This is a genomic window from Olsenella absiana (genome assembly GCF_036408855.1).
GTDB lineage: Bacteria > Actinomycetota > Coriobacteriia > Coriobacteriales > Atopobiaceae > Olsenella_K > Olsenella_K absiana.
Window position 1 is genome coordinate 1 of the sequence record NZ_JAZGJQ010000008.1, and the last position, 53963, is coordinate 53963.

66 protein-coding genes (1 of these 66 running past the window's edge) are annotated in these 53963 nt (G+C 67.1%); 5 read left to right on the forward strand and 61 right to left on the reverse strand.

Annotated features, from left to right (window positions below; all coding sequences use genetic code 11):
• Positions 1 to 137: 137 nt before the first annotated feature.
• The 19 genes from VXJ25_RS07115 to VXJ25_RS07205 form a co-directional block, all read right to left on the reverse strand.
• Positions 138 to 1517, reverse strand: a complete 1380-nt coding sequence (locus tag VXJ25_RS07115; RefSeq protein ID WP_330958518.1) for a phosphohexomutase domain-containing protein — start codon at positions 1515 to 1517, stop codon at positions 138 to 140.
• Positions 1518 to 1526: 9 nt separating this feature from the next.
• On the reverse strand, positions 1527 to 2420 hold the full coding sequence (locus tag VXJ25_RS07120) for a UTP--glucose-1-phosphate uridylyltransferase (protein WP_330958519.1): 894 nt from the start codon (positions 2418 to 2420) through the stop codon (positions 1527 to 1529).
• Between the two features lie 177 nt (positions 2421 to 2597).
• Entirely contained in the window at positions 2598 to 3590 is a 993-nt protein-coding gene (locus VXJ25_RS07125) for a hypothetical protein (RefSeq protein WP_330958520.1), read from the reverse strand.
• Positions 3583 to 4008 (reverse strand): metal-dependent transcriptional regulator, encoded by a 426-nt coding sequence (locus VXJ25_RS07130; protein WP_330958521.1) that lies wholly within the window; start codon positions 4006 to 4008, stop codon positions 3583 to 3585. The genes VXJ25_RS07125 and VXJ25_RS07130 overlap by 8 nt, the downstream gene beginning before the upstream one ends.
• Before the next feature lie 207 nt (positions 4009 to 4215).
• Positions 4216 to 5496, reverse strand: coding sequence for a UDP-N-acetylglucosamine 1-carboxyvinyltransferase (gene murA, locus VXJ25_RS07135; RefSeq protein WP_330958522.1), 1281 nt, complete (start codon positions 5494 to 5496; stop codon positions 4216 to 4218).
• A gap of 33 nt (positions 5497 to 5529) precedes the next feature.
• The gene (gene atpC / locus VXJ25_RS07140) at positions 5530 to 5946 is read right to left on the reverse strand and encodes an ATP synthase F1 subunit epsilon (RefSeq protein ID WP_330958523.1); all 417 of its coding nucleotides are present in this window, start codon (positions 5944 to 5946) and stop codon (positions 5530 to 5532) included.
• 10 nt (positions 5947 to 5956) lie between these two features.
• Positions 5957 to 7489 carry a F0F1 ATP synthase subunit beta gene (atpD, locus tag VXJ25_RS07145; protein WP_330958524.1) on the reverse strand — a complete coding sequence of 511 codons (1533 nt, stop codon included), beginning with the start codon at positions 7487 to 7489 and terminating at the stop codon, positions 5957 to 5959.
• Complete coding sequence (gene atpG, locus VXJ25_RS07150; RefSeq protein ID WP_330958525.1) at positions 7489 to 8406, reverse strand: ATP synthase F1 subunit gamma; 918 nt, start codon at positions 8404 to 8406, stop codon at positions 7489 to 7491. Before atpG ends, atpD begins: the two co-directional genes overlap by 1 nt.
• An 8-nt stretch (positions 8407 to 8414) precedes the next feature.
• On the reverse strand, positions 8415 to 10049 hold the full coding sequence (gene atpA / locus VXJ25_RS07155) for a F0F1 ATP synthase subunit alpha (protein ID WP_330958526.1): 1635 nt from the start codon (positions 10047 to 10049) through the stop codon (positions 8415 to 8417).
• Positions 10049 to 10519 (reverse strand): F0F1 ATP synthase subunit delta, encoded by a 471-nt coding sequence (locus VXJ25_RS07160; RefSeq protein ID WP_330958527.1) that lies wholly within the window; start codon positions 10517 to 10519, stop codon positions 10049 to 10051. The genes atpA and VXJ25_RS07160 overlap by 1 nt, the downstream gene beginning before the upstream one ends.
• Positions 10509 to 11120, reverse strand: a complete 612-nt coding sequence (gene atpF / locus VXJ25_RS07165; RefSeq protein ID WP_330958528.1) for a F0F1 ATP synthase subunit B — start codon at positions 11118 to 11120, stop codon at positions 10509 to 10511. The genes VXJ25_RS07160 and atpF overlap by 11 nt, the downstream gene beginning before the upstream one ends.
• A gap of 35 nt (positions 11121 to 11155) precedes the next feature.
• Positions 11156 to 11359, reverse strand: coding sequence for an ATP synthase F0 subunit C (atpE, locus tag VXJ25_RS07170; RefSeq protein ID WP_330958529.1), 204 nt, complete (start codon positions 11357 to 11359; stop codon positions 11156 to 11158).
• Between the two features lie 89 nt (positions 11360 to 11448).
• Positions 11449 to 12282, reverse strand: a complete 834-nt coding sequence (atpB, locus tag VXJ25_RS07175; protein WP_330958530.1) for a F0F1 ATP synthase subunit A — start codon at positions 12280 to 12282, stop codon at positions 11449 to 11451.
• Between the two features lie 2 nt (positions 12283 to 12284).
• Positions 12285 to 12593, reverse strand: coding sequence for a hypothetical protein (locus VXJ25_RS07180; protein WP_330958531.1), 309 nt, complete (start codon positions 12591 to 12593; stop codon positions 12285 to 12287).
• A gap of 314 nt (positions 12594 to 12907) precedes the next feature.
• Positions 12908 to 13558 (reverse strand): uracil phosphoribosyltransferase, encoded by a 651-nt coding sequence (upp, locus tag VXJ25_RS07185; RefSeq protein WP_330958532.1) that lies wholly within the window; start codon positions 13556 to 13558, stop codon positions 12908 to 12910.
• 99 nt (positions 13559 to 13657) lie between these two features.
• Positions 13658 to 14329, reverse strand: coding sequence for an L-threonylcarbamoyladenylate synthase (locus VXJ25_RS07190; RefSeq protein WP_330958533.1), 672 nt, complete (start codon positions 14327 to 14329; stop codon positions 13658 to 13660).
• Between the two features lie 3 nt (positions 14330 to 14332).
• Complete coding sequence (locus tag VXJ25_RS07195) at positions 14333 to 15550, reverse strand: N5-glutamine methyltransferase family protein (RefSeq protein WP_330958534.1); 1218 nt, start codon at positions 15548 to 15550, stop codon at positions 14333 to 14335.
• A gap of 101 nt (positions 15551 to 15651) precedes the next feature.
• The gene (gene prfA / locus VXJ25_RS07200; protein WP_330958535.1) at positions 15652 to 16719 is read right to left on the reverse strand and encodes a peptide chain release factor 1; all 1068 of its coding nucleotides are present in this window, start codon (positions 16717 to 16719) and stop codon (positions 15652 to 15654) included.
• A gap of 232 nt (positions 16720 to 16951) precedes the next feature.
• Entirely contained in the window at positions 16952 to 18394 is a 1443-nt protein-coding gene (locus VXJ25_RS07205) for an NAD(P)/FAD-dependent oxidoreductase (RefSeq protein WP_330958536.1), read from the reverse strand.
• 127 nt (positions 18395 to 18521) lie between these two features.
• On the opposite strand from VXJ25_RS07205, the gene VXJ25_RS07210 reads away from it, so the two are divergent.
• The 4 genes from VXJ25_RS07210 to gltA all read left to right on the forward strand — a co-directional run bounded on the left by VXJ25_RS07210 (position 18522) and on the right by gltA (position 22391).
• Positions 18522 to 19349 carry a trigger factor gene (locus tag VXJ25_RS07210; protein WP_330958537.1) on the forward strand — a complete coding sequence of 276 codons (828 nt, stop codon included), beginning with the start codon at positions 18522 to 18524 and terminating at the stop codon, positions 19347 to 19349.
• Between the two features lie 5 nt (positions 19350 to 19354).
• On the forward strand, positions 19355 to 19945 hold the full coding sequence (gene pth / locus VXJ25_RS07215) for an aminoacyl-tRNA hydrolase (protein WP_330958538.1): 591 nt from the start codon (positions 19355 to 19357) through the stop codon (positions 19943 to 19945).
• Between the two features lie 212 nt (positions 19946 to 20157).
• A complete protein-coding gene (locus VXJ25_RS07220) occupies positions 20158 to 21000 on the forward strand; it encodes a sulfide/dihydroorotate dehydrogenase-like FAD/NAD-binding protein (RefSeq protein ID WP_330958539.1) in 843 nt (280 codons plus the stop codon).
• Positions 20988 to 22391, forward strand: a complete 1404-nt coding sequence (gltA, locus tag VXJ25_RS07225) for an NADPH-dependent glutamate synthase (protein ID WP_330958540.1) — start codon at positions 20988 to 20990, stop codon at positions 22389 to 22391. Before VXJ25_RS07220 ends, gltA begins: the two co-directional genes overlap by 13 nt.
• A 168-nt stretch (positions 22392 to 22559) precedes the next feature.
• Here gltA and VXJ25_RS07230 read toward each other — a convergent pair whose 3' ends face one another.
• From VXJ25_RS07230 to VXJ25_RS07410, 37 genes are all read right to left on the reverse strand, one after another.
• Entirely contained in the window at positions 22560 to 23306 is a 747-nt protein-coding gene (locus tag VXJ25_RS07230) for an energy-coupling factor transporter transmembrane component T family protein (RefSeq protein ID WP_330958541.1), read from the reverse strand.
• Complete coding sequence (locus tag VXJ25_RS07235; protein ID WP_330958542.1) at positions 23299 to 25080, reverse strand: ABC transporter ATP-binding protein; 1782 nt, start codon at positions 25078 to 25080, stop codon at positions 23299 to 23301. Before VXJ25_RS07235 ends, VXJ25_RS07230 begins: the two co-directional genes overlap by 8 nt.
• 122 nt (positions 25081 to 25202) lie before the next feature.
• Positions 25203 to 25778: a hypothetical protein gene (locus VXJ25_RS07240; protein ID WP_330958543.1), complete on the reverse strand. Its 576-nt coding sequence runs from the start codon at positions 25776 to 25778 to the stop codon at positions 25203 to 25205.
• A gap of 410 nt (positions 25779 to 26188) precedes the next feature.
• Positions 26189 to 27268 carry a glycosyltransferase family 2 protein gene (locus VXJ25_RS07245; RefSeq protein ID WP_330958544.1) on the reverse strand — a complete coding sequence of 360 codons (1080 nt, stop codon included), beginning with the start codon at positions 27266 to 27268 and terminating at the stop codon, positions 26189 to 26191.
• A gap of 188 nt (positions 27269 to 27456) precedes the next feature.
• A complete protein-coding gene (gene truA, locus VXJ25_RS07250; RefSeq protein ID WP_330958545.1) occupies positions 27457 to 28365 on the reverse strand; it encodes a tRNA pseudouridine(38-40) synthase TruA in 909 nt (302 codons plus the stop codon).
• 112 nt (positions 28366 to 28477) lie between these two features.
• Positions 28478 to 28954 (reverse strand): 50S ribosomal protein L17, encoded by a 477-nt coding sequence (rplQ, locus tag VXJ25_RS07255; protein ID WP_330958546.1) that lies wholly within the window; start codon positions 28952 to 28954, stop codon positions 28478 to 28480.
• 36 nt (positions 28955 to 28990) lie between these two features.
• Positions 28991 to 29932: a DNA-directed RNA polymerase subunit alpha gene (locus VXJ25_RS07260; RefSeq protein WP_330958547.1), complete on the reverse strand. Its 942-nt coding sequence runs from the start codon at positions 29930 to 29932 to the stop codon at positions 28991 to 28993.
• Between the two features lie 23 nt (positions 29933 to 29955).
• On the reverse strand, positions 29956 to 30549 hold the full coding sequence (gene rpsD, locus VXJ25_RS07265; RefSeq protein WP_330958548.1) for a 30S ribosomal protein S4: 594 nt from the start codon (positions 30547 to 30549) through the stop codon (positions 29956 to 29958).
• An 18-nt stretch (positions 30550 to 30567) separates the two neighbouring features.
• A complete protein-coding gene (gene rpsK, locus VXJ25_RS07270) occupies positions 30568 to 30969 on the reverse strand; it encodes a 30S ribosomal protein S11 (protein WP_330958549.1) in 402 nt (133 codons plus the stop codon).
• 11 nt (positions 30970 to 30980) lie between these two features.
• The gene (gene rpsM / locus VXJ25_RS07275; protein WP_330958550.1) at positions 30981 to 31352 is read right to left on the reverse strand and encodes a 30S ribosomal protein S13; all 372 of its coding nucleotides are present in this window, start codon (positions 31350 to 31352) and stop codon (positions 30981 to 30983) included.
• A 15-nt stretch (positions 31353 to 31367) separates the two neighbouring features.
• Entirely contained in the window at positions 31368 to 31481 is a 114-nt protein-coding gene (gene rpmJ, locus VXJ25_RS07280; RefSeq protein ID WP_013252436.1) for a 50S ribosomal protein L36, read from the reverse strand.
• A 79-nt stretch (positions 31482 to 31560) separates the two neighbouring features.
• Entirely contained in the window at positions 31561 to 31779 is a 219-nt protein-coding gene (gene infA / locus VXJ25_RS07285) for a translation initiation factor IF-1 (protein WP_330958551.1), read from the reverse strand.
• 118 nt (positions 31780 to 31897) lie between these two features.
• Complete coding sequence (gene map / locus VXJ25_RS07290; RefSeq protein WP_330958552.1) at positions 31898 to 32689, reverse strand: type I methionyl aminopeptidase; 792 nt, start codon at positions 32687 to 32689, stop codon at positions 31898 to 31900.
• Complete coding sequence (locus tag VXJ25_RS07295; RefSeq protein ID WP_330958553.1) at positions 32686 to 33315, reverse strand: adenylate kinase; 630 nt, start codon at positions 33313 to 33315, stop codon at positions 32686 to 32688. The genes map and VXJ25_RS07295 overlap by 4 nt, the downstream gene beginning before the upstream one ends.
• Positions 33316 to 33516: 201 nt before the next feature.
• Positions 33517 to 34803: a preprotein translocase subunit SecY gene (gene secY / locus VXJ25_RS07300; protein ID WP_330958554.1), complete on the reverse strand. Its 1287-nt coding sequence runs from the start codon at positions 34801 to 34803 to the stop codon at positions 33517 to 33519.
• On the reverse strand, positions 34797 to 35246 hold the full coding sequence (gene rplO, locus VXJ25_RS07305; protein WP_330958555.1) for a 50S ribosomal protein L15: 450 nt from the start codon (positions 35244 to 35246) through the stop codon (positions 34797 to 34799). The genes secY and rplO overlap by 7 nt, the downstream gene beginning before the upstream one ends.
• 12 nt (positions 35247 to 35258) lie before the next feature.
• Positions 35259 to 35450: a 50S ribosomal protein L30 gene (rpmD, locus tag VXJ25_RS07310; protein ID WP_330958556.1), complete on the reverse strand. Its 192-nt coding sequence runs from the start codon at positions 35448 to 35450 to the stop codon at positions 35259 to 35261.
• Between the two features lie 3 nt (positions 35451 to 35453).
• Positions 35454 to 35978 (reverse strand): 30S ribosomal protein S5, encoded by a 525-nt coding sequence (gene rpsE / locus VXJ25_RS07315; RefSeq protein WP_330958557.1) that lies wholly within the window; start codon positions 35976 to 35978, stop codon positions 35454 to 35456.
• Positions 35979 to 35988: 10 nt separating this feature from the next.
• A complete protein-coding gene (gene rplR / locus VXJ25_RS07320) occupies positions 35989 to 36357 on the reverse strand; it encodes a 50S ribosomal protein L18 (RefSeq protein ID WP_330958558.1) in 369 nt (122 codons plus the stop codon).
• A 58-nt stretch (positions 36358 to 36415) separates the two neighbouring features.
• On the reverse strand, positions 36416 to 37000 hold the full coding sequence (gene rplF, locus VXJ25_RS07325; RefSeq protein WP_330958559.1) for a 50S ribosomal protein L6: 585 nt from the start codon (positions 36998 to 37000) through the stop codon (positions 36416 to 36418).
• Positions 37001 to 37029: 29 nt separating this feature from the next.
• Positions 37030 to 37428 carry a 30S ribosomal protein S8 gene (gene rpsH / locus VXJ25_RS07330; protein WP_330958560.1) on the reverse strand — a complete coding sequence of 133 codons (399 nt, stop codon included), beginning with the start codon at positions 37426 to 37428 and terminating at the stop codon, positions 37030 to 37032.
• A gap of 89 nt (positions 37429 to 37517) precedes the next feature.
• Positions 37518 to 37703, reverse strand: a complete 186-nt coding sequence (locus VXJ25_RS07335) for a type Z 30S ribosomal protein S14 (RefSeq protein WP_032110525.1) — start codon at positions 37701 to 37703, stop codon at positions 37518 to 37520.
• A 61-nt stretch (positions 37704 to 37764) separates the two neighbouring features.
• Positions 37765 to 38325: a 50S ribosomal protein L5 gene (gene rplE / locus VXJ25_RS07340; RefSeq protein WP_330958561.1), complete on the reverse strand. Its 561-nt coding sequence runs from the start codon at positions 38323 to 38325 to the stop codon at positions 37765 to 37767.
• A gap of 279 nt (positions 38326 to 38604) precedes the next feature.
• Complete coding sequence (gene rplX, locus VXJ25_RS07345; RefSeq protein WP_330958562.1) at positions 38605 to 38922, reverse strand: 50S ribosomal protein L24; 318 nt, start codon at positions 38920 to 38922, stop codon at positions 38605 to 38607.
• A 14-nt stretch (positions 38923 to 38936) separates the two neighbouring features.
• Complete coding sequence (gene rplN, locus VXJ25_RS07350) at positions 38937 to 39305, reverse strand: 50S ribosomal protein L14 (protein ID WP_330958563.1); 369 nt, start codon at positions 39303 to 39305, stop codon at positions 38937 to 38939.
• A 75-nt stretch (positions 39306 to 39380) separates the two neighbouring features.
• The gene (rpsQ, locus tag VXJ25_RS07355) at positions 39381 to 39647 is read right to left on the reverse strand and encodes a 30S ribosomal protein S17 (protein ID WP_330958564.1); all 267 of its coding nucleotides are present in this window, start codon (positions 39645 to 39647) and stop codon (positions 39381 to 39383) included.
• Between the two features lie 13 nt (positions 39648 to 39660).
• On the reverse strand, positions 39661 to 39870 hold the full coding sequence (gene rpmC / locus VXJ25_RS07360) for a 50S ribosomal protein L29 (protein ID WP_330958565.1): 210 nt from the start codon (positions 39868 to 39870) through the stop codon (positions 39661 to 39663).
• A 6-nt stretch (positions 39871 to 39876) separates the two neighbouring features.
• Positions 39877 to 40302 (reverse strand): 50S ribosomal protein L16, encoded by a 426-nt coding sequence (gene rplP, locus VXJ25_RS07365; RefSeq protein ID WP_330958566.1) that lies wholly within the window; start codon positions 40300 to 40302, stop codon positions 39877 to 39879.
• The gene (gene rpsC / locus VXJ25_RS07370) at positions 40302 to 41015 is read right to left on the reverse strand and encodes a 30S ribosomal protein S3 (protein ID WP_330958567.1); all 714 of its coding nucleotides are present in this window, start codon (positions 41013 to 41015) and stop codon (positions 40302 to 40304) included. Before rpsC ends, rplP begins: the two co-directional genes overlap by 1 nt.
• Before the next feature lie 7 nt (positions 41016 to 41022).
• Positions 41023 to 41391, reverse strand: a complete 369-nt coding sequence (gene rplV, locus VXJ25_RS07375; RefSeq protein ID WP_330958568.1) for a 50S ribosomal protein L22 — start codon at positions 41389 to 41391, stop codon at positions 41023 to 41025.
• A gap of 15 nt (positions 41392 to 41406) precedes the next feature.
• A complete protein-coding gene (rpsS, locus tag VXJ25_RS07380; RefSeq protein ID WP_330958569.1) occupies positions 41407 to 41667 on the reverse strand; it encodes a 30S ribosomal protein S19 in 261 nt (86 codons plus the stop codon).
• A gap of 29 nt (positions 41668 to 41696) precedes the next feature.
• Positions 41697 to 42533, reverse strand: coding sequence for a 50S ribosomal protein L2 (gene rplB / locus VXJ25_RS07385; RefSeq protein WP_330958570.1), 837 nt, complete (start codon positions 42531 to 42533; stop codon positions 41697 to 41699).
• A gap of 139 nt (positions 42534 to 42672) precedes the next feature.
• Positions 42673 to 42975, reverse strand: coding sequence for a 50S ribosomal protein L23 (gene rplW / locus VXJ25_RS07390; protein ID WP_330958571.1), 303 nt, complete (start codon positions 42973 to 42975; stop codon positions 42673 to 42675).
• Entirely contained in the window at positions 42975 to 43601 is a 627-nt protein-coding gene (gene rplD / locus VXJ25_RS07395) for a 50S ribosomal protein L4 (protein ID WP_330958572.1), read from the reverse strand. Before rplD ends, rplW begins: the two co-directional genes overlap by 1 nt.
• 37 nt (positions 43602 to 43638) lie before the next feature.
• Positions 43639 to 44259: a 50S ribosomal protein L3 gene (gene rplC / locus VXJ25_RS07400; protein ID WP_330958573.1), complete on the reverse strand. Its 621-nt coding sequence runs from the start codon at positions 44257 to 44259 to the stop codon at positions 43639 to 43641.
• 211 nt (positions 44260 to 44470) lie between these two features.
• Complete coding sequence (locus tag VXJ25_RS07405; RefSeq protein ID WP_330958574.1) at positions 44471 to 47248, reverse strand: YfhO family protein; 2778 nt, start codon at positions 47246 to 47248, stop codon at positions 44471 to 44473.
• Complete coding sequence (locus tag VXJ25_RS07410) at positions 47245 to 48147, reverse strand: carbohydrate deacetylase (RefSeq protein WP_330958575.1); 903 nt, start codon at positions 48145 to 48147, stop codon at positions 47245 to 47247. The genes VXJ25_RS07405 and VXJ25_RS07410 overlap by 4 nt, the downstream gene beginning before the upstream one ends.
• A gap of 192 nt (positions 48148 to 48339) precedes the next feature.
• Between VXJ25_RS07410 and VXJ25_RS07415 the strand changes: the two genes are divergently transcribed.
• Positions 48340 to 49341, forward strand: coding sequence for a glycosyltransferase family 2 protein (locus tag VXJ25_RS07415; protein WP_330958576.1), 1002 nt, complete (start codon positions 48340 to 48342; stop codon positions 49339 to 49341).
• A 158-nt stretch (positions 49342 to 49499) separates the two neighbouring features.
• Here VXJ25_RS07415 and rpsJ read toward each other — a convergent pair whose 3' ends face one another.
• From rpsJ to VXJ25_RS07440, 5 genes are all read right to left on the reverse strand, one after another.
• Positions 49500 to 49808: a 30S ribosomal protein S10 gene (gene rpsJ, locus VXJ25_RS07420; protein ID WP_326832150.1), complete on the reverse strand. Its 309-nt coding sequence runs from the start codon at positions 49806 to 49808 to the stop codon at positions 49500 to 49502.
• A 45-nt stretch (positions 49809 to 49853) separates the two neighbouring features.
• Positions 49854 to 51953: an elongation factor G gene (gene fusA, locus VXJ25_RS07425; RefSeq protein WP_330958577.1), complete on the reverse strand. Its 2100-nt coding sequence runs from the start codon at positions 51951 to 51953 to the stop codon at positions 49854 to 49856.
• A gap of 14 nt (positions 51954 to 51967) precedes the next feature.
• The gene (rpsG, locus tag VXJ25_RS07430) at positions 51968 to 52438 is read right to left on the reverse strand and encodes a 30S ribosomal protein S7 (protein ID WP_330958578.1); all 471 of its coding nucleotides are present in this window, start codon (positions 52436 to 52438) and stop codon (positions 51968 to 51970) included.
• A gap of 43 nt (positions 52439 to 52481) precedes the next feature.
• Complete coding sequence (gene rpsL / locus VXJ25_RS07435) at positions 52482 to 52856, reverse strand: 30S ribosomal protein S12 (RefSeq protein WP_330958579.1); 375 nt, start codon at positions 52854 to 52856, stop codon at positions 52482 to 52484.
• Positions 52857 to 53150: 294 nt separating this feature from the next.
• On the reverse strand, positions 53151 to 53963 hold the final stretch of the coding sequence (locus tag VXJ25_RS07440) for a DNA-directed RNA polymerase subunit beta' (RefSeq protein WP_330958580.1). It continues 3642 nt past the right edge of the window; only the last 813 of its 4455 coding nucleotides appear in the window; the start codon falls outside the window, past its right edge — the gene reads right to left on this strand; it ends in the stop codon at positions 53151 to 53153.

Sequence of the window (53963 nt, forward strand, 5' to 3'; positions counted from 1 at the left end):
TCGCCGCGCTCCACGGAACCTCCACGGGAGGCGCGGCATAGGGAAGGGGGCCCCGGCGCCTGACTCCAGGCTCCGGGACCCCCTCCAGGACCAAACGCCCGCCGCCGGCCGGCGACGCCCTGCAACGCACTTCAACTCTAGAGACGTGCGATTCCCGCCGTCGTGGACGAGACGAGCGACGCCGCCTTGGACTCGGAGGTCGCCTCCGCCCAGACCCGCACGACGGGCTCCGTCCGCGACGTCCTCACCATCACCCACGAGCCGTCCTCGAACTCCACCTTGAGGCCCTCGGCGTGGCTGACCCATGTCGGCTCCTCTCCGTACAGCTCCCTCGGGTTTACGCCCGGGAGCAGGTTCCTGAGAGTCTCGCACCTGTCGACGTCCGTCCTCAAGTCCCGCCGGGAGAAGTACATCCTGCCGACCTTCTCCGTGAGGCGAGAAAGACGTAAGGAGAGCGAGTCCTCCGACGTGCCCAAGAGGGCGCAGAGGAGGCCTGCCCCGTACACGGCATCTCTCTCTTTCAGATGCCAGGGGAACGCCATCCCCCCGAGGTGTTCGACGCCCAGGAGTACATCGCCCCCCGAGAACTCCTCGTATATGCGCCTAAAGCCCACGGGGACGGTGCGGACGGCACAGCCGAGCCTCCTGGCCTGTCTGCCGACGAGCGCGGAGCAGGCTTGGTTAACAACGACCACGCCGCTCCTGCCGCACTGCCGCACCAGGTATTCCATCACCAGGCACTCGACGAGGTGTGGCAGGACCCAGTCCCCCGCGTCGCCTATGATGCCGAGCCTGTCCCCGTCTCCGTCGAGTACCACGCCGAGGTCCGCGTGCCTACGGAGGACCTCGGCCTCGCAACCCTCGACCCAAGGCAGCCGCGGGGAGGGACGTAGGCCCCCGAAGTCCGGACGCGGCTCCTCGTGGAGCGACGTCACCTCGCACCCGATGCCCTCGAGCACCAGGCGGGCCGCCCTTCCCGTGGCGCCATGGAGCGGATCGAGCACGACCCTCGGCGCCCTGGCGAGGGGACGTGCCGCCAGGTGCCCCACGGCATCCCTGACGTAGGGCCCCAAGAGGTCGACCCTCTCGAAGGGAGCCGCGGGCCGTGAGGGCAGAGCGTTGATCGAGCGTTCGACCTCGAGAGTCAGGTCCTCCGGGGCAGGCCCGCCGTCAGGCCCCCTGAGGCAGATGCCGCCGTACGCAGACGGGGCCTCCGAGGCCGTGAGCATCACGCCACCGATCGACGACCCGTCCTGGGAGACGTTCCAACCGAGGACGGGTGTCGGGAGGGGCTCCAGCGAGACGTGCACCCTAAGGCCGTGGCTCGCTATGACACCAGCCACGACGCCGGCCAGACGCTCGGCGTCGCGCCTCGCGTCGTAGCCGACGTACACCGTACCGCCCGGTCGGGCAGCCCCCCAGGTGGTGCCGATCGCCTCGCCGATGCGAGAGACGCTCTCCTCGTTGAAGTCCTCGCCGAGGGGGGCCCGCCAGCCGTGAGAGTCGAAGCGAATCATCTTGACGCGCTAGAGCGCGACGTCGCCGAGCGCCTCCCTGAAGGCGCTCTCCTGCTCGGGGTCGGAGAGGGCGAGGCGGGCGTTGGTCGCCGCCCAGGCAGCCGGGGTGCCCGTGTCGCAGCCCTCGGAGGGGTCCACGACGAGGGCGTACATGTCCTCGGACTCGAGGAGCCGCACCATGGCGTCGGTCAGCTGGATCTCACCGCCAGCGCCGACCCCCTGGGTCGCCAGCAGGTCCATGGTCCTGGGCGAGAGCAGGTAGCGACCCACGATGAACAGGTGGGAGGGGGCGTCCTCGCGCGCGGGCTTCTCTACCATGCCCGACACCTTCCAGACGGCACCCTCGTTCTCGCCCGTCGCGTCCGAGCCCTCGAGCGAACCCACGCACTCCCCCGCGATGATGCCGTAGCGGCTCACCTGGTCCTCGGGGACCGGTGCGACGGCGATGACGGAGGCCCCGCCGTGCTCGCGGGACACCTTCTGCATGTTGACGCACATCTGCCGGTCAGGCACGAAGTAGTCGCCGAGCAGCACGAAGAAGGGCTCGTCCCCGACCTCCTCGCGCGCGCACCAGACGGCGTGCCCGAGCCCGCGAGGATCGTCCTGGTAGACGAACGAGACCGGAAGGGCGCCCGCCTCGTGGACCTTCTCGGCGAGGGCGTCCTTGCCGTGCGCGCGCAGGTACTCCTCGAAGTCCTTGTCCTCGGAGAAATACTTCTCCATCTGCGGCTTGAGCCGCGAGTTGACGATGACGACGCCGTCGACGTCATCCGGCTCGAGGGCCTCCTCCACGACGTACTGGATGACCGGCTTGTCCAGCACCGGGAGGAGCTCTTTGGGCGTGCACTTGGTCGCGGGGAGGAAGCGCGTGCCGAGGCCTGCGGCTGGAATGATTGCCTTCATGGAGATGTCCCTTCGTCGTTCCGCGTTCGATAGTTCAAGTATTCCATTTGACGGTAGCATACCCCTTGAGCCGACCTGCGGTCCTCGCGAGGGGCAGGCTGCGCCGGGCGCCGGCAGGCAGGCGGCGAGGGCCGAATGCGCTCCGCGCCCGGCACGCGGCCGGGCGCGGAGCGCAAGTTACAGCCAGGTCCCCTGGATGTTCGCCGCGAGGGCGGGCGTCACGCCCTCGCCGAAGCCCACGAGCGCGAGAGGGACGTCGGCGAGGTCGCGGGCAGCGAGGAGCAGCTCCTCCTGCGCGGCGCCCTCCGCGCGCCCGTCACACGAGTCGGGGATGCAGAGCTGCAGGTAGCCCCTTCGTCCGCGCTCTCGCCACACCTCGGTCAGGATGGGCCCGAGACGGCGCGCGTCCGCCGCGCATACGTGGTCGAACCCGACAACGCAGGCACCGCCTTCGATCATCTCCCCCAGCAGGCGGCGGACCTCCCGCACGTCGACGCCCGCGAGGGCGCGTGCGTCCAGCGAGGCCACGACGGGCCTCGACGGGTAGAGGTGCTCGTTCGCCGAGCGCGCGGCGCGCAGGGCCTCCCGCGCAGAGGCCTCGTTCACGGAGCCCGAGACGACGAAGGCATGGACGCCCAGGTGGGCGAGTTCGCCCAGCAGCCGCGCCCCGGACGCGGCGGACTTCTCAACGGGGACGCCGCCCACGTCGAGCAGGCCGGCCACGAACGGCGGCGCCGCCGAGCGCGCCGCACGCACCGCCCTCTCGACGACGCGCTCGAACGGAACGGCGGCACCCGAGGCATCGATGCTCCAGGGGTCGCAACCGGCGGTGTTCGTGACGGCGACCTGCAACCCGGCGGCTACGTACAGGCGGTAGGCGACCTCGATCGTGTCTTGCTCGCACGCATCCCAGACTGCGTCGGGAGCCTCCGCGCGTGCCCCTGCGTACCCGACCGCCTCGAAGACGTCGCCGGAACAGGCCAAGGGCGTCCCCTCGCCCGCGCACAGCAGCCTCGCCAGCGAGGCGGTGAGGTCGTCGTCCGCGTCGTCGAATTCGTAGGACGTCCAGCCGAAGCTCTCGGGTTCCGGCAGGTCGGCTCCCCCGCTTCCGCAGGCAGTGGGCGCGCCGGCGCCTCCCGCACCCGTCGCGGCGTCGCCCTCCCTACTCATCCAGATCAAGACCCTGCTTCTCGAGGAAGTCGCACCAGCGGCGCACGGTGTCATCCGAGAGGTAGTGCTCCATGAGGCACGCCTCGTCGTTCGCCGTCTTCTTGTCCACTCCGAGGTCGTGGACGAGAAAGGCCCTGAGGGTGCGGTGGGTCTTCCAGACGCGCGAGGCGTACTCCTTCCCGGCGGTGGTGAGGCGCACCCTTCCGTAGCGGACCTGCTCGACCATGCCCGCGTCCTTCAGCGTGGAGAGCGCCTTGTTCACGCTCGCCTTCGAGACATTGAGCTGCTCGGCCACGTCCACTGACCTCACCCCCTCGAGCTCCTCGCCCCTGTCGGACATGATTCGGTATATGGACTCCAGGTAGTCCTCGCTCGCCATCGAGAGCTCGTGGCCCTCGTGAGTGTCGGTCTTGGGCATTGGCAACCTTCCCCTCAGTGATACTCGAGCCGGGTGAGCCCGATAAGGATTCAGGCCGGACCCCCGGAGGGGCCTAGCCTGAGCTGCTCGGTGACTGGTATGTACCCAATATAACTTGTTGTACGGCACCCCAGCCCACGAACCGCCTGGCCCCAGGGCGGGGTGGGCGGGGCTCCTGGGCTTCGGCAGAGACGTCGCGCGAGCGGCCTACTCGTCGTCCTCCGGCGCGCTGACCTGCTCGCGCGTTACCTGGGCACCAAGCGCCTGGAGCTTCTCCACGAACGACTCGTAGCCGCGGTCGATGTGATGGATGGCCGAGACCGTCGTCGTGCCGTCCGCGACCAGGCCGGCCATCACGAGGGCAGCGCCGCCCCTGAGGTCGGGGGACTTGACCTCGGCGCCCGAGAAGTGGTCGACGCCGTGGATGACCGCATGGTGCCCCTTGATGACGATCTCGGAGCCCATGCGGGCAAGCTCGCTCGCGAACATGAAGCGGTTCTCGAAGACGTTCTCCGTCACGATGCAGGTGCCCTTCGCCAGGGCGAGAAGGCACATGGTCTGCGACTGCATGTCCGTCGGGAAACCCGGGAACGGTAGGGTCTGGATGTCGACGGGGACGATGTCGCCCTCGCGTCCCACCGTGACCGAGCGGTCCCCCCGCTCTATGGAGATGCCCATCTGCTCGTACTTGCGCAGCACGAGGCCGAGGTGGTTGGGCTCGAAGCCTCGGACCGTAATCGAGGAGCGGGTGATGGCCCCCATGGCTATGAAGGTCCCCGCCTCGATGCGGTCGCCCACCACCGTATGCGTGACGGGATGGAGCTCCTTGACTCCCGTGACCTCGATAACGGGAGAGCCGGCACCCTTGATGTCCGCGCCCATCTCGTTGAGCATCATCGCGAGATCGACGATCTCCGGCTCGCGCGCCGCGTTGTCGATGACGGTCGTTCCCTTGGCGTGCACCGAGGCCATGATGAGGTTCTCGGTGGCACCCACGCTCGCGAAGTCGAGGGTCACCGTCGCGCCGACCACCCCGTCGGGGGCCGAGGCGTGGATGTCTCCGTGGTCGATCTTGAAGTCGACGCCGAGCGCCTCGAGACCGAGGATGTGCATGTCGATCTTGCGTGCGCCGATGTTGCAGCCGCCCGGCATGGCCACGACCGCCTTGCCGAAGCGGGCGATCAGGGGGCCGAGCACGGCCGTCGACGCGCGCATCTGCTCCACGAGGTGATAGGGGGTCTCCCAGCTGTCGACCGAGGAGGTGTCGATCCTGAGCTCGTGGACGCCGAGGACGTCGACCTTCGCGCCGAGGCACTTGAGCACCTTGCCCATGACGTGGACGTCCGCGATATTGGGGACGTTCTTGAGCACGTTGACGCCCGGCGCCAGGATCGTGGCCGCCATGAGCTTGAGGGCGGAGTTCTTCGCGCCCTCCACCGTTACCTCGCCAGAAAGCGGATGACCGCCTTCGACCTTGATGACTTCCATGTGCTCTCCGACTGCGCGTTCGTGACGCGCGGATCAGTTCCGCGCGGCCTGCTTGAGGAGCAGGTTGCACCAGTTTATCTTGTTTTCGAAATAGGCACGGCGCGGGTCGCGCTCGGGCAGCGCGTCGCGTGCGTCGATCGCGGCTCCACGCGTCTCCATGACAACGTCTGGCTCGATGTCATCGCAGCGGCGTGCGTGGTCGGCGAGGATGATGACCGCGTCACCCGTAATCTCGGCGTAGCCGCCCGAGATCACGATGTCGAGCTCCCCTCCCCCGTCGCGCTTCGTGCGATGGAGCCTTACGACGCCGTCGCCGAGCGCGCAGATCTCGGGGGAGTGGCCGGGCCAGACGCCCAGCTCGCCCGACTCCGCCTGGAGAATCAGGTACTCGACCATCCCCTCGTACAGCTGGCGGTCGGGTCGTACGAATTGGCAGACCAGCTCGGCCACGTTGCACCCCCTAGTTGCTCTTCTCCGGCTCGTCGTCCTTGCCGGCTCCGTCGCCCTCGGCGTCGCCGCCGGCTGCCGCGGCCTTCATCTTCTTGGCTCGCTCGCGCACGTCGTCAATCGTGCCAGCGTAGCGGAAGGCCTGCTCAGGCAGGTCGTCGCACTCGCCGTCGATGATCGCCGCGAAGGAGCGAACGGTGTCCTTAACGCGCACGTAGACGCCGGGCGCACCGGTGAACTTCTCCGCGACGTGGAAGTTCTGGGAGAGGAACTGCTGAATCTTGCGAGCGCGCGACACGACGAGCTGCTGTTCCTCGGAGAGCTCGTCCATGCCGAGGATCGCGATGATGTCCTGGAGGTCAGAGTACTCCTGCAGGATCTCTTGGACCTTCTCGGCGACGCGGTAGTGCTCCTCGCCGACGACCTCGGGGTCGAGGGCGGAGCTGGAGCTCGCCAACGGGTCGATGGCGGGGTAGATGCCGAGCTCGGTGATCGAGCGCGACAGGACCGTCTGCGCGTCGAGGTGCGTGAAGGTGGTCGCCGGAGCGGGGTCCGTCAGGTCGTCGGCAGGCACGTAGACGGCCTGAACCGAGGTGATGGAGCCCTCCTTGGTGGAGGTGATGCGCTCCTGCAGGTCGCCCATCTCGGTCGCCAGCGTGGGCTGGTACCCGACGGCGGACGGCATGCGGCCGAGAAGCGCCGAGACCTCGGAGCCGGCCTGGGAGAACCTGAAGATGTTGTCGATGAACAGCAGGACGTCCTGGCCCTGGTCGCGGAAGTACTCCGCGGTGGTGAGCCCGGCCAGGCCGACGCGCAGGCGAGCTCCTGGCGGCTCGTTCATCTGCCCGTAGACGAGGCACGTCTTGTTGATGACGCCGGACTCGGTCATCTCGAGGTAGAGGTCCGTTCCCTCGCGGGTCCTCTCGCCCACTCCCGTGAACACGGAAGTGCCGCCGTGCTCCTGTGCCAGGTTGTTGATCAGCTCCTGAATCAGGACGGTCTTGCCCACGCCGGCGCCGCCGAACAGGCCGGTCTTGCCACCCCTGACATAGGGCTCGAGAAGGTCGATCGCCTTGATGCCGGTCTCGAAGATCTCGGCGTGCGTGGTCAGCTCGTTGAACGAGGGGGCCGGGCGGTGGATCGGGTAGTAGCGCACGTGCTCGGGCATGGGCTTGCCGTCGACGGGCTGCCCCATCACGTTCCACACGCGACCGAGGGTCTCGGGCCCGACGGGCATCATCATCGGGGAGCCGGTGTCCTCGACGCGCATGCCCCTCCTGAGGCCGTCGGTCGACGACATGGCGACCGTGCGCACGACGCTGCCGGGCAGCTGGGATTCAACCTCGAGGACCGTGTGGACCTCGCCCATCGGGGTGCGACCCTTGACCTCGAGCGCGTTGTAGATCGCGGGGACCTGCCCGTCGAAGCGCACGTCCACGACGGCGCCGACGATGCGCACGATTGTGCCCGTGCCGGCGCTCTTGTTGAGGAGGCTCAGGGCCGCGCGCTCGAGCGGCGCCCTCTCCTCAGTCTCTTGCTCTGACATCAGTTGTTGTCCTCCAATGCGGACGCGCCCGCGACGATTTCGTTGAGCTCCGTGGTGATCGAGCCCTGGCGCTCACGGTTGTAGGTCCTGCTCAGCGAGGTGATGATGTCCTGCGCGTTGTCTGACGCGGACTTCATCGCGCGACGCCTGGCGCCGTGCTCCGCAGCGGCGGAGTCGAGCAGCGCATGGTAGATGACGGTCCTCACGTATGCGGGCAGGAGGTATCCCAGCACCTCCACAGCCGAGGGGTCGAACTCGAAGACGGTGTCCTGCTTGTGCTCAATCATCGAGAGGGCCTCGGCGGTGCGCGGGCGGTTGGGCATCATGAGCTGCTCGTTGGTAATGGGCAGCAGCTGCTCGACCACCTGCTGCTGGTCGACCCTGTTCTTCGCGTGCGAGTAATAGATCATCACGCGGTCTATCTGACCGGACTTGTAGCCGTCCATGATGTAGGAGGCGATGCGGTCGGCCTCGTCCATCGTCGGCTCCGAGGAGATGCCCTCGAAGGACAGAAGCGGCTGCTTTCCGCGGTAGCGGAAGAACTCCGTAGGCTTGCGGCCGCAGGTGATGACGTCGGCCCCGACGCCTCGCGACTCGAGGTCCTCGATTGCGTGCATGACCTCCCTCTGCGGGACGATGTTGAAGCCACCCGCCATGCCCCTGTCCGAGGCTATGAGCAAGAAGACCACATGCTGCTCCTTGGGGTGGACCCTGAGCAGCGGGTGCTCGCTGCCATAGCCCGCGCTCGCGACGTTCGCGAGCATCAGGGTGATGGCGTCCTTATAGGGGGCGGCCTTCTGCGCCCGGTCGAGCGCCTTGCGGATGCGCGCAGTGGAGATCATCTCCATCGTGCGCGTCACCTGCAAGGTGCTCGACACCGAGTTGATACGCCCCTTGATTTCTCTCAGACTAGGCATTCTTTACCTTAGGCGTCCCTGAACGACTGTACCTCGTCGCCCCCCTGCCCGCCGGCGTCCTCGGAGTCGTCCTTGTGGTGCTTCCGCAGGAACTGCTCCTTGTACTCGGCGATGCAAGACCTGAGCTTCTCGGCGAGGTCATCGGATATCTTGCCCTCGACCACGCGAGAGCGGGTGTTGGGATGGCGGGTCTTCATGAATTCGGCGAGACCGTCGCGGAACTCGACGACGTCGGCGAGGTCGAGGTCGTCGAGGTAGTTCTCCTTGGACGCGAAGATGGCGATGACCTGGTCGGCCACGTCGAGGGAGGCGTAGCGCTTCTGCTTGAGCAGCTCCATGGTGTGGGCGCCATGGTTGAGCTGGTACTGCGTCGTCTCGTCGAGGTCCGAGCCGAACTGCGAGAAGGCCTGCTTCTCGCGGTAGCTCGCGAGGTCCAGCCTGAGCGTGCCCGCGACCTGCTTCATCGACTTCAGCTGCGCGGCGCCGCCGACGCGCGACACCGAGATGCCCACGTCGACAGCAGGGCGCTGGCCCTGGAAGAACAGGTTCGACTGCAGGTAGATCTGGCCGTCCGTGATGGAGATCACGTTCGTCGGGATGTAGGCCGAGACGTCGCCCTCCTGCGTCTCGATGATCGGCAGCGCCGTCATGGAGCCGCCGCCGTTGGCGTCGGACATCTTGACGGCACGCTCGAGCAGGCGGGAGTGCAGGTAGAAGATGTCTCCGGGGTAGGCCTCGCGTCCGGGCGGACGATGCAGCGTCAGCGACATCTGACGGTAGGCGACAGCCTGCTTGGAGAGGTCGTCGAAGACGATGAGGACGTGCCCTCCGGGGTGGGTCGCGTCGGCGGGGTGGCCCTTCTCGTCGTTGTACATGAAGTACTCGCCGATGGCGGCGCCCGCCATCGGGGCGATGTACTGCAGCGGCGCCGAGTCCGCGGCGGTCGCGGAGACGATGATCGTCTTGTCCATGACGCCGTGGTGTTCGAGCGTCTCCCTGATGGAGGCGACCGTCGAGGCCTTCTGGCCGATGGCCACGTAGATGCAGACGATATCGGTGTTGCGCTGGTTGATGATCGTGTCGATCGCGATGGCCGTCTTGCCGGTCTTGCGGTCGCCGATGATCAGCTCTCGCTGGCCCCTCCCGATGGGGACCATGGCGTCGATCGCGACGAGGCCCGTCTGGACGGGCTCGTTGACGGGCTGGCGGTCGATGATGCCGGGGGCCTTGAACTCTATCGGCCGGCGCTGGGACGTGATGATGGGCCCCTTGCCGTCGATCGGGTCTCCGAGCGGGTTGACCACGCGGCCGAGCATGTTGCGCCCGACCGGGATGTCCATGACGCGGCCGGTCGTGGTGACCTGGTCGCCCTCCTTGATCGAGTCGACGTCGCCGAACAGCACCGCGCCGACCTCGTCCTCGTCCAGGTTCTGGGCGAGCCCGTAGACGCTGCGCCCCGTGGCGGAGCTCGTGAACTCGAGCAGCTCGCCGGACATGGCGCTCCTCAGCCCGGCGACATGCGCGATGCCGTCGCCCACCTCGATGACGGTGGACGCCTCCTGCGTCTGGACCGAGGTGGAGATGCCGTCGAGCTCGCCGCGCAGGGTCCTCATGATCGAGGATGCGTCGATTGCCTCGCTCATTACTCATCACCTCCCATGTTTGCGGAGGAAAGCTTCTTCCTGACGTTGATCAGCTGCGCCTTGACGGACGCGTCGCGCCTGTGGCCCTTCGCCTCGAGGATGATTCCCCCGAGTATGGAGGGGTCCACGTGCTCGACGAGGTAGACGGGAGCGTCGAAGTCCTTTCGGCACTTCTCCCTCACGCGCTCGCGCATCTCGTCATCCATGGGGACAGCCGTCGTCACGTCCACGGAGACCGTGTCGTCGCTCTTGTCGAGCAGGCCCTTGTACTCGCTGTACACCTTGTCGAGCAGGTCGAAGTCGTCCTCGCCCTGCATCGCGGTGATGGTCTCGAGGACCTCGGGGGAGAACTTGAGCACGTGCTTGACCTGCTCCAGGTCCCGCGCCGCCCTGCCCTCGGACTTCGCGGCCTCGAGCAGGGCCCTGGTGTAGGCCTCGACCTTCTTCTGCTCGATGCGCTTACCTGTCATTCAGGCTACCAACTTCCTCGAGATACTTCTCAGCGAGCTTGCGCTGCCCGGCCTCGTCGAGGGAGTCGCCGATGATCTTGCCGGCAATCTCGACCGAGAGGTCGACGACGGAGTCGGAGAGCTCGACCATGGCCTTGTGGCGCTCGAGGTTGACGACGTTGTGCGCCTTCGCGATGATCTCGCTCGCGCTCTTCTGCGCCTCGTCGAGGATCTGGGCGCGCTGGGCCTCGGCCTCGCGCTTGGCATCCGCGACGATCTCCTCGGCCTCGCGCTCGGCCTCGGAGATCTTGGCCTTGCTCTCGGCGGCGGCGGCAGTTGCCTCCTTGCGCTGACGCTCGGCCTCGTCGAGGTCGCTCTTTATCTTGTTCTCGCGCGCGTCCATCATCTTGAGGATCGACGGCCAAGCGAGCTTGGCGAGCAGGACCCAGATGACCACGAACGCGATGGCCGCGGGGACGAACTCCGACAACTTCGGCAGCAGAATCGCCGGTCCCGAGATCTCCTCTGCCATGGCCGCCTCGGGCAGCGCGGCGCTGGCAAGGACGAGCGCCGTCCCAAAGGCGACGCGGCGTCCCGGAAGAGCTCCCTTCTGGTCTTTCATGCATACCTCCAAACAGACCTGTCCTTGCGTCGTCGCTACTTGACGATGAGGGCGACGACGAAGCCAATCAGCGCAAGTGCCTCCACGAAGGCCGAGCCGAGGATGAAGACCGTGAAGAGGCGTGCCTGGACCTCGGGCTGACGGGCCATGGAGGTCGTCGCGCCATAGGCGGCGAGGCCGATGCCGATGCTGGCGCCGATGACGCCGAGACCATAACCGATTACACCAAGTGCACCCACAATTTCCTCCTTAGAACCTCGTCCCGCAGGGCGAGTCTTCTTACTATGCACGAGCGCGACCAAGCCGCGCGGGATGCCTGAGCGGCAAGCTACTCCTCGCTCTCGGCGGTCTGGATGTAGACGGCCGTGAGAAGGGCGAAGACGTACGCCTGGATGACGGCGACGAGGATCTCGACCAGGTAGATGATGATCAGCACGAGGACCCAGAGCACTGAGGCACCCGCGTCGCCGACGGCGCCCGCCGTGAGCGCGGCGCCGTTGGAGAGGGCCTGCATCAGCGGGTCGAAGAACAGGGAGGCGAGGATCGCGAAGGTCCCCATGACCACGTGACCGGCGAACATGTTGCAGAAGAGTCGGACGGCGAGCGTGATCAGCCTCAGGAAGGTCGAGAAGACCTCGATGACCCAGACGAGCACGTTGAGCGGGAAGACGACGCCCTTGGGGGCAAGGCTCTTGACGTAGCCCCAGACGCCCTTGGACCTGCAGCCCACGACGATGAAGTAGACGAACGAGTAGCAGGCGAGCGCGGCGGTGACGCCGATGGTGCCCGTGCCGGGGTGGCAGCCGGGAATGATGCCCACGATGTTGTTGGCGAGGATGAAGAAGAAGATCGCGAAGATGAACGGGAAGTGCTTCTTCCAGGTGTCCGGAAGGATCGACTTGCAGAGGTCGTCACGGGCGAACTCGATGAGGCTCTCGACCGCGTTCACGAAGAAGCCGTGCGGCACCAGGCTGGCGGCCTGCTTCTTCCTGAAGGTGAAGACCACGACGAGCAGCAGCACGATGGCGACGAACATCCAGAAGACGTACTGGGTAAGCCCCGGGGAGACCTGCGTGACATCGGCGGGCCCGATGACGTTGTGGGTCAGGAAGCTGTCGATCAGCTCGTCGACCGCGTCGTTTAGACCATCCAGAGGGTTCATCTCTAACCTTCCTTCCGGCCGCGCGTGGCGCCGCAGACGTCACGTGAGGCTCTTAGTGACTCAAGCGCCCACACAGCAAGGAACGTCCCCGCCATCGAGGTGCCAAAAGCTAGCGTATCGTCCGGCGAGAGGAGGCGTACAGCGACGACGGCCGCCGAGAGGGCGACGAAGGAGACGGCCACGGCTGCGAGGCCCCAGCCGACCTCGGCCCGGACGCGCTCGCGCAGGACCCCCTCGAGCAGGAGGACCGCCGGTGCGCAGCCCGCCAGGCCGAAGAGCGCCCCTGCTATGGCGAAACCCCAAGAGACCACTGCCACATGCCTCCGGACACGGATGACGTGCTAAGGAATACTAACCGTTCGCATTCGTAACATGCGTACCATTCCCAGAATCCCCATCTTCTGACGGCCGTTCGCAAAACGCTACCCGAAATTTACCTAAGCACCGACACATTACGCCTCACCTGCACGTTTATGGACATGGTGAAGGGCCGAAGGCCGGTTGGCGAGGGTGGACGGACGTGCACGTGAGGGGCGGGAAAGCGGACGAGCGAGGCGCGTGGAGCGCCCCGCTCGTCTGTGTCCGATAGGCTCCGCCCTCGCGGGCTCCCGCCCGCGCCGCCGATCTACTTCGTGCCGTAGATCCTGTCGCCGGCGTCGCCGAGGCCCGGCAGGATGTAGGCGCTCTCGTTCAGCTGGCGGTCCAGGGCACAGGTGAACAGGCGCACCTCCGGGTCGAAGTCCAGGACCGCCTTGACGCCCTCCGGGGCGGAGACGAGCGTGAGGCAGCGGATGTCCTTCACGCCGGCGTCGCGGAGGAACTTGATCGCCGCGGTGAGCGAGCCACCGGTCGCGAGCATCGGGTCCACGACGAGGCAGGTGCGCTTGTCGATGTCGGGCGGGAACTTGCAGTAGTACTGGTGCGGCTCGTGGGTGACGGGGTCGCGGTACATGCCGACGTGCCCGACGCGCGCCGAGGGCGTGAGCGTCAGGATGCCGTCGACCATGCCGAGGCCGGCGCGCAGGATCGGGATGATGGCGACCTTCTTGCCCGCGATTCTCTTGCAGGTGGTCCGCTCGAGCGGCGTGTCCACCTCGACGTCCTCGAGCGGGAAGTCGCGCATGGCCTCGTAGCCCTCGAACACGGCGAGCTCGGTCACGAGCTCGCGGAACTGCTTGGTGCCCGTGTCCTTGTCCCTCAAGATCGACAGCTTGTGCTGCACCAGCGGGTGCTCGATCACCTCGAAGCGCCTGGGGTCAAAGTCTCTCGAGTCCATGTGCCTTCCCTTCCGGCAGGGTCCCTGCCACGTGGGGTCCTTCGTTGCATCAGTCCTAGTCTAGACATTCCGGGCCCGACGCGCCCGCGATACGCCCTCCTACGCCCCGCGCTCGGACGAGAGGCCTGCCGCGCGGAGGAACTCCTCGGGGCTGACGGAGCCCCGGCGGAGCACGCGCGGCTCCCCCGCCGTGCAGTCGACGATGGTGGAGGCGACGGCGATGGGGGCGGGGCCGGCGTCGAAGGTGAGGTCGGCGGCCTCGACGATGCGGGGCTCGAGGCCCGCGCCGGACGTCGCCGCCGCGAGGCCGTGCGTGTTGGCGCTCGTCGTCGGCAAGGGGACGCCCACCTGCCGTGCGAGCTCCCTCACGAGGTTGGACCCCGGGCAGCGAAGGGCGATCGTGGGGCGGCCGCCGGGCGCGGCGGGCCGGCGGTACTCGGGCGGCACCTCGGGGGACGCCTGGACGACGAGTGTGAGCGCCCCCGGCCACAGGGCCTTCGCCGCGCGCTGCGCCCACGCCGGCACGCAGGCGCCGTACACCTCGAGCTCGGCCGCGTCGGCGACGAGCCACGGCAGGGTCTGGGCCCGGTCGCGCCGCTTGATCGAGAAGATCCTGCGCAGGGCGGGGTTGCCCGCGAGCGCCGCGCATCCGATGCCGTAGACGGAGTCCGTCGGCATCACGAGCACGCCGCCGTCGGCGAGGAGGGCGGCGCCCCGCTCGACCGCCTCCTGGGCGGGCCGGTTCTGGTCGACCGCCACTATGGCCCCCATGGCCTACTCCTCCCTGCGCGCCACGAGGACGCGCGGCCGGTGCGTGAGGTCCTCGCGCACCTCGACGGACGTCCACCCGCCCTGGGCGCGCACGAGGTCGGCGGCGGCGTCGAGGGTCGTCTCGAAGAGCTCGCAGCAGAGGGTGCCCCCGGGCGCGAGCGCGCGGGGCGCGAGGTCGAGCAGCCTCCTGAAGACGTCGAGGCCGTCGGGGCCGCCGTCGAGGGCGAGCCCAGGCTCGAAGCCCACGACCTCCTGCGGGAGCGTGGGCATGACCCCGCTGGGAATGTAGGGCGGGTTCGAGACGAGCACGCAGAAGGTCCCCATGAGGTCGGCGGGCACGCCCGAGGCGAGGTCGCACTCGACGACCCGCACGACGTCCGCGAGCCCGAGCGCGTCGCGGTTGCGCCTCGCCAGCGAGACGGCCGCAGGCGAGAGGTCCGTCGTGACGACCTGCGTGCCGGGACGCTCGCTCGCGATGGAGAGGGCGACGCACCCCGTACCGCACCCCACCTCGAGCACGCGCGGGCCCGGTTCGGGTACCTCCCCTGCCTCCTCGACGGCTTCGCCCTCGTCAGGCGAGGGGGCGTCGGTGACCGGCCGCTCGCCGGGGCCGGGTACGTAGCCCCCACGGAGCCCGTCCTCGGGTCCGGGAACGTAGACTATCGGGTCTACGTGCTCGTCGTCCCCGTCCTCGTCCGCCCCCGCGGCGGCGAAGCTCGAGACGGGCGGTCGCTCGGCGGCCTCCTGCGGCTCGTCTCCGGCAGGCGCCTCGCCGTCGGCCCCCTCCTCCGCGCCGGTTACGTCCCCGGCGCCGGCCACCTCGCTCGGCAGCGCCTCGAAGACGCAGCCGCGCGCCAGGGCAGCGTCGACGCCCTCGAGCGCGGCGTCGACCAGGACCTCGGTCTCCGGGCGCGGGATGAGGACCCCGCGCTCGCACCTGAGGACGATGTGGCGGAACGGCATCTCGCCTGTGACATACTGCAGCGGCTCGCCCGCGGCGCGCCTCAGGACCGCCGCGCGCATGGCGGCGAGCTCGTGCTGCTCGAACACCCGGTCGAAGCTCATGTACAGCTCGACGCGGGTGAGGCCGAGCACGTTGCAGATCAGCCACTCCGCCGACAGCCTCGGGTGCTCGTCGCCCTTGCCCTCGAGGTAGCCCCGGGTCCACCCGAGCATCCTCCCGACCGTCCAGACGTCTTGCGCCCCGTCCGTCCCAGCCATCCCTGCCTCCCATCGGAAGGGGCCCGCCACCGGCACTGGCGACAGGCCCCGCAAGAAGGGGCCGGGGGCGCTTGGCTCCCCCGGCCCCGTCCACCTCACTCTCAGACCGCCTGCGCGAGCTTGTCCGCGCGGTCCTGGGCGGCGAGCGCCTCGATGACCTCGCCGAGCTTGTCACCCAGGAGCACCCCCGTGTAGGTGCTGTTGAAGCCGATCCTGTGGTCGGTCACGCGGTCCTGGGGCTGGTTGTAGGTGCGAATCTTCTCGGAGCGGTTGCCGTGCCCGATCTGGGAGAGGCGCTCGGCCCCCTGCTCCTCCTGCTGCTTCTCGAGCTCCATCTGGTACAGGCGCGCGCGGAGCATCTCCATGCAGACCGCGCGGTTCTGGATCTGGGAGCGCTGGTCCTGCGACTGCACGACCGTGTTGGTTGGCAAGTGCGTGATGCGCACGGCCGAGTAGGTCGTGTTGACGCCCTGGCCGCCGGGGCCGGAGGCGCAGTAGGTGTCGATGCGCAGGTCCTCGTCCTTGATCTCGATGTCGATGTCCTCGGCCTCGGGCAGGACCGCGACGGTGGCCGTGGAGGTCTGGATGCGGCCCTGGCTCTCGGTCTTGGGGATGCGCTGGACGCGGTGCACGCCGCTCTCGTACTTCATGACCGAGTAGACCTTGTCGCCCATGACCTTGAACTCGATGGTCTTGAAGCCGCCCGCGTCGCTCGGGGAGGAGGACAGGACCTCGATCTTCCACTTGCGCGACTGCGCGAAGCGCTCGTACATGGCGAACAGGTCGCCGGCGAAGATCGCGGCCTCGTCGCCGCCGACGCCGGCCCTGATCTCGACGATCGTGTCCTTCTCGTCGTTGGGGTCGCCGGGGATGAGCATGATCTTGATCTCGTCCTCGAGGCCGGGCAGCTTCTGCTCGTTCTCGGAGATGTCCTCCTGGAGCATCTCCTTCTCCTCGGCGTCCGCGGCCTCATGCAGCATCTCCTTCGCCGCCTCGATGTCGTCGAGCGCCTGCAGGTACTCCCGCGCCTTGGCCACGAGCTCCGCCTGGCTGGCGTGCTCCTTCGCGATGCGCGCGTACTCCTTGGGGTCCGAGGCGATGGCGGGGTCCATCATCTTCTTCTCGAGCTCCTCGTACGCGGCGATGATCTTCTCAAGCTTATCGCCCATGATGCACAGCTCCTCGGGGTAGTTCCCGCCGGCAGGCCCGCCCGGCGGTCGAATGTTCAGCGTATGAAGTCTACCACCTGCGCTGTCTGCCCATACGTCGCCCACCGCGGCACGCGGGGCTCTCCACAATCGGCTCGGGCGAGAGCGGGGCGCGCGCCGGGGCGCCAGCAGGCCGAGAAGGACGTCGGCGCCGAGCGGGAAGGGCGTTGCGCCGCGGACGCGGGCCGCAGGGCTACCTCGACGCGAGCTCCTCCCCCATCACGAGCCCCATCACCGACGCCATCATGAGCCCGCGCGTCCAGCCGGAGGAGTCGCCCAGGCAGTGGAGGCCCGCTACGTTGGTGTCGAGGTGGGCGTCCATCGTGACGCGGTTGCTGTAGAACTTGAGCTCGGGCGCGTAGAGGAGCGTCTCGTTGCTGGCGAAGCCCGGCACCACGCGGTCGACGGCCTGCATGAAGGCGACGATGTTGGTCATCGCCCGGTACGGCATGGCGCTCGTCACGTCCCCGGCGCAGGCGTCGGGGAGGGTGGGGACCACGTTGGAGCGCGTGAGCTCCTCGGGCCATGTGCGCTTTCCGTCGAGCACGTCGCCGAAGCGCTGGACCAGGATGTGGCCCGCGCCCAGCATGTTCATGAGCTCGCCCACGTGCCGGGCGTAGTCGATGGGCCTGTCGAACGGCTCCTTGAAGCTCTGGGAGCACAGGACCGCCAGGTTGGTGTTGGGGCTCTTGCGGCCCTTGTAGCTGTGGCCGTTAACCACGGCGAGGCCCCCGTCGTAGTTCTCCTGGCTCACGAAGCCGCCCGGGTTCTGGCAGAAGGTGCGGACCTTGTCGCGGAACGGGTTGGGGTAGCCCACGAGCTTGCTCTCGTACAGGACGTTGTTGACGTCCTCCATGATCTCGTTCCGGACCTCCACGCGCACGCCCATGTCGACCGGCCCGGGCTCGTGGGCGATCCCGTGCTCGTCGCACATGCGCACGAGCCAGGCGGCGCCGCGCCTGCCCGTCGCGACGACCGTCTCCCGCGCGCGGAGCTCGACCTCGCCCGCGGGGCCGCGCACCCGCGCCCCCAGGCAGCGCCCTCCCTCGACCATGACCTCGCGGCACTCGTGCTCGAAGAGGACCTCGACGCCGGCGTCGAGCAGGTGCCGCTCGATGGCGAGGTAGATCCTCTGGGCGCACTCCGTGCCGAGGTGGCGGATCGGACAGTCCACGAGCTTGAGCCCGGCGCGGATGGCGCGGCGCCGGATGTCGGCGACGCGCTCGGGCGAGGCCGTGCCCCAGGTGCGCGCGTCCGCGCCGAAGCCGAGGTACATGTCGTCGACGCGCCCGATCTGCTCCTGCACGAAGTCGCGGCCGAGGAGCTCCGGCAGGTCGCCGCCCACCTCGCAGGAGAGCGAGAGCTTGCCGTCGGAGAAGGCCCCGGCGCCCGAGAAGCCCGTGGTGATGCGACAGGGGTCGCAGTGGGCGCAGCGCCCTCCCGAGGCCTTGGGGCAGCGCCGCCGCTCGACGGGCAGCCCCCTCTCGACGAGGGTGACGTGGCGGGCGCCGGCGCGGGCGAGAAGCCCCAGCGCGCAGAAGATGCCCGCCGGCCCGGCCCCCACGACGAGCACGTCGACGTCCCTGACCGACGCGTGCGGGCGCGCGGCGGGCGCGCCGGAGACCCCCTGTGCCATGGCGACCCCCCATCCACGTGGTGGCGCGGGCTGGGCCCGCAAGGCACCAAAGTATAATGGTGCTGCCTTAAGCACTATGGCGCCGGCGGGGCGGACGGTCCCGCCGATGGCACCGGAAGGGAGACCCTTGCCCCAGGACACGAGGCCGCTGCCGTTCATGGTCGACGGGCGGCCCTACTACACGCTCTCCTCGTACGACCCCGTTCGGATCGAGGTCTACGTCCCCCAGGTCACCGACGAGGACGTGAGCTACGCGCTCGACAGCATGGTCGCGAGCCTCGGGGGGACGGCGTCCGACCTCGACGACCCCCAGTGGCTGCAGGCCCACTTCCATGGCGCCCGCGACCTCGCCCAGCTGCGCTCGGCGGTGCGCTCCCAGGTGAGCGCCTCCAACAACCTGGCCGTGAGGGACCAGGTCATCTCCCAGACGCTCGCGGCGCTCGCCGCCCGGCTCGTCCAGCGCGTCCCGGACGCGGACGTCGAGAGGACGCGCGAGCAGATCCGCTCGCAGGCAGACGCCAGGCTCAGGGATCAGGGCCGCTCGCTCGAGGAGCACGAGGGGGAGCTTTCGCCCCTCGCCGGCCTCATCGACGAGGAGGCCCTCTCCGCCACCGAGCAGGCGGCCGCCCTCGACGCCCTCGCGACCAAGCGCGCTCTCGAGGTCGAGGATGACGAGCTACCGGACCTCCTCGGCGCCGACCCCGAGGAGGCGCGCCGCCTCGTCGGCCAGGCGCGCGAGGCGGGCACCCTCGACGAGGTGCGCCGGCTCGCGCTGAGGAACAAGGCGTGCCGCCTCGCCGTCTCCGAGGCCTCCGTCGAGTGGCATCGCGAGAGCGACCGGGAGGCCGCCGAGCGCGTCGCCCAGATGCGCGCCGCCCGCGCGGCGCGGGCGCCCCAGGGAGGGGCTGCGCGCACGGACAACGCCCGGGGCGACGCCGGGCTCAGGCTGGTGTGACGGCCATGGCGACGCATCCCAAGGAGATACGGATCGTCTGCGGCCTCGGCAACCCCGGCGCAGAGTACGAGCACACCCGCCACAACGCCGGCTTCGCTACCGTCGACGCCCTCGCGCGCCGCGCGGACGTCCGCTACTGGAAGAGCGAGGCAGGCGCGCTGGTGGCCCCCTACCCCGTACGCTCCCAGGACGGCTCCGAGCGCACGGTCCTTCTCGCCAAGCCCGAGAGCTACATGAACACGAGCGGTGGCCCGCTCTCCAAGCTCATGCGCGCCCACCACGTCTCGCCCCAGGAGGTCCTCGTCGTCCACGACGAGGTCGACCTGGCGCCCGGCGCGCTCGAGGTCAAGTTCGGTGGGGGCCTCAACGCCCACAACGGCCTCCGCTCGATCGCGAGCAAGCTCGGGACCCGCGACTTCGCGCGGCTGCGCGTCGGCACGGGGCGACCGCCCGGGAGGATGTCGGTCGCCGACTGGGCGCTGCGCACCCTCAAGGGCGCCTTCCTCGAGGAGTTCCTCGCGGAGGCGGAGGACGCGGCCGACCTGGCCGCGCTCTGCCTCGAGCGCGGCGTGGAGGCGTGCCTGGGCAGGCGCTAGGGGCGCAGGCACACGCCGCCCACCGACCTCGGGCCACGCCCGCGGGTTCTCGGCGGCTGCTCGCAAGGCCGGCCTTGCGTTCGCCTCGAAAGAGTACTATGGAGAATGTCTTTGTGCCGCGGACGCACCGTCCTCACGGCACGTGGTGGGGCCGGTCCGCACGCGGGGAGCGCGCAGGCGGCACCCGGAAGTATTGGGAGAGGAGTTCGTTGATGTACAAAATCCTCGATAAGACGCAGTTCTCGGAGAAGGTGTTCAAGTTCCGCATCGAGGCGCCCCAGATGGCGCGCCACGCGCACGCAGGCCAGTTCCTGATGGTGCGCGCCAACGAGACGGGCGAGCGCGTCCCCTTCACCTTCGCGGACTGGAGCCCCGAGGAGGGCTGGGTCGAGTTCATCTTCATGGTGGTCGGCAAGACCACGATGATGCTCTCGACCTACGAGGTGGGCGACTGCATCCAGGACGTCACCGGCCCGCTCGGCCAGCCGAGCGAGTTCGGCAAGGGCAAGTGGTGCGTCATCGGCGGCGGCGTCGGTCTGGCCATCGCCTTCCCGATCACGCGCCAGCTGGTCGAGAGCGGCATGGAGGTCCACGCCATCATGGGCGCCCGCACCAAGGACCTGCTCCTGCTCGAGGACCAGTTCCGCTCCATCCTCCCGGACGACCACATCCACATCACCACGGATGACGGCTCCTACGGCGAGAAGGGCGTCGTCACCGCGCCCGAGGACCGCCTGCTCGAGTCCGGCGACGCCGACCACGTCTTCTGCGTCGGCCCCGTCCCGATGATGAAGTTCGCCACCCTGACCGCCGTCAAGCACGGCACCCCCATCCTCGCCTCGCTCAACCCCATCATGGTCGACGGCACCGGCATGTGCGGCTGCTGCCGCGTCGAGGTCGGCGGGGAGACCAAGTTCGCCTGCGTCGACGGCCCCGACTTCGACGCGAGCAAGGTCAACTGGGACGACCTGCGCGCACGCCAGGCCGCCTATCGTACCGAGGAAGGACAGGCCATCAAGGCCTATGAGGAGGCGAGGTGCGCATGCCGCAAGTAAATGGTCGCTACGTCCCTAACGTAAAGGCCCCCAGGACCCCGGCCAACGAAGAGGACCCCATCGCGCGCGCCAAGGACTTCCGCCCCGTCGACAAGGGCTTCACCAAGGAGATGGCGCTCGCCGAGGCCAACCGCTGCCTCGACTGCAAGAAGCCGCTGTGCGTCCAGGGCTGCCCGGTCAACATCAACATCCCGGCCTTCATCGAGGCCATCCGCGCCGAGGAGTTCGGCCGCGGCCTCGACATCATCCACGAGGCCTCGATGCTCCCCGCCATCTGCGGCCGCGTCTGCCCGCAGGAGAACCAGTGCGAGGGCCGCTGCATCATGGGCAAGCGCAGCGAGCCGGTCGCCATCGGCCAGCTCGAGCGCTTCCTCGGCGACCAGCCCGAGCTCGCCTCCGAGCCCAAGATGGCCCCCAAGAACGGCAAGAAGGTCGCCGTCATCGGCGCCGGCCCCTCCGGCATCGCCTGCGCCGGCGAGCTCGCCCGCAACGGCTTCGACGTCACGATCTTCGAGGCCTTCTTCACCGGCGGCGGCGTCCTCGCCTACGGCATCCCCGAGTTCCGCCTGCCCAAGGCGGTCGTGAAGCGCGAGATCGACGGCCTCGAGAAGCTCGGTGTCAAGTTCGAGTACAACTCCGTCGTCGGCCGCATCACCGACGCCGAGGAGCTCTTCGGCGAGTACGGCTTCGACGCCATGTACATCGCCACGGGCGCCGGCCTCCCCAAGATGCTCAACATCCCGGGCGAGAACCTCCCCAACGTCTTCTTCGCCAACGAGTACCTGACGCGCGTCAACCTCATGAAGGCCAACCGCTTCCCCGAGTACGACACGCCGACCAAGCGCGCCAAGAACGTCGTCGTCTTCGGCGGCGGCAACGTGGCCATGGACTCCGTCCGCACCGCGCTGCGCCTGGGCGCCGAGACCGTCACCCTGTGCTACCGCCGCACCGAGGCCGAGATGCCCGCGCGTCGCGCTGAGGTCGAGCACGCCAAGGCCGAGGGCGTCAAGATTCACGAGCTCGCCAGCCCGCTCGAGTTCGTCGCGGGCGACGACGGCTCCGTCGCCTTCGTGAAGGTCCAGAACATGGAGCTCGGCGAGCCGGACGCCTCCGGCCGCCGTCGCCCGGTGCCCATCGAGGGCTCCGTCGACCTGCTCCCCTGCGACCTCGGCATCTCCGCCATCGGCACCAACGCCAACCCGATCGCCAAGCTGATCGGGCCCGAGAAGGTCAACAAGTGGGGCTACATCGAGGCCGACGAGACGACCGGCCAGACCTCCGACCCGAGGATCTGGGCCGGTGGCGACATCGTGACCGGTGCCGCCACGGTCATCCTGGCCATGGGCGCCGGCAAGGCCGCCGCGGCCGACATGACCGCGAAGCTCTCCTAGAGCCTAGCCAGGGACCTCGGCCTCGCCCCCGCGGGCGCAGCCGAGAAGGACGTGCAAGACGGGAGCCGCCCCGGGCCGAGCTGGCCCGGGGCGGCTCCTTCTTCGTCGCGGTGGGCGCCGGCCTCCCTCGCGGCGGCGCGCCCTTGTCGACAGGGGTCCCGAGGGCGCCTAGAGGGCTGCCCCGAGCACGACGAGCGCGCAGGCCAGCGCCACGCACGCCCAGTCGGCGGCCTTGAGGGGGTAGCGCCGGTAACTGCTCTCGCGCGTCCTCAGGTAGAAGCCGCGCTGCTCGGCCGCGAGCGCCGTCGCGTCCGTCTTGCCCACGGAGCTCACCAGCAGCGGGATGCACAGCGGCAGCATCAGCCGCAGCTTGCGGAAGGGGTTCTTGGTGTCGTACTCGACGCCACGGGCCGTCTGCGCCTCCATGATCGCGTTCATCTCCTGCCCGAAGACGGGCACGAAGCGCAGGGCCGTGGTGAAGGTGAAGGCGTAGCGGTATGGGACGTGCAGGACCTCCACACAGGCGTTAGCCAGGTCGTTCAGGCGCGTCACAGTGAGCACGAGGATCAGCGGCAGGGCTACGCCGAGAAGGCGCAGGCACGCCTTGCCTCCCGAGGTCAGTCCGTCCGTCGTCATCCACAGGAGCACGTGATCGCCCCCGGTGACGAAGGCACACTGCAGGGCGAGCATCACCGCGGCGACCGGCAGGAGCACCTTGAGGATCGAGCGCAGCCTGTCCGAGACGTGCGCGTAGGCCCCGAGCGCGAGCGTCAGGACGAGAAGTGCCACGAGGACGGCCCAGGTCCTGGCGAGGAAGGTCGCCAGGATGATGCCGGCCGCGAGCGCAAGCTTGGCCACCGGGTTCAGCCGGTGGAGGAGGGTGTCGCCCTCCACGTAGTCGATGACCCTAACCATTGCGCACCATCTCCCCTATCGCGTCGACGAGGTCCCCCACCTGCGTCCGCCCTCCGAGCCGGGCGTCGACGTCGGCGGCGAGCGCGGCGGAGAGCCGCGCCACCTCCGGCGCCCTCAGGCTCGCCCGGGCGAGCAGGTCCCCTTGGGCGAAGACCTCGTCCGTTGGCCCGCGCCCCACGACCCGGCCGTCGGCCATCACGAGGACGCGCTCGGCGAAGTCCGAGACGACCTCCATGTCGTGGCAGACCATCACGACGGCGCAGCCCCTCTCGGCCAGCTCGCGGACGGTGTCCATCACCGTCATGCACTCGCGGTAGTCGAGGCCCGCGGTCGGCTCGTCGAGCAGGACGACGCGCGGTTCCATCACCACGACGGAGGCGAGGGCCACCATCTGCCGCTGCCCGCGGGAGAGCACGAAGGGCGACTCGTCCGCCGGAAGCCCGAAGCGCTCCACGACCCTCCCCGCCCTGGCCAAGGCCTCCTCGCGCGCGACCCCGTGCAGCTCGGGGCCGAAGGCGACCTCGTCGATCACCGTGTTCTTGCAGAGCTGGCGGTCGGGGTTCTGGAAGAGCGTGGAGACCTCCCGGGCGAGGGTCGAGATCGGCGTCGTTCGGGTGTCCATGCCCGCCATCAGGACGCGTCCTGCAGCCGGGCGCAGAAGGCCGTTCAGAAGCTTGGTCAGGGTCGTCTTGCCGGCGCCGTTCTGCCCGATCACCCCGACGAGCTCGCCGGGGTAGACGCTCATGTCCACGCCGCTCACCCCGTCGCCGGTGCCCGCATAGGAGAAGCCCACCCCCTCCAGGCGGACCACGGGCTCCGCCCCCTCGGCGTGGGGACGGCTCGCTGGCACGTGGGGCGAGCGGCCGGGCGCCGGCCGCAGCCCCGAGGCTGCGGACGCACCGCCCGGCTTTTTGGGCGCGAGGAGCGCGGCCACGGCGTCGTGCGCCTCGGCGACGGTGAGGCTCGGCGGGGTTCCGGGCGCAAGCAGGCCCTTCTCGACCAGGGAGTTCGTCACGCGTGCGACGCGCGGGCTGTCGACGCCCATGGCGCGCAGCTCGGCGGCATGGGCGAAGACCTCGCGCGGGGCGCCGTCAAGCTCGACTCTGCCGCCAGACATCACGACCACGCGGTCGCAGTGCTCGGCGAGCAGGGCGACCTTCTGCTCGATCACGACGACGGCGATCCCCTCGCGCTCGCGGACGCGTCGCAGCGTCTCGAAGACGAGCTCGGAGCTCGCGGGGTCGAGGGCGGCCGTGGGCTCGTCCAGCACGAGCGCGCGCGGGCGCAGCGCCAGGATGGCCGCGATCGCGACCTTCTGCTTCTGGCCGCCGGAGAGCGTCGAGATCTCTCGGTGCCTGAGGGCGGCCGCGCCCACGGTCGAGAGGGCCTCCTCCACCCGGCCGGGGATCTCGTCGTGCGGCACGCCGAAGTTCTCGAGCCCGAAGAGCATCTCGTCCTCGACGACGGAGGACACCATCTGCGCGTCGATGTCCTGCAGAACGCTGCCGACGACGCGCGAGATGTCCGTGAGGCTCGACTCGCAGGTGTCGCGTCCGCAGACCAGCGTGGCGCCGTAGAGTTCGCCGGAGAAGTGGTGCGGGATGGCCCCGGACATGGCGGCGGCAAGGGTGGACTTGCCGGCGCCCGAGGGGCCGACGACGCCCACGAACTCGCCCGCGCCCACGCCGAGCGTCACGTGCTCGAGCGACGGGGCGGGCGCGCCGGCATAGGTGAAGCTCACGTCGCGCATCTGGATGATCGGATCTTGCTGCAAGGTCGTGCTCCTCGAATCGTTGTCGTGCAGTGAGGCCCGGCGAGTCGCCCCTCGCCGGACCCGGTCGGGCTCCGCCAGCCCGGCATGCGCCGGGCCGGCGGCGGGGGTCTCCCCTCCCGGCGCTAGGCGCGGTGCAGGACCTTGGACAGCGGTACCACGAGCGCCTGGACGACGATGGCGTTGAAGACCGCGGTGCCGAGGACGATGGGGACCTTCACCAGGGCGGTGGCGACGGCGGCCCCCATCACGACCGTGCCGAGCACGGCGAACAGGGTGCCCGAGACCAGCGTGGCGACGAAGGCCGCGACCAGCGGCGCTGCGGCCGCGCGCCTTCCTTCCCTCGTCATCAGCCTCACGACGCCGTACATGGCGAGGGAGCCCGCGAGCTCGGTCGCGAAGTTGAGACCGGGGATCGAGGTGGAGAGCTGGATCACCGCCGCGGAGAGGAGGCCGAAGAGGGCGGCCTGGCTCGCCCTGGCGTCGGTCAGCAGGATCGCGATCGCGTAGGCGGAGATGATGAACTGCGGCTTGATGCCGATGGTCGCCAGCGCGTTGCCGACCGTCATGTTCAGGATGGTTCCGGCGGCGAGAAGGACCGCCAGCAGCACCAGGGAGGAGACGTCGAGGATACCGTGCTGCCTCGCCCCCTCGGAGACAGTGCGGGCGGAGGCGACGGATGCGGTGGTCTTCTCGGTCATGGTCTTTGCCTTCCTCTTGGATTCGGGCGCTGGCCCGAGGACGTTGGCGGGGGAGTGGGATCCGGGACGCACAAAAAAGAGGCCCCCGGTCTCCCGGGGGCCTCCCTGCGCCCCTTCTACGTGGCGCACGAGCCTCACAGTCGACCGACAGCAAGGACGGGGCGCCACCACCAGCTCAGGTTGGAACGAACGTCGCTCATGCCGGCCATGGTGCACCTCCTCGTCTGGGTCGTCTCGTGCGTTGCCGGGCACTATACGCCGCACCCCGTGGACGCGCAAGCCAGATCCGTGAGATAAACCCGCCCGACCCCGGCTCGTAACATGCCCGAAAAGCGCGGACGGCGAGGCCCGTCGCCGCTCCGGCCGTCCCGGCCCGCACCGCCGGCCGGCCCCACCTGCGCAGCCAGCCCCTACCGGTTGGCCTTGAGGGTCGCGAACATCCGCGCGTCGTGGTCCTTCACGAAGGAGATGAACCTGCCCTCGTGATAGGCGAGCCGCGCGTTCTTGGTCTTGATGGGGTTCAGCATGGTCCGCATCATGAGGGTGCGCGGTCGCGCGAGCCTGACGGCGAGCTGGGCGCGCTCGCTGGTGATCATCTGCTCGATCAGGCGGAGCTTCTCGTCCGTCGGGTAGGTGCACTCGGGGTTGCAGACGTTCTCGATGCAGCCGACCAGGCGCTCGATGTAGCGCCTCTGCACGACCTCCATGCTCGCCGGGTCGCCGTCGAGGCCCCAGTGGTGGTAGAGATCGAGCATCCAGCCGTGCTCCTCCTCGCGCTTCTCGTACATGTCGGGACGCCAGCGGCTCGTCTCGGACTCGCTGCGCTGACGGATGAAGTGGTAGTAGGGGCGCTCGATCACGCCGACACGCTCGACGTCGCGGATGTAGTCGAGCACGAAGGGGAAGTCGTCCCAGAAGGTGTCCCTGAAGCGGAGGCCGATCCGCTCTATGCGCTCGCGGAGGAAGAGCTTATTCCATGGCGGATAGAGCAGGTTCTGGTCGAAGAGCTGCCAGGCGGCGGCACGGAACTCCTGCTGCGTCTCGAAGACGGCCGACGGGCGGCTTTTCACCTCCGAGGTGTGCTGTCCCTCAGCTCCGTAGTAGGTGTCGATGTAGAACCCGGCGACGACGAGCTCCAGGCTCTCGCGCTCGGCGAGGGCGACCATGTCCTCGAGCATGGTCTCCTCCGCCCAGTCGTCTGCGTCCATGAAGTAGACGTACTTGCCGCGCGCGTGCGCAAGCGCGAGGTTGCGCGCCGCAGGGGCCCCGCCGTTGTCCGTGTGGAAGTCAACGATGCGCAGGTCGTGCCGGGTGCACTGACGGATGACATCGCCCGTGCGGTCCGTGGACCCGTCGTCGACCACGAGAAGCTCGAAGTCCGTGAGCGTCTGGCGTTGGAGCGACTCGATGGCCCTGCGCACGTACCCCTCGACGTTGTACGCAGGGATGACGACGGAAACCATGGGATAGCACTTGTCACCTAGCGGCATTCACTACCTGTTTCGATATGGGCTCGGCTCAATGACAAGAAACAATCTACCAGCACCCTCCGGGGCGCATGCCGAAAGGCCCTGCGCCCCGTGCGAATTCAAACGAAGCACAAATCGGCGGCCACAGGACGCCCATCCGGCGGTACGGGCCGCGCCCGGTCCCTGGGCCCTCTCGCCGCAAACCCGGCCTACCACAGCCGCTCGAGCGCTCCCGCCGGGTACGACACCCCCTCGAGCACGAGCCCCGCGGCGGGCGCCGTCGGCCCGGCCGCGCTCCTCTTGCGCGCCTCGAGGGCCGCCTCCAACCACCGGGCGTCGCGGTGCCCGCGCCCCACCTCCACCAGCGAGCCCACGATGATCCTGACCATGTTGTGCAGGAAGGCGTTGCCGGCCACGTCCACGCACACGAGCGGCTCGCCCGCCTCGACGACCCGGCAGACCTCCACCGAGCTCAGGAAGCGCGAGGTCGAGCGACCGGCCTCCACCATGAGCGCAGCCGAGGAGGCCTTGCAGAAGCTCCTGAAGTCGTGCTCGCCCACCAGCGCCCGCGCTGCCTCGCCCATGGCGTCCGCGTCGAGCTCCCCGCGGAACCACCAGCTGTGGTCCCAGGCGAGTACGGGCCGTGCGTTGCCCGTCGCGATCCTGTAGCGGTAGCGACGCTCGAGCGCGTCGAAGCGGGCCGAGAAGCCCGCGCGAGCCGTGAGGACCCCGCGCACGGAGACGTCGCCGGGCGTGAGCGCCATGAGGGTCCGGGCGATCCTGCGCCCCTCGCGCCCCTCGAGCTCGCCTGCGGCGAGGGGCACGGACACGAACTGCCCGAGCGCGGAGACGCCCGCGTCCGTCCGGCCCGCGCACTCCATCTCAACCTGGCGGTGCAGGAGCGTCTCGAGCGCGCGCCTGAGTTCTCCCGCGACGGTCCTCTCCGCAGGCTGCTCGGCGAAGCCGGAGAAGCCCGCGCCACGATAGCCGACCTCGACCACGAGGGTGGACGCGGCGGCCGCCCCGCCCACGGTTGGGACCTGTCGCACTGGCTGCGGCCCCAGGCGTACGAGGGGCCTCGTGAGGTCCTCCGTACTGCTCGCTGCTGTCTGGCCCACGACACTCCCCTTTCTGGCCTCAGGCGGCCTCTCTGCCCCTCAGAGCCTATCGCAAAGTAACGAAAAGGGGCCCCGATGCTCTCGGGGCCCCTCAAGGTGCTTGTGGAGCGCGCTACTCGGCCGCCGGCTCGGTGGCCTCTGCCTCGGGCTCGGCCTCGGTCTCAGCCTCAGCGGGAGCCTCGACCGGCTCGACCTTGGAGACGGTGGCGGTCTTCTTGGGCGCCACGGCCTCGGTCACGAGCTCGATGATGACGACCTCGGCGTTGTCGCCCTTGCGAGGACCGAGCTTCATGATGCGGGTGTAGCCGCCGTTGCGGTCCGCCCACATGCCCTGGGCGGCCTTCTCGAAGACCTCGCGGACGATCTCCTTGTCGCCGACCTTCGCGATCGCGAGACGGCGGGAGGCGATGTCGCCCTTCTTCGCCCAGGTGATGACGCGGTCGACGTCGCCGCGGATGGCCTTGGCGCGCGGCTCGAGGGTCTTGATGCGGTCGTTGGCGAGCAGGGCAGCGACGAGGCTCTTCTTCATTGCCTTGGTATGGCTGGCATCGGTGCCGAGCTTCATGCCCCTCTTCTTGTTGTGCCTCATGGTCTAGTTGCTCCTAACAAAATCTAACGGCGTGTCCTAGGCCTTGAGGCCAAGGCCCATGGCCTCGAGCTTGTCCTTGACTTCCTCGATGGACTTGACGCCAAAGTTACGAATGTTCAGAAGGTCGTTCTCAGAGAACTCGACGAGCTGGCGCACGGAGTGGATGCCGGCGCGCTTGAGGCAGTTGTAGGAGCGGACGGAGAGGTCCAGGTCCTCTATCTGCTTGTCAAGCTCGGTGTTGTCCTCCTCGGTGCCCGTGGCGAAGATCGAGGCGTCCTCGACCGGCTCGTCCTCGTCAGCCAGGCCCATGAACGCGGTCATGTGCTGGTTGATGATGTTGGCTGCCTCGACCACGGCATCGCGCGGGGAGATGGAGCCGTTGGTCTCCACCTCGAGGACGAGACGGTCGTAGTCGGTGTGCTGCCCAACGCGGCAGGGCTCGACGACCTTGGCGCACCTGACGACCGGCGAGTAGAGCGAGTCGACGTCGATGAGGCCGATGGGGTCACCCTCGCGCTCGTTCCTGTCGCCGGAGACGTAGCCGCGGCCGGTCCCGATGCGCATCTGCATGGTGAGGTGGGCCCCCTCGCCGAGCGTGCAGACGAGGTGCTCGGGGTTCACGAGCTCGAACTCCGCCGGGATGACGAAGTCCCCGCCGGTGACCTTCGCAGGCCCGTCGATGTTGATGGTCGCGACGGCCTCGTCGCCCGTGCCCATGTCACGGAAGACGAGCCCCTTCACGTTGAGAACAATGTCGGTGACGTCCTCGTAGACGCCAGGGACGGTGGTGAACTCATGCTGAACGCCGTCAATCTGGATGGCCTGGACGGCAGCACCCTCGAGGGAGGAGAGCAACACGCGTCGCAGCGAGTTACCCAGCGTGTCGCCATAGCCGCGCTCGAGGGGCTCGGCAGTGACGCGCGCCAGGTTGTCGCTGATCTCTTCCACCGACACCTCAGGTCGGATGAATTCGGACATGTATACCTCCAACCAGGTATCTGCTACTTGGAGTACAGGTTGACGATGAGCTGCGCGTCGATGTCCAGGTCGATCTGGTCGCGCGTCGGGAGCTGCAGGACGGTGCCCTGGAGCTTCTCGAGGTCAACCTCGAGCCAGGAGGGGACAGCCATGTGCTCGGTGGCGATCAGCGCCTCCTTGATGGGGAGGAGGTCCTTGAACTTGGGGGCCACGGCGACGACGTCGCCGGCCTTCACCTGATAGGAGGGGATGTCCACGCGACGGCCGTTGACGGTGATGTGGCCGTGGCGGACGGTCTGGCGAGCCTCCTTGCGGGTGCGGGCGAAGCCGAGGCGGAAGACCACGTTGTCGAGGCGGGACTCGAGGATGGTCATCAGGTTGTCGCCCGTGATGCCCTCGACGCGGAGCGCCTTGTCGTAGTACGCGCGGAACTGCTTCTCCAGCACGCCGTAGATGAACTTGGCCTTCTGCTTCTCGCGCAGCTGCAGGCCGTACTCGCTCTCCTGGCGGCGACGGCGCTTGGGCTGGCGCTTGGATTCCTTATTGATGCCCATAACCACGGGGTCGATGCCGAGCTGGCGGCACCTCTTGAGGACAGGGGTCCTATCTACTGCCATTGCTTCTGTCCTTCCTTACTACACGCGACGGCGCTTCATCGGGCGGCAGCCGTTGTGCGCAATCGGGGTCTTGTCCTGGATGCCGGAAACCTCGAGGCCGGCGGCCTGGAGGGAGCGGATTGCGGTCTCGCGGCCGGAGCCGGGGCCCTTGACGAAGACCTGGACCTTGTGGAGGCCGTGCTCCATGGCAGCCTTGGCGCACGCCTCGGCGGCCACCTGGGCCGCGAACGGCGTGGACTTGCGGGAGCCCTTGAAGCCCACGGTGCCGCCGGACTGCCAGGCGATGACGTTACCCTGCGGGTCGGTGATGGAGATGATCGTGTTGTTGAACGTGCTCTTGATGTGAGCCTGGCCCACGGCGATGTTCTTGCGCTCTGCGCGGCGCACGTGCTGGGTGCGCTGGTTCTTCTTCTGAGGCATGCTCTACTCCCTTACGCCTTCTTCTTTGCACCGATCTGACGCTTCTTGCCCTTGCGGGTGCGAGCGTTGGTGTGGGTGCGCTGGCCGTGGACAGGGAGGCCCTTGCGGTGACGAAGGCCGCGGTAGCAGCCGATCTCCATCAGGCGGGCGGTGTTCTGACGCACCTCGCGGCGAAGGTCGCCCTCGGTGGTGTAGTTCGCGTCGATGAAGTCACGAATCTTCGTGACCTCCTCCTCGGTGAGGTCCTTGACGCGGGTGGCAGGGTCGACGCCGGTGCCGGCGCAGATCTTCTTGGCCCTGGCGGGTCCGATGCCATAAAGGTAAGTAAGGCCAACCTCAGTACGCTTGTCGTTCGGGAGGTCGACGCCATTGATACGTGCCAACTTCGAGCTCCTCTCTTAACCCTGACGCTGCTTGTGGCGCGGGTTTTCGCAGATGACGTAAACCTTGCCGTGGCGACGGATGATCTTGCACTTGTCGCACATCTTCTTGACAGAAGGACGTACCTTCATCGTTCTTCCTTCCTACAGTGCTTATACGATCTATATACTCGCGCAGCCGCTCGCGTTGTTTCCAAGTATGATTCCGGCACTACTTGTAGCGATAGGTGATCCGGCCCTTGGTGAGGTCGTAGGGCGACATCTCGACGACGACCTTGTCGCCCGGCAGGATCCTGATGTAGTTCATCCGGATCTTGCCCGAGATGGTGCACATGATGACCTTGCCGTTCTCGAGCTCGACGTTGAACATGGCATTGGGGAGGGGCTCTACGACCTTGCCCTCAAGCTCAATTGCGTCCTGTTTGCTCACGCTGGACACCTTTCCTACCTATTGACAGCAACTGTATATCCTACATAAACGACAGGATGAAGTCCACGTTGCATCGTTTCAACACAACGTGGACTTCCTCTTGGAGCTGGCCTAACGCCTACTCCTGACCGCCTTCCATGGCGCACCAAGCCCCACCGTCATCCGCCGTGAGAACGACGGGGCCGTCCTTGGTGATGCCGATGGTGTTCTCGTAGTGGGCCGCGGGCAGGCCGTCGGCCGTCTGCACGGTCCAGCCGTTGCTCAGGACGCGCGTTTGGTACGTCCCGAGCGTGATCATCGGCTCGATCGCGATGACCATCCCGGCCTGCAGCCTCACTCCCCTCCCCCGCTTTCCATAGTTGGGGACGGCGGGGTCCTCCTGCATCCTGTGGCCGACGCCGTGCCCCACGTAATCGCGAACGACCCCATATCCGTTGCGCTCGGCCAGCGTCTGCACGGCGAAGCCTATGTCACCGACGTGGTTGCCGGGCACGGCCTGCTCTATGCCAGCCTTGAGGCAGTCCCGCGTGACCTCGCAGAGCGCGCGGATCTCGTCGGAGACCTCTCCCACGAGGAAGGTCCAGGCGTTGTCGCCCGCCCAGCCGCCCTTGTTGGCACCGGTGTCTATGGAGACGATGTCTCCGCTCTTGAGGATGGTGTCCGGCGAGGGGATGCCGTGTACGACCTGCTCGTTCACAGAGGCGCAGACGCTGGCCGGGAACCCGCCGAAGCCCTTGAACCCAGGGGTGGCCCCGTGGAGCCTGATGAAGCTCTCCACCACGCGGTCGATCTCCTGCGTGCTTACGCCCGGCCGACACATCGAGCCGGCGCGCCTCAGCGCTGACTTCGAGAGGGTTCCGGCCGAGGCGCGGTACCCCTCCATCTCCTCTGCCGTCTTGATGTGGATCATGAAAGGTGGAGCTCCCTCTTGACGTCGGCGTAGACCTCGTCGACCGGGCGGTCTCCGTCGACCTTCAGGAGCTTGTCTTGCCCACCGTAGTACTCGATGAGCGGTGCCGTCTGGCTCTGGTAGGTGTCGAGGCGATGCTGAATCGTCTCCGGCTTGTCATCGTCGCGTTGGTACATCTCGCCTCCGCAGCGCGGGCACTTCTCGGTGCCGGCGGGCGCAGTGTAGCCGCAGCTCCTGCAGGTCCTGCGCGAGGAGAGCCTCTTCACGATCACGTCGGAGGCGACGTCGATCAGAAGCGCCCCGTCGAGCTCGATGCCGGCGCTCGAGAGCTCGGAGTCGAGGCTCACGGCCTGAGCGGTGTTTCGCGGGAAGCCGTCGAGGATGAAGCCGCGCTTGGCGTCGTCCTCCTCGAGCCTCTCCTTGACCAGGTCGATAACGAGCTTGTCCGGCACGAGGGCGCCGGCGTCCATGTACTCCTTGGCCTGCTTTCCGAGCTTTGTCCCCGCCTTGACCGCCGCGCGCAGCAGGTCGCCAGTCGAGATGTGCGCCACGCCGTAGTCACGGACGAGCATCTGGGCCTGCGTCCCCTTGCCAGCGCCAGGGGCGCCGAGAAGAACGATATTCATGTGTTTTCCTTTCCGTCCCGCATCATGCAAAGTGCCGTCCATCAAGTGTACTCGTCTTATGTTGCGAGACGGCCGCCTGGGAGGTAGATGGGGCCCTGGGGCCGCCCGCGTGCGCCCGCGCGGCGCCCCACAAGAGAAGGAGGGCGGGAGCCTGAGGCCCCCGCCCTCCTGAATCCGTCTTTCAGCGACGACTACGATCGACTACTTGAAGAAGCCCTCGTAGTTATGCATCTTGAGCTGGCTCTCGAGCGAAGCGAGCGTGTCGAGCGCGACTCCGACCATGATCAGGATCGACGTGCCGCCGAACGCCTGGATCAGCGAGTTCGACGTGAACGCGAAGACGATCGACGGAACCACCGCGACGATGGCCATGAAGACGGCGCCTGGGAGTGTGATGTGGCTTATCACGTTCTTGATGTAGTCCGCAGTCGCCTGACCGGGTCTCACGCCCGGGATGAAGCCGCCGGACTTGCGAAGCTGGTCCGCGGTCTGCTCCGGGTTGAACACCATGGAGGTGTAGAAGTACGCGAAGAAGACGATCAGCAGGACCGAGAGGATCCAGTTGATCCAGCCGGTCGAGATCGCATTCGCGAAGGCCTGCATCCAGTGAACGTTGGGGAAGAAGACCGCGATCTGCGCGGGGAGGTACAGTATGGCCGACGCGAAGATGATCGGCACGACTCCAGCCGTGTTCACCTTGATCGGGAGGTACGTGGACTGTCCCCCCATGATCCTGCGCCCGACCACGCGCTTGGCGTACTGCACCGGAATCCTGCGCTGGCCGCGCTCCACATAGACGATGAGCGGGATGGCCACCAGAATCACCAGCAGCGTCACGATCGTGAGGATCGGTCCGTTGGCTGAGTTCTGCACGGAGCCGATGAGCGCCGTCGGAAGGCCGGCCATGATGTTCGCGAAGATGATCAGTGACATGCCGTTGCCGATGCCGCGCTGGGTGATGACCTCGCCGAGCCACATGATGATGATCGCGCCTGTCAGGAGCGTCCCTACGATGATGACGTCCTCGACGGCCTCGGGGAACCCGATCTGGGAGAAGTCCAGCCCGTACTGGCTGCTCTTGAAGAGGAAGAGGTAGCCGACCGCGTTGAGCAGCGCGAGCGCGACCGTGAGGTAGCGCGTGTACTGCGTTATCTTACGCTGGCCGGCCTCTCCCTCCTGCGCGAGCTCGGAGAGCGAGGGTATCACCGCCTGGAGCATCTGCAGGATGATCTGGGCGGTGATGTAGGGCATGATGCCCAGGGCAAACACCGACATGCGCGACAGGGCGCCACCCGAGAAGAGGTTGAGCACCGCGATCGCACCGCTGCCGCTCGCCGCCTGATTGTATGCGCTCAGCATGCCGGTGACCGGAATCCCGGGCACGGGCAGGTAGGCACCGAAGCGGTAGATCAGCAGGATGGCGATGGTGAGAACGATCTTCTCCCGAAGCTCCTTGGCGCGGAATGCGTTGGTGATTGCCTTTAGCACGCGGGCTCTACCTTCCCTCCGGCGGCCTCGATCTTGGCCTTGGCAGAGGCGGACACCTTGTCGACCTTGACGGTCAGCTTCTTGGTGATCTCGCCGTCACCGAGGACCTTGACGGGGACGTAGTCGTGCTTGATGACGCCCTTGGCGAGAAGGGACTCGGCGTCCACGGTCTCGCCATCATTGTAGAGGAGCTCGAGGCGCGAGACGTTGACGGGAGCGTACTCGACGCGATTGTGGTTCTTGAAGCCGGGGAGCTTGGGGAGGCGCATCGCGAGCGGCGTCTGGCCGCCCTCGAAGCCCGCACCCTTGCCGCCGCCGGAGCGGGAGAGCTGGCCCTTGGAGCCGCGGCCCGCGGTCGTGCCATAGCCGGAGCCGTTGCCGCGACCGACGCGCTTGCGAGACTTCCTGGAGCCCTCCGCGGGACGAAGATCATTGAGCTGCATTTGGGTGACTCCTTAGTTTTCCGTGACCTCGACAAGGTGCTTGACCTTGAAGATCATTCCACGAACGCTCGGATTGTCGGGCAGCACCGAAGTGTCGCCGATCTTGCGGAGACCCATGGCGAAGCAGGTCCTGGTCTGGTCCTTCTTGACCTGGGTGACAGCGCTGCGCACCAGCTTGACGGTGAGCGTCTTCTCGTCTGCCATGGATTAGTCCTCCTTCTTGCTGCCGAACATCTGGCCCACGGTCATGCCGCGGCGCTCGGCGGTCTCCTCGGGGCTGGAGAGCTCCTTCAGGCCCTCGGCGGCAGCCTTGATGATGTTCAGGGCGTTGTCGGTGCCGAGGGACTTCGAGATGACGTTCTTGATGCCGGCCAGCTCGAAGAGCGGGCGGACGGGGCCGCCGGCGATGACGCCGGTACCCTCGATGGCGGGCCTGATCATGACGCGGCCAGCACCGTAGTGCCCCTCGACCTTGTGGGGGATGGTGCCGGACTCGGTGACGGGCACCTTGAACATGTTCTTCTTGGCGTCGTCGACGGCCTTCTGGATGGCCAGGGGCACCTCGGCGGACTTGCCCATGCCGATGCCCACGTTGCCCTTGCCGTCGCCGACGGCCACGAGGGCGAGCAGCGACATGCGGCGGCCACCCTTGACCGTCTTGGAGACGCGGTGGATGTAGACGACGCGCTCCTGAAGATCGGAGTCCTCCTGGCGCTTACGATCACGTGGCATGTGATTCCTCCTAGAACTTCAGGCCCGCGTTACGGGCACCGTCTGCGAGAGCCTGGATGCGGCCGTGGTACAGGAAGCCAGAGCGGTCGAAGACGACCTCGGTGACGCCCTTCTCCTGAGCACGCTCGGCGACGAGCTTGCCGACGAACTCCGCGGCCTCCTTGTTGGAGCCGAGCTTGCCGGTCTCGCGGAACTCGGGGCTCAGGGTGGAGGCGGAGCAGATGGTCTCGTGCGTGTCGTCGTTGATCACCTGGGCGTAGATGTTTGCGTTGGTGCGGTGAACGGTGAGGCGCGGGCGCTGCTCGGTGCCGTGCATCTTGGCACGGACGCGACGCGCACGGCGCTTCTGGCCCGCCAGCTTAGCCTGGTTCTTGTTCATTCCTTCTCCTTACGTGTGCCACCACCTGACGGGGTGATGGTCTTGCTTGGCCCTTAGGCTACTTGGCGGCCTTGCCGAGCTTCCTGCGGATGTGCTCGCCCTCGTAGTGGATGCCCTTGCCCTTGTACGGCTCGGGCGGACGCTTAGCCCGGATCTCGGCGGCAACCTGGCCGACCTGCTCCTTGGAGATGCCCTGCACGGTGATGTGGGTGTTGTCGGGCACCACGAAGCTGATGTTCTCGGGAGCCTTGTAGATGACCTCGTGCGAGTAGCCGAGCGAGAGGTCGAGATCCTTGCCCTTGAGGGCGGCGCGGTAGCCGACGCCGGTGAGCTCGAGCTTCTTCTCGAAGCCCTTGTCCACGCCGGTCACCATGTTGTGGAGCACGGTGCGCGTGGTGCCCTGCTGGGCGTTGGAGGCCTTGTAGGCCTTAGTGCGCTTGTACTGCTCGTCCGTCATATCCTCGCAGCCCTCGGCGCGCGGGATGACGACCAGGATCTCGTCGCCCTCGCGCTGGAGCTCGATGAGGTCGGAGAAGGTGCGCTTGAGCTCGCCCTTCCCACCCTTGACGGTGACGGTGGTGCCGTCGATAGTCACGTCGACCCCGGCGGGGACGGTGACAGGCTGCTTGCCAATACGAGACATGTGTCTCCTCCTATCTTTCCCTACCGGACTTACCAGACGTAGCAGATGACCTCGCCGCCGATGCCGAGCTTGCGGGCGTCGCGGTCGCACATCATGCCCTTGGAGGTAGAGATGACGGCGGTGCCGAGGCCGCCGAGAACACGCGGCAGGTCCTCAGCCTTGGAATAGATGCGAAGGCCGGGCTTAGAGACGCGCTTGATGCCGCGGATAACCTTGGTGTGCTTGGGACCATACTTCAGCGTGATGTGGAGGGTCTTCTGGGGCTCGGTGTCCTCGACGCTGTAGCCCTCGAGGTACCCCTCCTCCGTGATGATCCGCGCGACCTCCACGAGGACCTTGCTGGACGGCATGGAGACCTGGTCCTTCTTCGCGGTGTTGCCGTTGCGGATACGCGTCAGCATGTCTGCAATGGGATCGGTAACCTTCATAGATCCTTCTCCTTAGTTAGTGATGAAACTGCGCGAACGGTTCGTGCGCCCCCATGGGACGTACGCCTCCTCGCGAGGGCCCCTGGGTCCTACCAGCTCGCCTTGCGGACGCCAGGAAGCTCGCCCTTGCTCGCCAGCTCGCGGAAGCAGACGCGGCACAGGCCGAACTTGCGATAGACGGAGTGGGGACGCCCACAACGCTGGCAGCGGTTCTGCTTGCGCGTCGAGAACTTCGGCTCGCGGTTCGCCTTGACGATCATCGAAGTCTTAGCCACAAATCCTCCTTCAGGAAGAGGCCCCGACCTCCTGCCGGGGCAACCTTACTAACTCCTACCTCTACTCCTGCTTGAACGGGAAGTGGAAGGCCTCGAGAAGCGCCCTTCCCTCCTCGTCCGTGGGAGCGGTGGTAACGATGGTGATGTCCATGCCGCGCGTGTGGTCGATCTTGTCGAAGTCGATCTCCGGGAAGATAAGCTGCTCGGTAACGCCCATGGAGTAGTTGCCACGGCCGTCAAAGCTCTTGGCGGACAGGCCGCGGAAGTCGCGGATGCGCGGGATGGCGATGGCGATCAGACGATCGAGGAACTCCCACATGCGGTCGCCGCGAAGGGTGACCTTGGCGCCGATGGCCTGTCCCTGGCGCAGGTGGAAGGTCGCGATGGACTTGCGGGCGTGGGTGACGAGCGGCTGCTGGCCGGTGATGGCGCGCAGGTCGGCGACGGCGCCCTCGATGGCCTTGCTGTCCGTGGCGGCCTCGCCGACGCCCATGTTGACGACAATCTTCTCGATCTTCGGGATCATCATCACGTTGGCGTAGTTGTACTTCTTCTGGAGCTGGTCGCGGACCTCGTCGTAGTACTTGGTCTTCAGACGCGGGACGTACTTCTCCTCTGCCATGTTCACTCCTTCGATCATGGTGGACTTATGCGCGGGGATCACCTCGCGCCTCCTGGGTTGGCGCCCCAGGAGCCATTACGACGTCACGCGACAGACTAATCCCGCCTAGTGACGCAAGTTCAAATCATAGTGTTTCCGGCGCCCGGGCGCCAGTCGCCCGTCTTGACAAGGTGCTCTTCGCAATATCCCCACGTTTAGGATCTGGCTCGCGGGTCTCCTCGCTATACGAAAAGGGCCTCCCCCCGAGAGGAGAGGCCCTTCCTTTTGCTGTCCTGGCTGCTAGAACCTGGCGCCGCACTTCTTGCAAACGCGAACGGGGTCACCGTTGTCATCGTGCTCGTGGCCGACGCGGGTCGGCTTGCCGCAGGAGGGGCAGACGAGCATGACGTTGGACACGTCGATCGCCGCCTCCTTCTGGACGATGCCGCCCTGCTGGTTCTGCTGGGTCGGGCGCTGGGCCTTCTTGACGATGGCCACGCCCTCGACGACGACCTTGCCCTCCTGGGGCAGGGCGCGCAGGACGGTGCCCTGCTTGCCCTTGTCCTTGCCGGAGATGACCTGGACCTTGTCGCCCTTCTTGACACTCATCTTAGGCATTCGTCCACGCCTCCTTACAGCGTCTCGGGTGCGAGCGAGACGATCTTCATGTACCTGCGGTCGCGCAGCTCGCGTGCCACGGGCCCGAAGATACGGGTGCCCTTGGGCTCGCCCTCCTTGTCGACCAGGACGCAGGCGTTCTGATCGAAGCGGATGTAGCTGCCGTCCTTGCGGCGGGTCTCCTTGACAGTGCGAACGACGACGCAGCGGACGACGTCACCCTTCTTCACGGAGCCACCGGGGGTCGCCTCCTGCACGGCGCACATGACCACGTCGCCGAGACCGGCATAGCGGCGCTTGGAGCCACCAAGGACCTTGATGCACTTCACACGCTTCGCGCCGCTGTTGTCAGCGACGTTGAGCATGGTCTCCATCTGAATCATTGCGAATCCTCCGAACCTAATCCCTGGAAGAGTCGCACCTTGTAGAGGTGCTCTCTCGGGAGCGGGTGTTTTCTACTACTTTGCGCGCTCCACGATCTCCACGACTCTCCAGCACTTGGTCTTGGAGAGGGGACGGGTCTCCATGACGCGAACGGTGTCGCCGAGGCCGCACTCGTTCTTCTCGTCGTGGCAATGGAGCTTCTTGTGCAGGGTCATCATCTTGCCGTACCTGGGGTGGTGCTTGCGGTAGGTGATCTGCACGGTGACCGTCTTGTCGCCGGAGCGAGAGATGACGACGCCGGTGCGGACCTTGCGTGCGTTCCTGTTATCGGTTTCAGCCATTACTCTCTCCTACTTACTCGGCGGACTTGCTCTGGGCGATCTCGCGCGCGCGGATCTCGGTGAGGACGCGGGCGATGTCGCGCTTGACGAGCTTCACGCGCGAGGTGTTGTCCAGCTGGCTGGTGGCCATCTGGAAGCGCAGGTTGAAGAGCTCTGCGCGGCCATCCTCGAGCTTCTTGGCGAGCTCCTCATCGGAGAGCTCACGGATATCCTTGTACTTCATCTTTGACTATTCCTCCCCAGCCTGGTCGGCGCGGCTGACGATCTTGGTCTTGATCGGGAGCTTGTGCTGCGCGAGACGGAGGGCTTCCTTGGCGGTAGCCTCATCGATGTCAGCGATCTCGAACATGATGCGGCCCGGCTTGACGACGGCCACCCAGTCCTCAGGGTTGCCCTTGCCGGAGCCCATGCGGGTCTCCGCCGGCTTCTTGGTGATGGGCTTGTCGGGGAAAATCGTGATCCAGATCTTGCCGCCACGCTTCATCTCACGCGTGATGGCGATACGAGCGGCCTCGATCTGGCGGTTGGTGATCCAGTGGGCCTCCTCGGCGCGCAGGCCCCACTGACCGAAGTGGAGCTCGGTGTTGCCCTTGGCGTGACCCTTCATGGAACCGCGCTGCACCTTGCGGTGGAGCACTCGCTTAGGAGCTAGCATTAGCGGGCCCTCCTCTCATTGCGACCACGGCGAGGACGCGAAGAGCCCTCGAGCTCGGGCTTGGGAGCGGCCTGGCCGGGCAGCTTCTCGCCGAGGTAAATCCAAACCTTGATTCCGACGGCACCCATGCTCGTGCGAGCGGTGGCCTCGCCGAAGCCGATGCGGGCGCGCAGGGTGTGCAGGGGCACGCGGCCCTCGCGGTACCACTCGCGGCGACCCATCTCGGCGCCGTTCAGCCGGCCGGAGCACTGGATGCGGATGCCCTTGGCGCCGGCCTTGCGGGCGCTCTGGACGGCCTTGCGCATGGCGCGGCGGAAGGCGACGCGGCCCTCGAGCTGCTCGGCCATCGACTGGGCGACGAGGGAGGCGTCGAGCTCGGGGCGCTTGACCTCGATGACGTCGACGTTGACCTCGCCCTTGTTGACCTTCGCGACCTTCTCGAGCTCGGAGCGCAGGGCGTCGATCTCGGCGCCCTTCTTGCCGATGACGATGCCCGGGCGCGCGGTGTAGATGGTGACCTTCACCTTGTCGCCGGCGCGCTCGATGTCGACGCGGGAGAGCGCGGCACGCGCGAGGCGCTTCTGCAGGAACTCGCGGATGGCGAGGTCGTTGCCGAGGGTCTCGGCGTAGTTCTTCTTATCGGCGTACCAACGGGAACGCCACTCCTCGGTGATGCCGAGGCGGAAGCCGGTAGGCTGAACCTTCTGTCCCATGCTTTCCCTACGCCTCCTTTCCAGGAGCGACGACGACGGTGATGTGGCTCGTGCGCTTGTTGATGCGCGACGCGGAGCCCTTGGCGCGCGGGCGGAAGCGCTTGAGCGTGGGGCCCTCGTCGACGTAGGCGGCCTTCACGTAGAGCGTGTCGCGACGCAGGCCGTTGTTGTTCTCGGCGTTGGCCATCGCGGAGCGCAGGCACTTGGCCACGGGCTCGGCAGCGGCGACCTCGGAGAACTGCAGGATCTCGAGGGCCTTGTCGCAGGACTTGTTGCGAATCTGATCGACGACCAGGCGGGCCTTGCGCGGGGCGACGCGGACGAACTTCGCGACGGCCCTCACCTCGACGGCGCCGGTTTCGGTGTTGTTAGCCATTTACTCCCTAACCCCCTAATTGGCCTTGTGGCCACGGAACGTGCGCGTGGGGGCGAACTCGCCCAGCTTGTGACCGACCATGGACTCGGTGATGTAGACGGGCACGTGCTTGCGGCCGTCGTGAACGGCGATGGTGTGGCCGACCATCTCGGGGAAGATGGTGGACGAACGCGACCAGGTCTTGATGACCTGCTTGTTGCCGGACTCGTTCATGGCAGTGACACGCGCGAGGAGACGAGTCTCTACGAACGGGCCCTTCTTGAGGCTTCTGCTCATTCTTTCCTACTCCTACTACTCGTGTTGGGCTACTTGGACTTACGGCGACGGATGATGAGGCGGTTGGAGGCCTTCTTGGGATCGCGCGTCTTGTAGCCCTTCGTCGGCTTGCCCCACGGGGTGACGGAGGGACGGCCGGACGTGTGGTTCTTGCCCTCGCCGCCGCCGTGCGGGTGGTCGACGGGGTTCATGACCGTACCACGGACCGTCGGGCGGACGCCTGCCCAGCGCTTGCGGCCGGCCTTGCCTACGACGATGTTGCCGTGGTCGGCGTTGCCGACGACGCCGACGGTGGCGCGGCAGGTGAGCAGCACGCGGCGCAGCTCGGAGGAGGGCATGCGCAGGATGGCGTAGTTGCCGTCCTTGCCCATGAGCTGCACGGAGGTGCCGGCCGAGCGGGCCATCGCGGCGCCCTTGCCGGGCTGGAACTCGACGGCGTGGACGAGCGTGCCGACAGGGATCTCGGAGAGCGGCATGCAGTTGCCGGGCTTGATGTCGACGCCGGAGGTGCCGGAGACGACCATGTCGCCCACGTGCAGGCCCTGCGGGGCCAGGATGTAGGCCTTGGCGCCGTCGACGTAGTGGAGCAGCGCGATGCGGGCGGAGCGGTTCGGGTCGTACTCGATCGTCGCGACCTTGGCCGGCACGTCGTCCTTGCGGCGCTTGAAGTCGATGACGCGGTACATGCGCTTGTGGCCGCCGCCCTGGTGACGGGTGGTGATGCGACCGTTGTTGTTGCGGCCGCCCTTCTTGCGGAGCGGCTCGAGAAGAGACTTCTCGGGCTTGGTGGCCGTGATCTCCTCGAAGTCGGAGACCGTCTGCCAACGCCTACCGGCGCTGGTCGGCTTGAGGTGCTTGACTGCCATTGACTCTTTTCCCTTCTTGTCCGTTGGCCGACCCGCTCAGGGAATCGGTGGGTCGACACCGGATTACCACGGAGCCGCGCGTATCCATACCTTGCGCGGCAAGAGACCCGCCCCCTCTCGCGAGGGGACGGGAGGTTACCTACTCAGCGGCCTGCTGGTCGTTGGCGAAGATCTCGATCGACTCGCCCTCCTTGAGGGTGACGATGGCCTTCTTCCACTGGCGGGTCTTGCCCTGCTGCATGCGCACGCGCTTGTTCTTGGGCTTGACGTTGACCGTGTTGACCTTGACCACGTGGACGCCGAAGATCTTCTCCACGGCGTCACGAATCTCCTCCTTGGGTGCAGTGCGGGCAACCTCGAAGGTGTACTTGCCCTGCTCCATGAGGTCATAGGAGCGCTCGGAGACGACCGGGCGGATGATCACGTTGTAGACGGAGTTCATTATGCGAGCACCTCCTCGAGCTGCTTGGCAATGTCGACCGTCATGACCAGGGCCTTGTTGTCGACAAGGATGCGGGTGTTGACCTCGGTGACGCCGAAGACCTCGGCACCGGGGATGTTGCGGAAGGAGAGGTAGGTCTCCACGTCGTCGTCGGGGACGACGATGGTGACGCGCTTGCCCTCCAGGCCGAGCGCCTTGAGGACGGAGACGGCCTTCTTGGTGCTGGGCTCCTCGAAGGTGAGGGAGTCGAGCAGGACGAGCTCGGAGTCGGCCAGCTTGCCGGAGAGCGCGGAGCGCATGGCGAGCTTCTTCTCCTTGTTGTTGGCACGCTTCTCGTGGCCGTGGGGCGTGGGCCCGAAGACGACGCCGCCGCCGGTGAACTGCGGCGCACGGATGGTGCCCTGACGGGCACGGCCGGTACCCTTCTGGCGGAACGGCTTGACGCCGCCGCCGGAGACGGCGGAGCGGTTCTTGGTCGAGTGGGTGCCCTGGCGCAGGCTGGACTCGTAGGCCACGACGACCTGGTGCATCACGGGGATGTTCGGCTCGATGCCGAAGACGCCGTCGGCGAGCTCGACCTCGGCGGCCTTGCCCCCCTCAACGTTCTTTACTTCTACCTTGGACATGTGTCCTCCTTGTTAGCCTAAAGGTTTGCGTGTGGCTTTAGGCCATGCGGACCTGGACGAGAGCGTTCTTGCCGCCGGGGACAGCGCCCTTGACGAGCATGAGGTTCTGCTCAGCATCGATGCTGACGAGCTTGAGGTTCTTGACGGTGACGCGGGCGTCGCCCATGTGACCGGCCATGTGCAGGCCCTTGCGGACTCGCGCCGGGTAGGCGCACTGGCCGATGGAACCCGGCTCGCGCTGGTTGCGGGAGCCGTGGGCCATGGGGCCACGGGAGAAGTTCCAGCGCTTGATGGTGCCCTGGAAGCCCTTGCCCTTGGATACGCCGATGACGTCGACGCTCTTGACGTCGGCGAAATCGGAGACGGTGACCTTGTCGCCGCACTTGAAGTCCTCGCCGTTCTCGACGCGGACCTCGCGGAGGTAGCGCATCGGCTCGACGCCGGCCTTGTTGAAGTGCCCGGCCATGGGCTTGTTGACGCGCTTCGCCTTGATGTCGCCAAAGCCGATCTGGACGGCGTCGTAGCCGTCGGTCGCCTTGGTCTTCACCTGCGACACCGTGCAGGGGCCTGCCTGGATGACGGTGACGGGTACGACGTTGTCGTCTTCGTCCCACACCTGAGTCATCCCGATCTTGCGGCCAAGAATCGTGCTGACCATGCTCGTTCCTTACCCTCGGTGGTCATGGGACCCAAGGGCGCCCTCGCGCCTTCCCCAGCGGACCACATCTTGTAGTCGCGCGCAGCCGAGACATGACTGTCCTAGTTACGCAGCCGTTCCATATTACACGCGCGCCGCGCGCTTCACAATGTCTTCGCAGAAGTCTCTCCCCATCTAGCAGGGGCTCCGTATTCCACTGTCCCGGGCGTATCTATGCCCCCTCGCGGCCCTCCTGGCGCAGCCGCGGCCTCCTCTGGGCCAAGGCACGCCAAGCGAGGAAGCAGGCGATGGCGCCTGCGCTCGTGGCCGCGCCCACCCCGAGGCCGGGCGCCTCGTAGGTCAGGGTGATGACGTGCTCGCCGCGGGTGACGTCAACGCCGCAGAAGGCGCCGTAGAGTCGTCTGAGCTCGACGGGCTCGCCGTCCACCTCAGCGCTCCAACCCTTCTCGTAGGGCACCCGGAGGAACACCGCCTCGTCCCTCGCGGCGTCGAAGTCCACCCTCACGCTCCCGTCGTGCACGTCGAGGGCACGCTGGCCGTTGTCTAGGCCATTCAGGCCGCGGGAGAGGACGCCCTCATCGAGCGTCACGACGCGCAGCAGCCTGGAGACGTCCTCGCCGAGCTGCAGCTCACGCAGGCCCTCGACGCTCGAGTCCAGGGTCGACGAGTCGTAGTCGAGCTCCACGGTGAGGACCTCTCCTGCCTGATGCATCCCGAGGCAGATGACGTTGTTGTCGAACGCGCCGCCGAAGCACTGCACGCACGTCCCATTGACCAGGACCCTTCCGCTCACGCACTTGCCCCTGCTCGAGATCTCGGTCTGCAGGGGAAGGTAGACGTAGGGCGTGCCCGTCGCCAGCACCTCGACCGTGAAGGTGCGGCGCAGCGTGCCCGGCGCGTCAGAGTCCGCGAGGCGCACGCGAGCCTCCACGTAGGGCGCCTCTGAGGAGCCGGTGGCGTCGGCGAACATCGCGACCTGGTTGGCGATGGCGTCCTCGGACCACGAGACGGAGCCGCTCGCCTCGGGGGCAAGCCCGTGGGCGAACGTCACCCCGTGCTCGTAGCGATGGACGGTGTGGCCGACTATCCCCTCGGAGACCACGTCCGTCGCACCCGGGACCTCGCCCTCGTCGATGACGTAGTCCACGCCGATCAGAGAGTCGGTCAGCTCCATGGGGCAGTTGTAGAAGTAGCCGAAGTAGCTCCGCTTGGACCTGGAGTAGCCAAGCGCCTGCATGAGCGTCACCGCGTCATCCGTGACCGTCGAGGAGTACTCGCTCATCCCCTGCGAGGGGATCGTGAAGCCCTCCGCGGTGGTGGCGCCATTGTACCTGCGGAGGCCCATGTAGCCGACGGACGCCTGCCCCACCATGAGCGACGCCTCCTCTCCTGCGGCCACGCCGGCGTCCGCGTAGACCTCGTCGTAGACCCCGCGCAGGGCCGTGAGGTAACCGCGGTAGAAACCCGAGGTGGTCTTGCAGCGGGAGAAGGCGCACCGGGCGTCGAAGCCGCACTCTGCGCACGCCAGGGCGACCACGAGCACCGAGGCCGCGACGGCCGGCCATGATGTCGGGCAGCCGCCGCGCGCGGGGCGGTTGGCGAGCTCGAGGGCCGCCTCAAGGACCGCCGGCTCCACGAGCAGGGCGCCCACCCCCACGCAGGCGTTGCGCAGCGTACCCTCCGGAGCCGAGCCGCCCGCGACGAGGCACCAGGTGGAGAGGCCCACGAGCAGCGCCGCCCCGGCGGCGGAGCCGGCGACGAGCATCCTGCGCTCGCGATCCGCCAACGGGCAGACCCCGTCGGCCGCCTCGCGCGCCACGACGACGAGCGCGAACGAGATGACGAAGGCGTGCCGGTAGAAGAAGGAGTCCGCCTTGCGCAGGACGCTCCACAGGTTCATGGCCCCCATCACGAGGGTGCCCGAGAACACGAACATGAGCAGCAAGGCGAGGGTCAGCCTGCGCGAGCGGCCCACGCGCCTGTTGGCGAGGCCGGCGATTGCGAGGACGAGCGGGAGCGCTCCCGTGAAGATGCAGGGGACGTTCGCCCAGTCGTCGGGGGGCACGGTACCCGCCGCGTAGTACGCGAACAGGTCCTGCGGCCAGAGGACGCAGGTGTCGTCGAGGAGCACGTGCGCCGAGAGGTCCCCCTCGACCCCCTGGAGGAGCCCCAGCACCGCCGGCAGGAACACGACCGCGCTCGCCGCGAGCCCCAGCGCCATGGTGAGCGCGTAGCGCCCCAGCGTGCGCCACACGCGCCTCTCGCCCGCGGGCTCCCCCTGAACGCACACGAGGACGTAGGCGACCGAGAAGAGACAGGCCATGTAGCTCGTGTACCAGTTGAACAGCGTCGCACACGCGACTGCGGAGAAGAGCGTCAGGCAGCGGCCGTCGTGGACGAGCCGCCAGGTCCCGAGCGCCACCAGGGGCAGCATATAGACGCCGTCGAGCCACATGACGTTGCTCGCCTGGCACACGGCGAAGCCGCAGAGCGCATAGCACGTCGAGAGGACGAGGCTCAGCATCCCTTGGGAGAAGCGCTTGCGCAGGAAGGCGTAGCAGGTGAGCCCAGCCAGCGAGAGCTTCCCCAGGACCGCCATGGAGAAGAAGAGCGGCACGTCGGCGTAGTCGAAGAGCGCGAGCAGCAGGTTGAAGGGACTCGAGAGGTAGTAGGCGAAGAGCGCGGCCGTGCCACCGCCCATGCCGTGGGAGAAGGAGTAGAACAGCGAGCCCTGCCCATGCATGACCTGGCAGAGCCATCCGAAGAACCCGACGTACTGGATGTGCATGTCCGAGATTGAGACGGTCAGATCCCCGAAGGGGTAGATCCCGAGGCTCCAGAAGACCGCGCAGAGCACGCCGAGGGGGATGAGTGCCGAGAGCGCATACTCCCACAGACACCGGTCGCGTACGTCCTCCGACGCACGCGGCGACGCCACGGCCGCCCCCTCCCCCGTCTCGAGCGGCGCCCTCGCGTCTGTGCGCGTCATCGTGCGCCCCCGTCGAGAAGCGCGCTCCCGCCCGGACCCAGCGCCATGAGCGCCCGGCGCTCGACGTCACGTCCCCCCGAGAGGTAGAACTCGGGGAAGCCCTTGAGGGTGGGATCGAGGCAGCGCGACGGGTCGTCAAGACCACCCGGGTGGAACAGGAACTCGATTCCCATTCCACGCTCCTCGGCAAGCCTGGCGTAGGCAGGGAAGACCGCGCGCACCCGCTCCTCGCTCATGGAGCCCGAGAAGAGCACGCCGCAGAACAGGGCGCTCACTTCCTCGTAGTCTGCGAGCAGCCGCCTGTCGCGCCCCCAGCACCAGTTGAGGACCAGGTGCTTCGCCCAGTTGATCGGCCGGATCGAGGCGAGTATGGCGGGCTTTAGGAAGGGCGCGGTCGGCTCGGCGGGGATGCGAAGGTACTCGAGGTGGAAACCGCCCTCGCGCACGGCGGCGAGCGTTGCCGCGAAGACCGCCGGAATCAGCTGGAAGTGCTGGTGCCCGTCGACCCTGAGGCGGCTCGCCTCCTCGGGGAACCGGCCCACGAAGCGGGCGACCTGGGCGGCGACCTCGAGGCCGATCTGCCGTCTCAGCTCCTCCGACCCCGGTGCCTCCGTACGTGCGAGGAGCTCGGCGAACCCGCGGCGAAACATGCCCCTCCCGTCGACGAGCAGGGGGATGCTGGCTGGGTCCGCGCAGCAGGGGCCCTCGACCAAGTTGAGGTGCACGCCGATTCTCACGCCTTCGGGCCTGGCGTCCAGGAGCCGTGCGCACTCCTCGAAGCACGGGCTCGTGACCATCACGGAGGTGGAGTTGAGCGCACCGCCCTCGGCGCACGAGAGGATCGCCCTGGACTGCTCGGCGTCTATGCCGAAGTCGTCCGCGTGGAACACTACCTTCATTTCTCTTCGACTCCTCGGTCCGGCCACGCGCCGCCCGTCGCCCCGTCGTGCGCGAGGCGGACGACTGTGTAGGCGCAGCGACGCTTTCAGAGGACCCGTTAATCGACGTTTATCATCAGATAAGGTTATCATTGTTCGAGTCTCGGCCGGCGTCATGGCCGAGACCACCACCGGAACGCACAAAGGGATCTCATGGACCTCTCCGTCATAGTCCCCTGCTACAACGAGGCTGAAAGCCTCCCGTCCTTCGTAGACGCCGCCACGTCCGCCTTCTCGCCGCTGGGAGACTCTTGGGAGCTGATCTTCGTGAACGATGGCTCCTCTGACGGCACCGAGGGATTCCTGAGGGCGTTCGTCGGCTCTGGGCGGGCTCCGCACGCGACCCTCGTTAACTTCTCGCGCAACTTCGGCAAGGAACCGGCGCTCCTCGCTGGGCTCAGGCAGGCGCGTGGGTCGGCCGTCGCCTTCATCGACGCGGACCTCCAGCAGCCTCCTGCGACGCTGGTCGAGATGTACCGCCTTCTCGAAGGGCACGACGAGTACGACGTCGTCGCCGCCTGCCAACGCGAGCGACCGGACCACTCGCTCAGGAGTCGCCTCAGCGCAGGGTTCTACGGCCTCTTCAACCGTGTGTCCGACATTACCCTCGAGCCCGGCGCCTCTGACTTCCGCGTCTTCCGTCGCGAGGTCGCAGACGCCCTCCTGTCGCTTCCCGAGTGCCACCGCTTCACCAAGGGGCTCTTCGCCTGGGTCGGCTTCAGGACGCTTCCCTACCCCTACGCTCCCGACGAGCGCGTCTCCGGCAAAAGCAGGTGGAGCATGCGGGGGCTCACCCGCTATGCTCTGGAGGGGATGGTATCGTTCACTACCGTCCCCCTGCGCATCTCGGGCTACGTGGGCGCCGTCGCCGCCGTCGTCGGCTTCGTATACATCATCTTCGTCCTCGTCGACGCGCTCGTGCTGCGCAACACGCCTGCCGGCTATCCCACGCTCCTCTCCGTGATGCTCCTGCTCGGCGGCCTCATCCTGCTCTCCCTCGGCATAATCGGTGAGTACGTGGCCCGCATCTACCTCGAGGGCAAGCGCCGTCCCGCCTACATCGCCGCCTCCATCGTCAGCTCCGACGCGACGAATGAGGACGGACGCCCCACGACATCGGGCATGGACGCGCGCGTTCCCACCCCTACGCGCTAGCCCCTTCATACAAACCGACGAGGAGGCCCCCGCACCGAGACGGAGGCCTCCCTTTCGGTGCAGGTAGGCCTGGCGAAGGCACCCAACGCCCGCAATACGAGTGGGCGGCCCCGGACTCGTCGTCCGGGGCCGCCTCTGGTCAGACCTTCTGACCTAGCCTAGAGCTTAATCTCGATGTCGACGCCAGCGGGGAGGTCGAGACGCATCAGCGAGTCGACGGTGCTGCTGGACGGGTCGAGGATGTCGATGAGACGCTTATGGGTGCGCATCTCGAACTGCTCGCGCGAGTCCTTGTCCTTGTGCGGCGAGCGGATGACCGTGTAGAGGTTGCGCTCGGTGGGCAGGGGGATGGGGCCCGAGACGCGGGCGCCGGTCTTCTGCGCGGTATCGACGATGAGCTTCGCGGACTGATCCACTACCTCGTGGTCGTAGCCCTTGAGGCGGATCCTGATCTTCTGGCTGGACACTTCAGTACCTCCATGAACGAGCACCTGGTGCTCTGACTAATCTGACTAGGACTCCTTGCCGCCGTTCTTGCTCACGATCTCGTCGCGGACGGCCTTGGGAACGGGCTCGTAGGCGTCGAACTGCATCGTGTAGCTCGCGCGGCCCTGAGTCTGGGAGCGGAGGTCGGTGGCATAGCCGAACATCTCGCCCAGGGGCACCTTCGCGCGGATGACCTTGGTGTTGGAGCGGTCCTCCATGCCCTCGATCTTGCCGCGACGGCTGGACAGGTTGCCCATGACGTCGCCCATATACTGCTCGGGGGTCTCGACCTCGACCTTCTCGACGGGCTCGAGCAGGACCGGGTCGGACTCCTGCAGGGCCTTCTTGATGGCCATGGAGCCGGCGACCTTGAAGGCGGCCTCGGAGGAGTCGACCTCGTGGTAGGAGCCGTCGACGAGGGTGACCTTGATGTCCTGGACCGGGTAGCCGGCGATGACGCCGGAGTTCAGCGCCTCCTGGATGCCCTTGTCGACAGAGGGGATGTACTCCTTGGGCACGGAGCCGCCGACGGTGGCGTCGACGAACTCGTAGCCGAAGCCGGGCTCCATGGGCTCGAGGTCGATGACGGCATCGCCGTACTGGCCGCGGCCGCCGGACTGGCGGACGAACTTGCCCTGGACGCCCTTGACGGCGTGGCCGGCGGTCTCACGGTAGGCGACCTGCGGCTTACCGACGTTGCAGTCGACCTTGAACTCGCGGCGCAGGCGGTCGATGATGATCTCGAGGTGCAGCTCGCCCATGCCGGCGATGATGGTCTGACCGGTCTCCTGGTCGGTGTGGACCTGGAAGGTCGGGTCCTCCTCGGCGAGCTTCTGCAGGCCGACGCTCATCTTGTCCTGCTCGGCCTTGGTCTTGGGCTCGACGGCGACGTCGATGACGGGGTCCGCGAACTCGATGGACTCGAGGATGATCGGGTGCTGCTCGTCGGCTAGGGTGTCACCGGTGGTGGTGTTCTTGAAGCCCACCGCGGCGACGATGTCGCCGGCGGAGCACGCCTCGCGGTCGACACGGTCGTTCGCGTTCATCTCGAGGATCCTGGAGAGGCGCTCGCGGTCGTCCTTGTTCACGTTGTAGACGTAGGAGCCCGAGTCGAGGTGGCCGGAGTACACGCGGAAGTAGGTCAGCTTTCCGACGTAGGGGTCGGTCATGATCTTGAAGGCAAGGGCGCTGAAGGGCTCCTTGATGTCAGCCTTGCGGGTGATCGTCTCGCCGGTCTTGGGGTCCGTGCCCTCGACGGGCGGGATGTCGAGCGGTGACGGCAGGTAGTCGACGACGGCATCGAGCAGCTCCTGGATGCCCTTGTTCTTGTAGGCGGAGCCCACGAAGACGGGGTTGAGCTGGTTGGCGATGACGCCGGCGCGGATGGCAGCCTTGAGCTCGTCGACCGTGACCTCCTGCTCGTCGAGGACCTTCTCCATGAGCTCGTCGGAGAACTCGGACGCAGCCTCGAGGAGCTCCTCGCGCTTCTCGGCGACGATGTCAGCGAACTCGTCGGGGATCGCGTCCATGGGCTCCGGGTAGATCATGCCCTTGGAGTCCTCCTTGAAGTCCCACGCGGTCATCGTGACGAGGTCGATGAGGCCCCAGAAGTTGCTCTCGGAGCCCATGGGAACCTGCGCGGCGACGGCGTTGGCGCCAAGGCGCTCCTTCATGGTGTCGATGGCGTGCCAGAAGTCGGAGCCCACGCGGTCGAACTTGTTGATGAAGGCAATGCGCGGGACGTTGTAGTTGGCAGCCTGGCGCCAGACGGTCTCGGACTGCGGCTGGACGCCGGCGACGGCGTCGAAGACGGCGACGGCACCGTCGAGGACGCGCAGGGAGCGCTCGACCTCGGCCGTGAAGTCAACGTGCCCCGGCGTGTCGATGATCTGGATGATGTAGTCCTTCCAGAAGCACGTGGTGGCCGCGGAGGTGATGGTCACGCCGCGCTCCTGCTCCTGGACCATCCAGTCCATGGTGGCGGCGCCGTCGTGGACCTCGCCGATCTTGTGCGTCTTGCCCGTGTAGTACAGGATGCGCTCGGTCGTGGTGGTCTTGCCGGCGTCGATGTGGGCCATGATGCCGATGTTGCGAAGCTTGTGAAGGTCGTACTTGTTCTTAGCCATGTGTCGCTAGCCCCTTAGAAACGGTAGTGCGAGAAGGCGCGGTTGGCCTCGGCCATCTTGAACAGGTCCTCGCGACGCTTGACGGAGGCGCCGACGCCGTTCGCGGCGTCCATGATCTCGTTGGCGAGGCGCTCGGCCATGCTGTTCTCCTTGCGGGCACGGCTGAAGTTGACGATCCAACGGATGGCGAGGGTCGTGGCACGACGGGAGTTGACCTCCATGGGCACCTGGTAGGTAGCGCCACCGACACGCTTGGGCTTGACCTCGAGGGTCGGGCGGACGTTGTCCATGGCCTTCTTGAAGACGGCCAGCGGGTCGGACTCGGTCTTCTTCTGGACGAGGTCGAAGGCGGTGTAGACGATGCGCTCTGCGGTGGCCTTCTTCCCGTCAAGCAGGACCTTGTTGATGAGCTGGGTCACGAGACGGTTGTTATAGACGGCGTCGGGAGTTACCTCACGACGGACTGCTGCTGCACGACGCGGCATATGATATCTCCTCTAATCAAGATTCCGGATTCGCCTGGAGTCCCTACTCCTTGGGGCGCTTGGCACCGTAGCGGGAGCGGGCCTTCTTGCGGTTCTGGACTGCAGCGCAGTCATAGGCGCCGCGGATGACCTTGTAGCGGACACCGGGGAGGTCACGGACGCGGCCGCCGCGGACGAGCACGATCGAGTGCTCCTGGAGGTTGTGGCCCTCGCCGGGGATGTAAGCGGTGACCTCGATGCCGTTGACGAGACGGACACGCGCGACCTTGCGGAGGGCGGAGTTCGGCTTCTTCGGCGTGGTGGTGAAGACGCGGGTGCAGACGCCACGCTTCTGCGGGTTGTGCTGCAGCGCTGCGTTCTTCGACTTCGAGGCAGTACGGGTGCGCCCCTGGCGTACGAGCTGGTTGATAGTAGGCAAAGCTCTCTCCTTCTCAGAGACATACGGATGGCGGTGCGCGAGCACCTATGTATCAGGGACGACGCAGCACCGCCCTCCCGGATTGTCTATCTGCGCACGTGTCCCCTCCTGGCGGCACGCGGAGGAAACTTTACGCCCACGCACCGCTGTTGTCAAAATACCACGGAGCCGGGCGTATCCACATTCCACGAGAGCTGCACAAGGAAGATGAGGAAGGCCCCCACCGGTCGTGCCGGCAGGGGCCTCCTCGTCTCTCTCGTACGGGCCCGCAGATATCGCGAGCCTAGGTCGGGGCTACTCCTCCTTGGAGCCCTCGCCCTGCTCGCTCTCCCCCTCGTGCTTTACGACCTGGGAAAGAAGGTCATCCAAGGACCCGAGGTCCTCGTTGATGACGCCGTCCGCCAGCTCGGAGCCGTCGGCGGAGCTCCCGCCGATGAGCTCGTCGTCTTCGTAGTGGCGCTTCGCGGGAGCCGCCGTGCCCAGCATGACGTCGTCGCTGTCGGGCGAGAAGACCATGTTGAGCAGCTGCGAGAGGTCCTCGGCGTCCGCCTCATCGTCGTCCGGCTCGAGGATGTAGAGAAGACCACGGGCTTCGAGGCCGTCGCGCAGCTCCTCGATCGCCTTGGCGCCGATGCCGTCGATCCTGAGCAGGTCGTCCTCGGTCTTGCCGATAAGGTCGCCGACCGTCTCGATACCCACCTCGCTGAACTTGTTGGTCCAGCGCTGCGAGACGCCCAGGTCGTCGAAGAGGTAGAGCTTCGCCTCCTCGCTCGTGAGCGTGCGGCCGTTCTTGGAGTAGACCCCGCCGTAGCCGTAGTCGTCACCGACCCAGTCGAGCTGCTTGGGCAGCTGCTCCTCGAGCTCCTTCAGAGAGTCCGGCGCCCACTCGGGCAGGTTCTTGGCAAGCGGCGACGTGGGTCCCTCGATCCGCTGGCCGTGGTAGGTGAGCTCCACGTCGTTGTAAGCCTTGAGACCGGTGCCCGCCGGGATCTTCTTGCCCACGATGACGTTGGACTTGAGGTCCAGCAGGTGGTCGACATCGCCCTCGATGGCGGCCTCGGTGAGGACGCCCGCGGTACGGATGAACGACGCGCTCGAGAGCCAGGA

Coding starts and splice junctions, on each gene's coding strand:
- VXJ25_RS07115 (WP_330958518.1), bottom strand. CDS start 1,517: ATGATTCGCTTCGACTCTCACGGCTGGCGGGCCCCCCTCGGCGAGGAC.
- VXJ25_RS07120 (WP_330958519.1), bottom strand. CDS start 2,420: ATGAAGGCAATCATTCCAGCCGCAGGCCTCGGCACGCGCTTCCTCCCC.
- VXJ25_RS07125 (WP_330958520.1), bottom strand. CDS start 3,590: ATGAGTAGGGAGGGCGACGCCGCGACGGGTGCGGGAGGCGCCGGCGCG.
- VXJ25_RS07130 (WP_330958521.1), bottom strand. CDS start 4,008: ATGCCCAAGACCGACACTCACGAGGGCCACGAGCTCTCGATGGCGAGC.
- murA (WP_330958522.1), bottom strand. CDS start 5,496: ATGGAAGTCATCAAGGTCGAAGGCGGTCATCCGCTTTCTGGCGAGGTA.
- atpD (WP_330958524.1), bottom strand. CDS start 7,489: ATGTCAGAGCAAGAGACTGAGGAGAGGGCGCCGCTCGAGCGCGCGGCC.
- atpG (WP_330958525.1), bottom strand. CDS start 8,406: ATGCCTAGTCTGAGAGAAATCAAGGGGCGTATCAACTCGGTGTCGAGC.
- atpA (WP_330958526.1), bottom strand. CDS start 10,049: ATGAGCGAGGCAATCGACGCATCCTCGATCATGAGGACCCTGCGCGGC.
- VXJ25_RS07160 (WP_330958527.1), bottom strand. CDS start 10,519: ATGACAGGTAAGCGCATCGAGCAGAAGAAGGTCGAGGCCTACACCAGG.
- atpF (WP_330958528.1), bottom strand. CDS start 11,120: ATGAAAGACCAGAAGGGAGCTCTTCCGGGACGCCGCGTCGCCTTTGGG.
- atpB (WP_330958530.1), bottom strand. CDS start 12,282: ATGAACCCTCTGGATGGTCTAAACGACGCGGTCGACGAGCTGATCGAC.
- upp (WP_330958532.1), bottom strand. CDS start 13,558: ATGGACTCGAGAGACTTTGACCCCAGGCGCTTCGAGGTGATCGAGCAC.
- VXJ25_RS07190 (WP_330958533.1), bottom strand. CDS start 14,329: ATGGGGGCCATAGTGGCGGTCGACCAGAACCGGCCCGCCCAGGAGGCG.
- VXJ25_RS07195 (WP_330958534.1), bottom strand. CDS start 15,550: ATGGCTGGGACGGACGGGGCGCAAGACGTCTGGACGGTCGGGAGGATG.
- prfA (WP_330958535.1), bottom strand. CDS start 16,719: ATGGGCGATAAGCTTGAGAAGATCATCGCCGCGTACGAGGAGCTCGAG.
- VXJ25_RS07205 (WP_330958536.1), bottom strand. CDS start 18,394: ATGGCACAGGGGGTCTCCGGCGCGCCCGCCGCGCGCCCGCACGCGTCG.
- pth (WP_330958538.1), top strand. CDS start 19,355: ATGGCGACGCATCCCAAGGAGATACGGATCGTCTGCGGCCTCGGCAAC.
- VXJ25_RS07220 (WP_330958539.1), top strand. CDS start 20,158: ATGTACAAAATCCTCGATAAGACGCAGTTCTCGGAGAAGGTGTTCAAG.
- gltA (WP_330958540.1), top strand. CDS start 20,988: ATGCCGCAAGTAAATGGTCGCTACGTCCCTAACGTAAAGGCCCCCAGG.
- VXJ25_RS07230 (WP_330958541.1), bottom strand. CDS start 23,306: ATGGTTAGGGTCATCGACTACGTGGAGGGCGACACCCTCCTCCACCGG.
- VXJ25_RS07240 (WP_330958543.1), bottom strand. CDS start 25,778: ATGACCGAGAAGACCACCGCATCCGTCGCCTCCGCCCGCACTGTCTCC.
- VXJ25_RS07245 (WP_330958544.1), bottom strand. CDS start 27,268: ATGCCGCTAGGTGACAAGTGCTATCCCATGGTTTCCGTCGTCATCCCT.
- rplQ (WP_330958546.1), bottom strand. CDS start 28,954: ATGAGGCACAACAAGAAGAGGGGCATGAAGCTCGGCACCGATGCCAGC.
- VXJ25_RS07260 (WP_330958547.1), bottom strand. CDS start 29,932: ATGTCCGAATTCATCCGACCTGAGGTGTCGGTGGAAGAGATCAGCGAC.
- rpsD (WP_330958548.1), bottom strand. CDS start 30,549: ATGGCAGTAGATAGGACCCCTGTCCTCAAGAGGTGCCGCCAGCTCGGC.
- rpsK (WP_330958549.1), bottom strand. CDS start 30,969: ATGCCTCAGAAGAAGAACCAGCGCACCCAGCACGTGCGCCGCGCAGAG.
- rpmJ (WP_013252436.1), bottom strand. CDS start 31,481: ATGAAGGTACGTCCTTCTGTCAAGAAGATGTGCGACAAGTGCAAGATC.
- map (WP_330958552.1), bottom strand. CDS start 32,689: ATGATCCACATCAAGACGGCAGAGGAGATGGAGGGGTACCGCGCCTCG.
- VXJ25_RS07295 (WP_330958553.1), bottom strand. CDS start 33,315: ATGAATATCGTTCTTCTCGGCGCCCCTGGCGCTGGCAAGGGGACGCAG.
- rplO (WP_330958555.1), bottom strand. CDS start 35,246: ATGCAGCTCAATGATCTTCGTCCCGCGGAGGGCTCCAGGAAGTCTCGC.
- rpmD (WP_330958556.1), bottom strand. CDS start 35,450: ATGGCAGACGAGAAGACGCTCACCGTCAAGCTGGTGCGCAGCGCTGTC.
- rpsE (WP_330958557.1), bottom strand. CDS start 35,978: ATGCCACGTGATCGTAAGCGCCAGGAGGACTCCGATCTTCAGGAGCGC.
- rplR (WP_330958558.1), bottom strand. CDS start 36,357: ATGAACAAGAACCAGGCTAAGCTGGCGGGCCAGAAGCGCCGTGCGCGT.
- rplF (WP_330958559.1), bottom strand. CDS start 37,000: ATGTCTCGTATTGGCAAGCAGCCTGTCACCGTCCCCGCCGGGGTCGAC.
- rpsH (WP_330958560.1), bottom strand. CDS start 37,428: ATGAAGGTTACCGATCCCATTGCAGACATGCTGACGCGTATCCGCAAC.
- rplE (WP_330958561.1), bottom strand. CDS start 38,325: ATGGCAGAGGAGAAGTACGTCCCGCGTCTGAAGACCAAGTACTACGAC.
- rplX (WP_330958562.1), bottom strand. CDS start 38,922: ATGCCTAAGATGAGTGTCAAGAAGGGCGACAAGGTCCAGGTCATCTCC.
- rplN (WP_330958563.1), bottom strand. CDS start 39,305: ATGATTCAGATGGAGACCATGCTCAACGTCGCTGACAACAGCGGCGCG.
- rpsQ (WP_330958564.1), bottom strand. CDS start 39,647: ATGGCTGAAACCGATAACAGGAACGCACGCAAGGTCCGCACCGGCGTC.
- rpmC (WP_330958565.1), bottom strand. CDS start 39,870: ATGAAGTACAAGGATATCCGTGAGCTCTCCGATGAGGAGCTCGCCAAG.
- rplP (WP_330958566.1), bottom strand. CDS start 40,302: ATGCTAGCTCCTAAGCGAGTGCTCCACCGCAAGGTGCAGCGCGGTTCC.
- rpsC (WP_330958567.1), bottom strand. CDS start 41,015: ATGGGACAGAAGGTTCAGCCTACCGGCTTCCGCCTCGGCATCACCGAG.
- rplV (WP_330958568.1), bottom strand. CDS start 41,391: ATGGCTAACAACACCGAAACCGGCGCCGTCGAGGTGAGGGCCGTCGCG.
- rpsS (WP_330958569.1), bottom strand. CDS start 41,667: ATGAGCAGAAGCCTCAAGAAGGGCCCGTTCGTAGAGACTCGTCTCCTC.
- rplB (WP_330958570.1), bottom strand. CDS start 42,533: ATGGCAGTCAAGCACCTCAAGCCGACCAGCGCCGGTAGGCGTTGGCAG.
- rplW (WP_330958571.1), bottom strand. CDS start 42,975: ATGAACTCCGTCTACAACGTGATCATCCGCCCGGTCGTCTCCGAGCGC.
- rplD (WP_330958572.1), bottom strand. CDS start 43,601: ATGTCCAAGGTAGAAGTAAAGAACGTTGAGGGGGGCAAGGCCGCCGAG.
- rplC (WP_330958573.1), bottom strand. CDS start 44,259: ATGGTCAGCACGATTCTTGGCCGCAAGATCGGGATGACTCAGGTGTGG.
- VXJ25_RS07405 (WP_330958574.1), bottom strand. CDS start 47,248: ATGACGCGCACAGACGCGAGGGCGCCGCTCGAGACGGGGGAGGGGGCG.
- VXJ25_RS07410 (WP_330958575.1), bottom strand. CDS start 48,147: ATGAAGGTAGTGTTCCACGCGGACGACTTCGGCATAGACGCCGAGCAG.
- VXJ25_RS07415 (WP_330958576.1), top strand. CDS start 48,340: ATGGACCTCTCCGTCATAGTCCCCTGCTACAACGAGGCTGAAAGCCTC.
- fusA (WP_330958577.1), bottom strand. CDS start 51,953: ATGGCTAAGAACAAGTACGACCTTCACAAGCTTCGCAACATCGGCATC.
- rpsG (WP_330958578.1), bottom strand. CDS start 52,438: ATGCCGCGTCGTGCAGCAGCAGTCCGTCGTGAGGTAACTCCCGACGCC.